Source organism: Bacillus swezeyi (genome assembly GCF_001969815.1).
Taxonomy (GTDB): Bacteria; Bacillota; Bacilli; order Bacillales; family Bacillaceae; genus Bacillus; species Bacillus swezeyi.
The window spans coordinates 57,672-115,342 of the sequence record NZ_MRBK01000010.1 but is presented as its reverse complement, the minus strand read 5'-3'; the positions used below and the strand labels follow the sequence as shown (position 1 = coordinate 115,342).

The 57,671-nt window shown below is 42.4% G+C and carries 56 protein-coding genes (2 of these 56 cut by a window edge); 46 read left to right on the top strand and 10 right to left on the bottom strand.

Annotation, left to right across the window (positions count from 1 at the left end; all coding sequences use genetic code 11):
• Both BTA30_RS10295 and BTA30_RS10290 read left to right on the top strand, forming a co-directional pair.
• Window positions 1-56 carry the final stretch of a nucleotide sugar dehydrogenase gene (locus BTA30_RS10295; protein WP_076761160.1) on the top strand. The gene continues 1,222 nt to the left of window position 1, outside the view, so the window shows 56 of its 1,278 coding nt (coding positions 1,223-1,278); its start codon lies beyond the left edge, outside the window; it ends in the stop codon at window positions 54-56.
• Window positions 57-217: 161 nt separating this feature from the next.
• On the top strand, window positions 218-2,848 hold the full coding sequence (locus tag BTA30_RS10290; RefSeq protein ID WP_076761159.1) for an N-acetylglucosaminidase: 2,631 nt from the start codon (window positions 218-220) through the stop codon (window positions 2,846-2,848).
• A 92-nt stretch (window positions 2,849-2,940) separates the two neighbouring features.
• On the opposite strand, the gene BTA30_RS10285 is transcribed toward BTA30_RS10290, so the two are convergent.
• From BTA30_RS10285 to tagD, 5 genes are all read right to left on the bottom strand, one after another.
• On the bottom strand, window positions 2,941-4,539 hold the full coding sequence (locus BTA30_RS10285) for an ATP-binding cassette domain-containing protein (RefSeq protein ID WP_076761158.1): 1,599 nt from the start codon (window positions 4,537-4,539) through the stop codon (window positions 2,941-2,943).
• A 20-nt stretch (window positions 4,540-4,559) separates the two neighbouring features.
• On the bottom strand, window positions 4,560-5,375 hold the full coding sequence (locus tag BTA30_RS10280) for an ABC transporter permease (RefSeq protein WP_076761157.1): 816 nt from the start codon (window positions 5,373-5,375) through the stop codon (window positions 4,560-4,562).
• Between the two features lie 246 nt (window positions 5,376-5,621).
• Window positions 5,622-7,745, bottom strand: a complete 2,124-nt coding sequence (locus tag BTA30_RS10275; protein ID WP_076761156.1) for a CDP-glycerol glycerophosphotransferase family protein — start codon at window positions 7,743-7,745, stop codon at window positions 5,622-5,624.
• Between the two features lie 117 nt (window positions 7,746-7,862).
• Window positions 7,863-9,866, bottom strand: coding sequence for an alpha-glucosyltransferase N-terminal domain-containing protein (locus BTA30_RS10270; protein WP_076761168.1), 2,004 nt, complete (start codon window positions 9,864-9,866; stop codon window positions 7,863-7,865).
• A 192-nt stretch (window positions 9,867-10,058) separates the two neighbouring features.
• Entirely contained in the window at window positions 10,059-10,448 is a 390-nt protein-coding gene (gene tagD, locus BTA30_RS10265; RefSeq protein ID WP_076761155.1) for a glycerol-3-phosphate cytidylyltransferase, read from the bottom strand.
• A 409-nt stretch (window positions 10,449-10,857) separates the two neighbouring features.
• Here tagD and BTA30_RS10260 point away from each other — a divergent pair, with 409 nt between their 5' ends.
• The gene (locus BTA30_RS10260; RefSeq protein WP_076761154.1) at window positions 10,858-11,637 is read left to right on the top strand and encodes a WecB/TagA/CpsF family glycosyltransferase; all 780 of its coding nucleotides are present in this window, start codon (window positions 10,858-10,860) and stop codon (window positions 11,635-11,637) included.
• A 36-nt stretch (window positions 11,638-11,673) separates the two neighbouring features.
• The gene (locus tag BTA30_RS10255; RefSeq protein ID WP_076761153.1) at window positions 11,674-12,849 is read left to right on the top strand and encodes a CDP-glycerol glycerophosphotransferase family protein; all 1,176 of its coding nucleotides are present in this window, start codon (window positions 11,674-11,676) and stop codon (window positions 12,847-12,849) included.
• A 62-nt stretch (window positions 12,850-12,911) separates the two neighbouring features.
• On the opposite strand, the gene galU is transcribed toward BTA30_RS10255, so the two are convergent.
• Window positions 12,912-13,790, bottom strand: coding sequence for a UTP--glucose-1-phosphate uridylyltransferase GalU (gene galU, locus BTA30_RS10250; RefSeq protein ID WP_076761152.1), 879 nt, complete (start codon window positions 13,788-13,790; stop codon window positions 12,912-12,914).
• Between the two features lie 191 nt (window positions 13,791-13,981).
• On the opposite strand from galU, the gene wecB reads away from it, so the two are divergent.
• Complete coding sequence (gene wecB, locus BTA30_RS10245; protein WP_076761151.1) at window positions 13,982-15,124, top strand: non-hydrolyzing UDP-N-acetylglucosamine 2-epimerase; 1,143 nt, start codon at window positions 13,982-13,984, stop codon at window positions 15,122-15,124.
• A 40-nt stretch (window positions 15,125-15,164) separates the two neighbouring features.
• Here the strand turns inward: wecB and tagU are convergent, their stop codons facing one another.
• A complete protein-coding gene (tagU, locus tag BTA30_RS10240) occupies window positions 15,165-16,091 on the bottom strand; it encodes a polyisoprenyl-teichoic acid--peptidoglycan teichoic acid transferase TagU (protein ID WP_076761150.1) in 927 nt (308 codons plus the stop codon).
• 177 nt (window positions 16,092-16,268) lie between these two features.
• On the opposite strand from tagU, the gene lytA reads away from it, so the two are divergent.
• The 13 genes from lytA (at window position 16,269) to BTA30_RS10175 (ending at window position 31,378) form a co-directional block, all read left to right on the top strand.
• The gene (gene lytA / locus BTA30_RS10235; protein WP_076761149.1) at window positions 16,269-16,568 is read left to right on the top strand and encodes an acidic lipoprotein LytA; all 300 of its coding nucleotides are present in this window, start codon (window positions 16,269-16,271) and stop codon (window positions 16,566-16,568) included.
• A gap of 403 nt (window positions 16,569-16,971) precedes the next feature.
• Window positions 16,972-18,459 carry an N-acetylmuramoyl-L-alanine amidase gene (locus tag BTA30_RS10230; RefSeq protein WP_076761148.1) on the top strand — a complete coding sequence of 496 codons (1,488 nt, stop codon included), beginning with the start codon at window positions 16,972-16,974 and terminating at the stop codon, window positions 18,457-18,459.
• Between the two features lie 224 nt (window positions 18,460-18,683).
• Window positions 18,684-19,391, top strand: coding sequence for a sugar transferase (locus BTA30_RS10225; RefSeq protein WP_275666920.1), 708 nt, complete (start codon window positions 18,684-18,686; stop codon window positions 19,389-19,391).
• A gap of 23 nt (window positions 19,392-19,414) precedes the next feature.
• Window positions 19,415-20,854: a teichuronic acid biosynthesis protein TuaB gene (gene tuaB, locus BTA30_RS10220; protein WP_076761147.1), complete on the top strand. Its 1,440-nt coding sequence runs from the start codon at window positions 19,415-19,417 to the stop codon at window positions 20,852-20,854.
• A gap of 21 nt (window positions 20,855-20,875) precedes the next feature.
• Complete coding sequence (gene tuaC / locus BTA30_RS10215; RefSeq protein WP_076761166.1) at window positions 20,876-22,081, top strand: teichuronic acid biosynthesis protein TuaC; 1,206 nt, start codon at window positions 20,876-20,878, stop codon at window positions 22,079-22,081.
• 151 nt (window positions 22,082-22,232) lie between these two features.
• Complete coding sequence (gene tuaD, locus BTA30_RS10210; RefSeq protein WP_094777314.1) at window positions 22,233-23,564, top strand: UDP-glucose 6-dehydrogenase TuaD; 1,332 nt, start codon at window positions 22,233-22,235, stop codon at window positions 23,562-23,564.
• 18 nt (window positions 23,565-23,582) lie between these two features.
• Window positions 23,583-24,512, top strand: a complete 930-nt coding sequence (locus BTA30_RS10205) for an NAD-dependent epimerase/dehydratase family protein (protein WP_076761145.1) — start codon at window positions 23,583-23,585, stop codon at window positions 24,510-24,512.
• Between the two features lie 70 nt (window positions 24,513-24,582).
• On the top strand, window positions 24,583-26,040 hold the full coding sequence (gene tuaE / locus BTA30_RS10200; protein ID WP_076761144.1) for a teichuronic acid biosynthesis protein TuaE: 1,458 nt from the start codon (window positions 24,583-24,585) through the stop codon (window positions 26,038-26,040).
• A gap of 52 nt (window positions 26,041-26,092) precedes the next feature.
• Window positions 26,093-26,758: a teichuronic acid biosynthesis protein TuaF gene (tuaF, locus tag BTA30_RS10195; protein ID WP_076761165.1), complete on the top strand. Its 666-nt coding sequence runs from the start codon at window positions 26,093-26,095 to the stop codon at window positions 26,756-26,758.
• A gap of 29 nt (window positions 26,759-26,787) precedes the next feature.
• Entirely contained in the window at window positions 26,788-27,546 is a 759-nt protein-coding gene (gene tuaG / locus BTA30_RS10190; protein ID WP_076761164.1) for a teichuronic acid biosynthesis protein TuaG, read from the top strand.
• 27 nt (window positions 27,547-27,573) lie between these two features.
• Window positions 27,574-28,755, top strand: a complete 1,182-nt coding sequence (tuaH, locus tag BTA30_RS10185) for a teichuronic acid biosynthesis protein TuaH (RefSeq protein ID WP_076761143.1) — start codon at window positions 27,574-27,576, stop codon at window positions 28,753-28,755.
• A gap of 130 nt (window positions 28,756-28,885) precedes the next feature.
• Entirely contained in the window at window positions 28,886-29,950 is a 1,065-nt protein-coding gene (locus BTA30_RS10180; protein ID WP_076761142.1) for a glycosyltransferase family 4 protein, read from the top strand.
• Between the two features lie 129 nt (window positions 29,951-30,079).
• Window positions 30,080-31,378, top strand: coding sequence for a Kelch repeat-containing protein (locus tag BTA30_RS10175; protein ID WP_076761141.1), 1,299 nt, complete (start codon window positions 30,080-30,082; stop codon window positions 31,376-31,378).
• A gap of 67 nt (window positions 31,379-31,445) precedes the next feature.
• Here the strand turns inward: BTA30_RS10175 and BTA30_RS10170 are convergent, their stop codons facing one another.
• Together BTA30_RS10170 and BTA30_RS10165 are read right to left on the bottom strand one after the other, a co-directional pair.
• Complete coding sequence (locus tag BTA30_RS10170; protein WP_076761140.1) at window positions 31,446-32,525, bottom strand: LCP family protein; 1,080 nt, start codon at window positions 32,523-32,525, stop codon at window positions 31,446-31,448.
• Between the two features lie 14 nt (window positions 32,526-32,539).
• Window positions 32,540-33,178, bottom strand: coding sequence for a YigZ family protein (locus BTA30_RS10165; RefSeq protein ID WP_076761139.1), 639 nt, complete (start codon window positions 33,176-33,178; stop codon window positions 32,540-32,542).
• A gap of 221 nt (window positions 33,179-33,399) precedes the next feature.
• Between BTA30_RS10165 and degS the strand changes: the two genes are divergently transcribed.
• The 15 genes from degS (at window position 33,400) to hag (ending at window position 44,905) form a co-directional block, all read left to right on the top strand.
• A complete protein-coding gene (gene degS / locus BTA30_RS10160) occupies window positions 33,400-34,557 on the top strand; it encodes a two-component sensor histidine kinase DegS (RefSeq protein WP_076761138.1) in 1,158 nt (385 codons plus the stop codon).
• Window positions 34,558-34,638: 81 nt separating this feature from the next.
• Window positions 34,639-35,328, top strand: a complete 690-nt coding sequence (gene degU, locus BTA30_RS10155) for a two-component system response regulator DegU (protein WP_003185730.1) — start codon at window positions 34,639-34,641, stop codon at window positions 35,326-35,328.
• Window positions 35,329-35,446: 118 nt separating this feature from the next.
• Window positions 35,447-36,289 carry a DegV family protein gene (locus BTA30_RS10150; protein ID WP_076761137.1) on the top strand — a complete coding sequence of 281 codons (843 nt, stop codon included), beginning with the start codon at window positions 35,447-35,449 and terminating at the stop codon, window positions 36,287-36,289.
• Window positions 36,290-36,422: 133 nt separating this feature from the next.
• Window positions 36,423-37,811, top strand: coding sequence for an ATP-dependent helicase ComFA (locus BTA30_RS10145; RefSeq protein ID WP_076761136.1), 1,389 nt, complete (start codon window positions 36,423-36,425; stop codon window positions 37,809-37,811).
• Window positions 37,812-37,868: 57 nt separating this feature from the next.
• Complete coding sequence (comFB, locus tag BTA30_RS10140) at window positions 37,869-38,138, top strand: late competence protein ComFB (protein WP_076761135.1); 270 nt, start codon at window positions 37,869-37,871, stop codon at window positions 38,136-38,138.
• Complete coding sequence (locus BTA30_RS10135; protein WP_076761134.1) at window positions 38,110-38,844, top strand: ComF family protein; 735 nt, start codon at window positions 38,110-38,112, stop codon at window positions 38,842-38,844. Before comFB ends, BTA30_RS10135 begins: the two co-directional genes overlap by 29 nt.
• 58 nt (window positions 38,845-38,902) lie before the next feature.
• Window positions 38,903-39,322, top strand: a complete 420-nt coding sequence (locus BTA30_RS10130) for a TIGR03826 family flagellar region protein (protein WP_076761133.1) — start codon at window positions 38,903-38,905, stop codon at window positions 39,320-39,322.
• Between the two features lie 79 nt (window positions 39,323-39,401).
• Window positions 39,402-39,668: a flagellar biosynthesis anti-sigma factor FlgM gene (gene flgM, locus BTA30_RS10125; protein ID WP_076761132.1), complete on the top strand. Its 267-nt coding sequence runs from the start codon at window positions 39,402-39,404 to the stop codon at window positions 39,666-39,668.
• Window positions 39,669-39,682: 14 nt separating this feature from the next.
• Window positions 39,683-40,165, top strand: coding sequence for a flagellar protein FlgN (locus BTA30_RS10120; RefSeq protein WP_076761131.1), 483 nt, complete (start codon window positions 39,683-39,685; stop codon window positions 40,163-40,165).
• Window positions 40,166-40,180: 15 nt separating this feature from the next.
• Complete coding sequence (gene flgK, locus BTA30_RS10115) at window positions 40,181-41,704, top strand: flagellar hook-associated protein FlgK (protein ID WP_076761130.1); 1,524 nt, start codon at window positions 40,181-40,183, stop codon at window positions 41,702-41,704.
• Between the two features lie 10 nt (window positions 41,705-41,714).
• Window positions 41,715-42,626: a flagellar hook-associated protein FlgL gene (flgL, locus tag BTA30_RS10110; protein WP_076761129.1), complete on the top strand. Its 912-nt coding sequence runs from the start codon at window positions 41,715-41,717 to the stop codon at window positions 42,624-42,626.
• Between the two features lie 49 nt (window positions 42,627-42,675).
• The gene (locus tag BTA30_RS10105; RefSeq protein WP_076761128.1) at window positions 42,676-43,242 is read left to right on the top strand and encodes a DUF6470 family protein; all 567 of its coding nucleotides are present in this window, start codon (window positions 42,676-42,678) and stop codon (window positions 43,240-43,242) included.
• 21 nt (window positions 43,243-43,263) lie between these two features.
• A complete protein-coding gene (gene fliW / locus BTA30_RS10100; RefSeq protein WP_076761127.1) occupies window positions 43,264-43,695 on the top strand; it encodes a flagellar assembly protein FliW in 432 nt (143 codons plus the stop codon).
• Complete coding sequence (csrA, locus tag BTA30_RS10095) at window positions 43,689-43,913, top strand: carbon storage regulator CsrA (RefSeq protein WP_076761126.1); 225 nt, start codon at window positions 43,689-43,691, stop codon at window positions 43,911-43,913. Before fliW ends, csrA begins: the two co-directional genes overlap by 7 nt.
• A 134-nt stretch (window positions 43,914-44,047) precedes the next feature.
• Window positions 44,048-44,905: a flagellin Hag gene (gene hag, locus BTA30_RS10090; protein ID WP_076761125.1), complete on the top strand. Its 858-nt coding sequence runs from the start codon at window positions 44,048-44,050 to the stop codon at window positions 44,903-44,905.
• A 213-nt stretch (window positions 44,906-45,118) separates the two neighbouring features.
• Here the strand turns inward: hag and BTA30_RS10085 are convergent, their stop codons facing one another.
• A complete protein-coding gene (locus tag BTA30_RS10085; RefSeq protein WP_076761124.1) occupies window positions 45,119-45,502 on the bottom strand; it encodes a hypothetical protein in 384 nt (127 codons plus the stop codon).
• Window positions 45,503-45,807: 305 nt separating this feature from the next.
• Between BTA30_RS10085 and flaG the strand changes: the two genes are divergently transcribed.
• The 13 genes from flaG to BTA30_RS10015 all read left to right on the top strand — a co-directional run.
• The gene (gene flaG, locus BTA30_RS10080) at window positions 45,808-46,149 is read left to right on the top strand and encodes a flagellar protein FlaG (protein ID WP_076761123.1); all 342 of its coding nucleotides are present in this window, start codon (window positions 45,808-45,810) and stop codon (window positions 46,147-46,149) included.
• Between the two features lie 19 nt (window positions 46,150-46,168).
• Window positions 46,169-47,650: a flagellar hook-associated protein 2 gene (locus tag BTA30_RS10075; protein ID WP_076761122.1), complete on the top strand. Its 1,482-nt coding sequence runs from the start codon at window positions 46,169-46,171 to the stop codon at window positions 47,648-47,650.
• Between the two features lie 18 nt (window positions 47,651-47,668).
• A complete protein-coding gene (fliS, locus tag BTA30_RS10070; protein ID WP_076761121.1) occupies window positions 47,669-48,070 on the top strand; it encodes a flagellar export chaperone FliS in 402 nt (133 codons plus the stop codon).
• Window positions 48,070-48,411 (top strand): flagellar protein FliT, encoded by a 342-nt coding sequence (gene fliT / locus BTA30_RS10065; protein ID WP_076761120.1) that lies wholly within the window; start codon window positions 48,070-48,072, stop codon window positions 48,409-48,411. Before fliS ends, fliT begins: the two co-directional genes overlap by 1 nt.
• A 9-nt stretch (window positions 48,412-48,420) precedes the next feature.
• Window positions 48,421-48,798: a DUF8042 domain-containing protein gene (locus tag BTA30_RS10060; RefSeq protein WP_076761119.1), complete on the top strand. Its 378-nt coding sequence runs from the start codon at window positions 48,421-48,423 to the stop codon at window positions 48,796-48,798.
• 286 nt (window positions 48,799-49,084) lie between these two features.
• Entirely contained in the window at window positions 49,085-49,645 is a 561-nt protein-coding gene (hpf, locus tag BTA30_RS10055; protein WP_076761118.1) for a ribosome hibernation-promoting factor, HPF/YfiA family, read from the top strand.
• 163 nt (window positions 49,646-49,808) lie between these two features.
• Window positions 49,809-52,334 carry a preprotein translocase subunit SecA gene (gene secA, locus BTA30_RS10050; RefSeq protein WP_076761117.1) on the top strand — a complete coding sequence of 842 codons (2,526 nt, stop codon included), beginning with the start codon at window positions 49,809-49,811 and terminating at the stop codon, window positions 52,332-52,334.
• Between the two features lie 61 nt (window positions 52,335-52,395).
• Window positions 52,396-53,497, top strand: a protein-coding gene (gene prfB, locus BTA30_RS10045; RefSeq protein ID WP_125921342.1) for a peptide chain release factor 2 whose coding sequence is annotated in 2 segments (ribosomal slippage) — window positions 52,396-52,467 and window positions 52,469-53,497 — 1,101 coding nt in all. Because the reading frame shifts where the segments join, the coding sequence is not laid out codon by codon here.
• Between the two features lie 431 nt (window positions 53,498-53,928).
• Window positions 53,929-54,783 carry a YitT family protein gene (locus BTA30_RS10040; protein WP_076761115.1) on the top strand — a complete coding sequence of 285 codons (855 nt, stop codon included), beginning with the start codon at window positions 53,929-53,931 and terminating at the stop codon, window positions 54,781-54,783.
• A gap of 46 nt (window positions 54,784-54,829) precedes the next feature.
• Window positions 54,830-55,153 (top strand): cytochrome c551, encoded by a 324-nt coding sequence (gene cccB / locus BTA30_RS10035; RefSeq protein ID WP_076761114.1) that lies wholly within the window; start codon window positions 54,830-54,832, stop codon window positions 55,151-55,153.
• 374 nt (window positions 55,154-55,527) lie between these two features.
• Window positions 55,528-56,214 (top strand): cell division ATP-binding protein FtsE, encoded by a 687-nt coding sequence (gene ftsE, locus BTA30_RS10025; protein ID WP_076761113.1) that lies wholly within the window; start codon window positions 55,528-55,530, stop codon window positions 56,212-56,214.
• The gene (gene ftsX, locus BTA30_RS10020) at window positions 56,207-57,097 is read left to right on the top strand and encodes a permease-like cell division protein FtsX (protein ID WP_076761112.1); all 891 of its coding nucleotides are present in this window, start codon (window positions 56,207-56,209) and stop codon (window positions 57,095-57,097) included. Before ftsE ends, ftsX begins: the two co-directional genes overlap by 8 nt.
• A gap of 93 nt (window positions 57,098-57,190) precedes the next feature.
• On the top strand, window positions 57,191-57,671 hold the beginning of the coding sequence (locus BTA30_RS10015; RefSeq protein WP_076761111.1) for a murein hydrolase activator EnvC family protein. It continues 770 nt past the right edge of the window; the window shows 481 of its 1,251 coding nt (coding positions 1-481); the start codon lies at window positions 57,191-57,193; its stop codon lies off the right edge, out of view.

The following is a 57,671-nucleotide window of genomic DNA, read 5'->3' as shown; positions in this document are numbered from 1 at the left end:
ATATTAATCTTGGAAATTTATACAATGCGATTAAAAAAGAGAATGTATTGGTATAAGGAAACCTGTGATTATCTCACGATAAGAGAAAAGAACTACAATGATTAGTTTTTCAAACAACCAGATTCAGTTTTAAAAAGATTCAGCTTTACAATCCTATTATTTGTCCGATATATTTAAGGAGGTCTTTTTAAAAAAAGTGAATGGAAGGAGGTATAAATTGAAACGGAAAGCATTCATATTTACTTTGGCTTCTTTTTTAATACTCTTAGCTGCATTTCCTAATTTTGCACTGGCTTATACCGACTATTCAACTTATAATTTAGAAACGAAAGAGCAATTTTCAGGAAGTAAAGAGGTACAAACCTCTATTGAAAAATTAAAAAATGATTTTGGCTGGAATGCCACTGCGAAAAAAGGCGCTTCGTATGAAAATTACCAAATTATATCTGGTGGCTTTTCTAGTGAAGCAAGAGTGAAATCTTCTTTAGAGGATCTCAAGAAGAATACAGGGATTTCAGCTTCTTATCAACCAATGGGAAATGCTGTAGATTACCAGAGGATTATCACGAGCGCCTTTACCGGAGAAGCCAGAATAAAAAACGTTTTAGAGATGTATGAACAAAAAACCGGTCAGAAAGCGAGTTATGAACCGACGGGAACAGCGAAAAGCTACCAGCGTATTGTAACGAGCGCCTTTACCGGAGAAGCCAGAATAAAAAACGTTTTAGAGATGTATGAACAAGAAACCGGCCAGAAAGCGAGTTATGAACCGACGGGAACAGCGAAAAGCTACCAGCGTATTGTAACAAGCGCCTTTACCGGGGAAGCCAGAATAAAAAACGTTTTAGAGATGTATGAACAAGAAACCGGCCAGAAAGCGAGTTATGAACCGACGGGAACAGCGAAAAGCTACCAACGTATTGTAACAAGCGCCTTTACCGGAGAAACACGGGTAAAAAACATTCTAGAGATGTATGAACAAGAAACCGGCCAGAAAGCGAGTTATGAACCGGCGGGAACAGCAAAAAGCTACCAACGTATTGTAACGAGCGCCTTTACCGGGGAAGCACGGGTAAAAAACGTTTTAAAAGATTTCCAAGAAAAAACTGGATTGGAAGCTAGCTATGAATTAGTTGGAGAAAAAGAAGATTCGAAATATAGAATTGTAACCCAACCGATATTAGATGAATCAAAACTCAATACTGGATTGAAGTATTTCCATGATAACAACTGGGGGGCAACAGCCCAAAAAACCGGTGAAACAGGGTATGAAAAATATAGGATTGTAACAAATCCAACATTAGATGCTTCAGAGATTAAAGCAGGCTTAAAATTCTTTACGGATCACAACTGGGGGGCAACAGCTCAAAAAACCGGTGAAACAGGGTATGAAAAATATAGGATTGTAACAAATCCAACACTGGATGCTTCAGAGATTAAAGCAGGTTTGAAATTCTTTACGGATCATGGTTGGGGGGCAACAGCCCAAAAAACCGGTGAAACAGGGTATGAAAAATATAGGATTGTAACAAATCCAACATTAGATGCTTCAGAAATTAAATCAGGCTTAAAATTCTTTACGGATCACAACTGGGGGGCAACAGCTCAAAAAACCGGTGAAACAGGGTATGAAAAATATAGGATTGTAACAAATCCAACACTGGATGCTTCAGAGATTAAAGCAGGTTTGAAATTCTTTACGGATCATGGTTGGGGAGCAACAGCCCAAAAAACCGGTGAAACAGGATATAACAGGTATCAAATTGTTACAGCATCTAATTTATCAATCAATGAATATAAAAAAGCCCGAGATTTCTTTATAGAAAAAGAATGGTCATTTACTTATAAAAAAACAAATGATTACTATTATAAAATTATAATAGGAGAATTTACGGGTTATGATAATGCCTCCTCTTCAGCTTCGAAAATAAAAAGCAAATATGGATGGGATGTTAGCATTAACAAAGTTTTAAACGGCCCACAAATCATGTATACGGATTACGGCCTCACCCTTGCAGAAATGCTGAAAAAGCAAATGAGCGTCAACCCGCAGACAGACTCTCCGGGCTATGTATCGCTTACATATATCAATACCGCAAACAGTACTGTAACGGCAGACTACCTAAATGTGAGATCTTCTCCGAAAGTGGCAAACAACAACATTGTGGGGCTGCTTCAAAAAGGCGACAAAGTCAGCATGACCGGCACTGATGGAAATTGGGCGAAAATCAACATGGGCTGGAGAAATGCAAGTGAAGATGAGACCGGATATTATATTAATCCGAACAACTTTTCAATGGACAGCAAATATTACTTCCAGTTTTTGAAACTGTCTCAATATGCGGGTCTGTCGGCAAGTGAAATCAATAGCAAGATTTTAAAAGGCAAGGGAATTCTTGAAGGAAAAGGAGCAGCGTTTGTTGAGGCATCCAAAAAATACAACATTAATGAATTGTATTTGATTTCTCACGCTCTTTTGGAAACCGGAAATGGAACTTCTCAATTAGCCAAAGGCGTCAAATATAACGGAAAAACAGTTTATAATATGTATGGATATGGTGCATATGATTCTTGTCCGCTGGAATGCGGTTCCAAAACAGCCTATGAGCAGGGATGGGACACTCCTGAAAAAGCGATTATCGGCGGAGCTGAATTAATTGGCAAAAACTATATTCATAGAAGCGGTTTTCAGCAAGATACGCTGTTCAAAATGAGATGGGCTCCAACGGCCAGTCATCAATATGCAACAGATATCGGCTGGGCTTATAAACAGGTGAGCCGGATGTACAGCTTGTACACACTGCTGGATAATTACACGTTGTATTATGACATTCCTAAGTATAAATAGAAAAAAAAGATCAGATGCAAAAATGCGTCTGGTCTCTTTTTTTGAAAACTAAAAAGCCATCGTGATGTTTCACCATCACAATGGCTTAAGCCTTACTTTTCATTTCTTATCATTAATGTGTGTTCCTCGTTATCCACTACAAAAAGCTGCTTGTCGGTTCTGAAAAAGAATCGTTTATGGTCTTTGTCAAACGTAACTTTATCATCAGATAGAGATATTGAAGCCGGTTCAACAACTCGAAGGTCATGAAAGGCGATGGCTGCAGCTTTATGCTTTTCCATCACATAGTCGATGTTTTCATAATCGAGGCGAAGGCCTGTTCTTCCGTCATCGTATTTTACTTCTTTAACCCCTTGCAAGGTCTGTTGTAAGGTCTGCTCATTCGCCCCTAAAAAGGAAAGGAAGTATTGATAAGAAGAATTTGCTTTCTCTGAAAAGTAAGGTGAAAAAGCATTTGCAGCCAATGAAACATTTTCCTGGTCTTTAGCCAAGGATATGCTGTCTGTTCTCACAAAATAGTTCTTACCGTTAAAATGAATCTGTGCAACTTTAGAATTTTGAGATACAAGCGTAACTTCAGTTCCAAATGGCAAAGAAACCGTCTTTTTCTGTTTTAATCCTTGATCGCTGTACGTTGAAAGCTGTATTGATTTGACATATGCCGGTTGATTCACCTGTGTTAAACTTTCTGATTTTGACTCAGCTTGGTGTTCTTCCGATTTTTTAGTTTCATGTCCTGGAATCATTCCAAAGGAAGCGATCGTTCGCAAAGGCGTGCTCACAAACATCGTTGTGGCTATCGCTACCAGTAAAATTGAAAGAAGAGCGACTTGAACCGTATTGGCGATCGTTTGCGGTTTTTTATTATGCTGTAAATAACGGCTTGTTCGTTCTTCTGCCCGTTCTTTTTTACGCTCCTCAATCTGCTCCTGTTGATACTTTTTCTTTTCTTTTTTAGACAGCTTATTGAACCAGTCAATAAATTCTTTATATTCTTTAACAACCTTTTTGGTTTCATCAAACATACGCATTTCGCCGTAATGCATCCAGGCAACACGGTCACATATTTTTTCAATTTGACCAATCGAGTGACTGACAAAGAAAATGGTTTTTCCACTCTTTTTAAATTCATCGATTCGGTTTACGCATTTTTGATAGAAGGTCTTGTCACCGACCGACAGTGCTTCATCAATAATTAAAATATCCGGATCAATATGGGCTGATATGGCAAAGCCAAGACGCGATTTCATCCCGCTTGAGTAGCTTTTGACCGGCTGATTGATGAAATCTCCTATATCGGCAAACTCGACGATCTGATTATAAAGTTCATCAATCTCCTTATTGGTCAGCCCCATCATCAAACATTTAAGCCGTATGTTGTCCTTCCCGCTCAACTGGTTGTTCAATCCAGCCGAAATCGCGATCAGGGAAGGCTGTCCATTCATTTCGATTTCCCCGGTTGTCGGAGGAATCACTTTTGCCAGCAGATTCGACATTGTCGATTTGCCGGAACCGTTGATCCCAACAAATCCGATGGTCTCTCCTTCATATACATCAAAGGATACATTGCGTACGGCAAAGAAACCCTTATCATTTCTATTCGGTAAGAACAGACCTTTGATCTTATCAGACTGTTTCTCATATAGATGATACTGTTTTGAAACATTTCGAAACGAAACTTTTAGTTTCATCGTATAATCTCCTTACTATATTAAAGAAAGTCAACAAACTTGTCCCTGAATTTCATATGGAGGATTGAACCCACTGTCAATAACAGCAATGTGAAGACCCAGAAATACAAGGTATATTTAACATCCTCAAAAAACCAATGGCCGTTTAAAAAGCTGTTTCTAAAGCCATCTATTATATAAAAAAGCGGATTTAATTTAAGAATCGCCAATACATGCGGTCTGTTGGCCAGTGCGTGTGCTACATCCCAAAAGATCGGCATCATGAAAAACAGAAGTCTTGTCCCGGCCTGAAGCAAAAATTGATAATCTCTCACCAAAACACTGATCGTCGAATTAAACAGACTGAATGAGAACATAAACGCAATCATACAGAACAGATAATAAAAATATTGCAGCCAATGCAGCGTCGGAAAATGTCCGCTCCCTATAAGTATTAAAACATAGATCAACGTCATTCCAAAGTAGCTGAATAAATTGGAAGCAATCACGACAGCTGGCAGTGAGCTGACCGGAAAATTCATTTTGGATACTAAATTGATTCTTCTAAAAACACTACTTGATCCATCAAGAATTGTCGGGCTGATAAAGAACCAAGGAATGATACCGGCAAGCATCCAGATGATAAACGGATAGTGATCGATATCTGGCCTGGTGCCCTTAATGCCAGTTCCAAACACAAACCAATAGGCTAAAATCTGTATTAACGGATTTAGAAACTGCCAAACGACCCCCAAATAATTCATTTGATACTTTGACTTTGTTTCATAAACCGCAAGCCGCATAATGAGCGGAAGCGAAGAAAATACTTCTTTCAGAACTTTTACCATAGCATTCATTCTAATCTTCCTTAGAGTTAAAGTTTTTAGGTCTTTATTTTCAGAACATTATTTAAAGCACCGCACTATATTGTATCAGATTTTGCTATACTTTTCACTTTTAATCCGATTTGTACATATTAACAAAGCTTCTTTTGTTTGACCGCTCAAGTAAACCTATTCAAAAATACAAATCAACTCTCATACGATATAGCAAAAAGCCAATGCAACCAATCAAAAGGTATGCATTGGCTTTTCATTCTAGGATCATTCAAAAACCGTTTTCACAACTTTTTCAGACGATTTTCCAGTCTCTAAGTAGCAGAATTTCCCATAGAAAGGCTCGAATATATCCGGGAGACGGTAATCCGATGCTTCGGTTCCCCAAATTTTTTCGATGACTTCATCCGTCGTTTTGACGAGCGGACCTGGCGCTTCTCTTTCAAAGTCAAAATAGAAGCCGCGCAGCTTATCGCGATATGTTTCAATATCGGGAACAAAGAATATCATCGGGCGCTTCAAATTCGCGAAATCAAAGAAAACAGAAGAGTAGTCTGTGATCAGCAAGTTGGACACCATATAAAGCTCGCGGATATCTTCATATGAGGAAAAGTCGTATGCAAACCCTTGGAATGGCTCAAGATCAAAATTTTCCGCCACCAAATAGTGCATTCTTAAAATGACCACGTAGTCATCTCCGATTTCCTCTCTCAGCTTGGCCAAATCCAAATCAAGGTCAAACTTGTATTTTCCTTTTTTATAAAACTGATCATCACGCCAAGTCGGCGCATAAATAATCACTTTTTTATCGGCCGGCAGCTGCATTTTCTCTTTTAACGCGCGAATCGTTTCGGCATTGTTATCCGTATGGAGAAAATCGTTTCTTGGATATCCGGATTCAATCATTGTTTTATTAAATTGGAATGCGCGGGCAAAGATTTCGGTTGAATAAGCGTTTGGTGAAATCAGATAATCCCACTTCGAAGCTTCCATTGTAAAGTTCTTTTTGTACTTTTCCGTATTCGTGCCCGGCATATGCACTTCTTCCATGTCGACGGCAAGCCGTTTCAACGGCGTACCGTGCCAGGTTTGTAGATATGTGGTGTGTCCGGGCTTAGGAATCCATAAAGGCAGGCGGCTGTTGACAACCCAATATTCAGCTCTTGCCATGGCAAACAGCCACTTCAGGGTAAACCTTTTAATATAAGGAATGCCTTTTTCCTCAAAGATATCCGTGTATTCTGGATTTACGCTCCAATACAGCTTATACTCCGGATTGTTCTCCTTCATATATTCATAAATCGCCCGCGGATTACAGCTGTACTGCTTTCCGGCGAAGCTTTCAAAGATGACGGTCTTCTTTTTGACAGGCAGTTTTCCGGCCAGTCCGAAGGTGAAATAATAAGCTTTTTTCACACCCCTGTCGATCTTCTTCATTAGTTTATTTTTACTCCTGCGGAAAAACGAAACGGCTCGGTTTTTGTTCCCAACTACAAAATAAACAGCTCTTGTTTTAAATGTATAATCATTCATTCTTAAGCGCATGTTTCTTTTTTTCTTTTGCGGGTAGACGTGAAAACGCGCAGGGCCCTTTTCAGTTTCAAGAATCGTAAACTGGTTTGGTTGCAGATTCGCTTTCTTTTTCAGTATCAGTGCTTTGCTTCGTTTGACGACTTCCTCGCCTGTTTCAGGGTCCTCGCCGGTAAATTCGATATGAAACTGGAACATAGCCGGCATGACATTTTCTTCGTAAAGCTTTTTGAGATCAATTTGCGTTTTAAAGCCGGCTGTTTCGTTGTCTTCTAGAGGAAATTCGAAAACTCTTTTCTCCACGGCTTCCTTGATCTCTTTTAAAACAAGCCGCCTATTATTAACAGAAGCTTCTCCATTCTCATTCAGCAAAAACGCATATCCTTTAAGGGAGAGTTCTCCTTCTGGGCTTAGCTTGGCGTCACTAACTTCAGCGACTGCTTTTTTTTGCAGAACTTTTAAAGAGAAATTCCCTTTTTTTGTTGTATAGGGAAGGAAGTACACACGTTTTTGTTCATCCCATTTCCAAGAAAGTTCAATTGGCTGAAATTTTGTCTTCATTCTTCTCTTCAGAAGATCATCCGCTGTATTCTGAGATGTGACGTAGAAGTCAAGACAGCCTTTGTCATTGACGTGTTTTGAAAGATCATCTAAATGAAGTGCAGCACGGTATCTGTCTTTTTCAGGCTCATCTATTATTTCACACGGAACTGACAGCTCTTCTTTTGTTTTACGATTTACTGCCAGGAGGCTGATTGCTTCCGCGGGAATTGAATGTTGTAAAGAGAAATCGAGGTGAAGCTGCCAACCCTCAATTTTTAGATTCATTAAATCACATGTTATTGGAACTTCCTTAACCATAAAATAAGTCTACTCCTCTTTTTTATTCAAAATATTAAATGAAGAAGTCTTCTGATTATTATACACAAGATGAATGATTTAATCATCTTGTACTGTACAGCCGGCAGCGAAATCGCTTCATGAAGAAACTTCTGTCTCTTTGCTCAACGTCCATGAATAATTGCCCTTTACTGTTGTGTAAGGCACTGCTTTATATTCTTCCGCTGAAAAAGGAGAGGCCATCTCAGCTTGATCAACGGATAGCCGTTTTAATACTTTAATATGATCTCGATTGCTGATTTCCAAATAAAAATCTAAAGTCTTCGTTTTATTTGCTCTTATTTTTTCAACCTGAATCCCTTTATCGAAATCGATATTAAACTGCGTTACAGCAGGTTCTGAACCAGATTCGCCGGGAGTTGCGGAAACAACGGCCGCTTTGTTTTTTCTATCAAGCCCTAATAGCCTCAATCGATAGCTTTCATCGACCGGCATTGGGTTGTGCAGTTCGATCGTCAACTCCGATTCACTGGTTTGAAGCTCCCTTATCGTAAACGGAAGTTTGCTAGAGAATGTCTTCGCTAAACTTTGTCTTTCATCTCTGATCTCTATCATTTTTTGAAGTGCTACGGACCAGTTTTTGATATAATGATTTGTCGAGTACTTCTCTGCCATTTCAAATGCGCGTTTGGAGAATTCTTCATGAATCTTTTCGTTTTTCATGAGCAAAATAATTTTTTCGGCAAGCTGTTCAATATTATATTGTTCGACGACAAATCCGTTTTGATTGTCTTTCACAAGGCTCCTGGCACCGTAATCATAGTCGTAAGTAACCACTGGGCAGCCATTGCTGAGAGCTTCCATATTCGAAAGGCCGAAACCTTCAAAGTGAGAAGTCGAAATGGTGAGCCAAGCCTTTTGAAATTCGGCATCAGGATTTTGAGTATAGCCTTTTAGAAAGACATTTTTTTGCAAGCTGCATTTTTCAATTTCAGCTTTGATCAAATTTTCGTCTTCGCCGGATCCGAAAATTTCCAATTGTGCATCGGGGATCTCATCTACTACAAGCTTGAAAGCTTTAACGGCGTGAGTAAGATTTTTCATTGCTGCCAATCTGGATATAATGACAGCCTTGTTCTTTTTGCTTGGCACGTTTAACACTTCTTTATCCAGCGGTTTGGCTATTGTGTGCGGAGTAAAGAAGAAAGTTTCCTGTTTTTCGGTAATTAGTTCGAAATCTTCCATTTGTTCTTCGGTTATGAAGAACACGGCATCTAAATTCGGCATTTGGCTGAACACTTCTTTATAACGGCCTTTGATCTGATATTTGTTGTCACCGTAGTGTTTATTATGAATGATTGCAGCATAATAAGATGCCGGAGCTTTTTTGACCCTGAAAATATGTTTGTCCTGAGGTCTGCTGTCAACAAGGAACAGCTTTGGCTGATCCGATTCGGCCTGAAGGGCCTCAATCCAATGTCTTCTTAAATCTGATTCGTCTGAGAATTGAAGCACTCCGTTTTCTGAATACCAGTTCATATGAATGAATTGAATGTCATTCTTTTCTGAATTAAATTCATAGTGCATCTCCAAGTAAATCATATTATCTTCATTGACAAATTCCTGACGGGACAAGCGGCCTGTTTTTGTATCGAAATAAGCCACCAGGCATAGTGTTTCGTCTTTGCGGTATTCTTCTCTTTTGTAGCACTTTTTTTCACTGTTAAAGAAATCGACAAAGCGGACGGATTGTCCATCTTCATAAAATGTGATATTAAGGTTGTTTATTCTTCTGCTGAAAATTTTGCCGAATTTCTGAAGGAATTGATTTCTCCGAATTTGTTTTTTTATTTCCTGTAAACTAATTCTTTCCGAATATAAACGTCCATTGGCATTTTTACTAAGAAAATCATGATACATATTTAAAATTCGAGTAAATTCCCGGTCAACTTTTTTATTTTCATACAATTGATTTTTTTTAGCTGAAAATTCCTTATCAAAGCGGAATGTTAAGAAGACCGTAGGTATGTGACATTCTTCGCCGAATAATTTGGACCGAAGCAGCAGCGATTTTGTCAATCCTCCGTAATTATCAGGCAGGCTTCCTGAAATAAAATAATATGTCATATCGGGAATAAGCATTTCCTTATCATTCAACTGGTTAAATGGTTTCTCGCCCAAATTTTTTTCTCCCTTTCACTATGAGCTGGCATTCATCTATTTTCCACATTAACTTCTAGACAAATTCAATTAAGCATCAAAAAGTACTTCTTAAAATCTGTAAGAAGTACTTTTTGAAAAATTATATAACTTGTAATGGAGAAATGCCAGAACTTATAGGTTAGCGATTTCTTCTTTAATCTTTGTGGTGGAAATTCCTTCGGTTCTTGGCAGGTAGACGACTTCGCAATGTTCTTTTAGGAAGTCGAATTTTCCTTCCCAGTCATCCCCCATAACAAAAACATCAATATCATGGTCGATTACATCCTGTACTTTTTGATCCCAGTTCTTTTCAGGAATTACTTCATCAACGTAGCGGATGGTTTCCAAGATTAATTTACGATGCTCATAGCTGTGATAAGCTTTTTTCTGTTTTTGCAGGTTGAACTCATCAGTAGAGATCGCTACGACAAGATAGTCGCCCAGCTGTTTGGCGCGTTCCAATAATTTGATATGACCCCAATGCAATAAATCAAACGTTCCGTATGTGATGACTTTCTTCATGTTAAACGGACTCTCCTTCCTAATCTATAACGTACTGAAACCACTATAATTAACTTTCACATGTATTTAAGATCCAAAAAACGCGTGTGTTTTTCACTAAAAAAAGACAATTTTTCCGCATGTCTTCACTGATCACTTATTATAGCACATCGTCTATCAAACGTTAAGGGTTGTTAATCGCAAATGAAATTCCAAATTTTATTTAAAAATTATCTGCGAAATGTCGCTTTTTCTGAAGACCGTGTAAAAAATCTTAAATAGATGTAAAGTTATTGTTAAGCTTTTATGAATCATCTATGTTAAAATATACGTTAGATCATTTGAATTTTTGGGCTGATTATTACCTGTGACATTTAAAGTTCGTTTAAACATATAATTGCATTTTTCTGATCGGAAGGAGGAGATGAATTTGCAAACGGAACAGATTCACAACTTGTCCTATGTTAGTGCCGATTTATCCGGCTTTATGAATCATCTTGAACAATCATATATTAATCGGCGCGCAGGTGCATATATCGCTACTGTTAACCCCGAAATCGGATATGCGGCGATTAAAGACAAAAGCTATTCTGATGTATTGTCATCTGCTGATTTTATTCTGCCCGACGGCATCGGAGTCGTGATGATGTCAAAACTGACCAATAACCGGTTAAAGTCGAGAATCGCTGGCTATGATGTGTTTATCAATCTGCTGAAGATTGCCAACGACAAAAAGAAAAGAGTCTTTTTATACGGCGCAAAAAAAGAGGTCAATCAAGCTGTAGCGGATCGTATCTCATCTGAATACCCCGATATCAACCTGGTTGGATGCTCAGACGGTTACGCAAAGGATAAAGAAGCAGTGGCTAAACGGATTGCAAAGTCAAAACCGGACATGGTTTTCGTAGCTTTAGGCTACCCGCATCAGGAAAGATTTATTTATCAACATAGGCATCTATTTCCGCAGGCAATAGCAATCGGCCTTGGCGGAAGCTTTGATGTATTCAGCGGCACGGTAAAGCGCGCTCCGAATTGGCTGATCCGTCTAAACTTGGAATGGCTGTACCGATTGGCGACAAATCCGTCAAGATGGAAACGGATGATGAATATCCCCAAATATGCTTTTTCCGTTTTGAAAGAGCAAAGGGTGCAAAAGCAGAGCTACTATCCTGAACAGGTTAAAGAGCAGTCAAAACAAATTGACGCATAATAAAATTTGAACTTTATGAAGAGATTGGGTTGAAGGATGAATATACGTTCTTTACTGATTATTTTTTATTCGGCAGGACTGTCAATAATCGGCTTTATTTTAAGGTGGATTAAGCCGCGGAACAGGGCCGTCCTTCTCGTTTCATTCCAGGATAATGCGACAGAACTGCTGACTGAATATGAAAAGAAAACAAACAAACCATTTGAAGTCTACGTTTTGTATACTCAGCATGCTGTTTCTCTTGCAAAAGAATTCCCGGCTGTTCCATCAAAATGTATAAATGAAAAAAACCCTTTTCATATCATACAGGCTGTTTATCATATGTTTAGAAGCAAATGTGTAATTACAGATAACTACTTTTTGCTGACGAGCGTACTGAACAATCGGCCGCAGACGAAATGCATTCAGGTTTGGCATGCTAATGGTGCACTTAAAAAATTCGGACTTGAGGATGTCTCGAATAAACATAGAACAGTGGCTGATTTAAAAAGGTTTAAAAAGGTATACCGTTCATTTGATTATATCACCGTAGGATCAGACAAGATGGTGGAGATTTTCAAACGGTCATTTGGCGCGAAAGAAGAACAGTTTTTGCGAACGGGAGTCCCGTTAACTGATCAGTATTTTCATTTTGAACCACAGGCTCCCCCTGTTCAAAATAAAAAAGTCATTCTATACGCTCCGACCTACAGGGACTACGACATGACAAGCCTCAATCTCCCGTTTACAAAAGAACAGCTTTCAAAAGGTTTAAACGGAGAATACGTGCTGATGGTAAAACTGCATCCTGCTGTGCGCAAAGACATAAAACTGGACGAGAGTGAAGGCTATTTTAAAGATGTTTCAGACCTTCCCTTAAAAGACCTATTATACGTGTGTGACATACTGATTTCAGATTATTCTTCGGTTCCTTTTGAATTCGCATTGTTAAATAAGCCGATGCTGTTTTATACGTATGACATGGTTGAATATGACGAAAAGCGCGGATTAATCGATGACTTTGAAATGGTGATACCCGGAAAAGCTTGTTCTGACCGGGATGAACTGCTTGAAGAATTAAAAAAGACCGATAAACAAAATGAAAAGATTCAACGTTTTGCAACGGAGTGGAATCGATATTCACAAGGGCATTCCAGCAGAAAGCTGCTTGATTTTATTCATCAATTGCTGACACATTCGGAGACTGTTGAAAGTGTCAGGAGTGAGGGATAAAAAGGATATAACGTTTATCATACAAAAAAACTGGCAGGTTAGAATGCCAGTTTTTTTGTTTTTTAAATCTCTTCTTTGTTTAAAAGATTTTCTATAAAAGGAACAAGCTGAGTTTTCAGTTCTTGATCCTGCATGGCAAATTCAAGTGTCGTTTGAATAAACCCAAGTTTTTCACCGACGTCATATCGTTTGCCTTCAAAGTCGTAAGCAAATACGCGCTGAATTTCATTCAGCTTTTGAATCGCATCTGTCAATTGAATTTCTCCGCCGGCTCCGATTTCCTGCTTTTCCAGATACATAAAGATTTCAGGCGTAAAGATGTAGCGGCCGAGAATCGCCAAATTAGAAGGAGCTGTTCCAGGCTTTGGTTTTTCAACAAAGTTCTTTACTTGATATCTTCGGCCTTCTTTTGTCAGCGGATCGATGATTCCGTAACGGTGTGTGGCATCTTCGGGCACTTGCTGAACACCGATGATGGAAGAAAGGGTTTTTTCATATTCATCCATCAGCTGACGCAGCCCTGGTGTCTCAGCTTGAACGATGTCATCTCCAAGCAAAACGGCAAAAGGCTCATTGCCGATAAAGTTACGGGCGCACCAGACTGCGTGTCCGAGTCCTTTTGGCTCTTTTTGTCTAATATAATGGATATCAGCCATATTAGACGCTTTTTGAACTTTTTCAAGTAGTTCATTTTTGCCTTTTTCTTCAAGGTTGCGTTCAAGTTCAGGCGCATGGTCGAAATGGTCTTCGATGGCACGCTTTCCTTTACCTGTTACAATAATGATATCTTCGATGCCAGATTCAATGGCTTCCTCAACTATGTATTGGATGGTCGGCTTGTCGACAATCGGAAGCATTTCTTTCGGCATTGCTTTGGTAGCCGGCAAAAAGCGGGTTCCAAGCCCAGCCGCTGGAATAATTGCTTTTCTTACTTTTTTCATTAGTAAAGCACCTTCCTTAAAGTGTATGTGATCGATACCTTAAACTTTACCACAATTCGAGTTTTTTCACACGTATCAACAAAACAAAGAAATTATTCTGTTTAGGAAAAAATAATGATATATGAAAACAATTAATGTTATTATAAAATACAAGCTACAGATTGTCTGGGAAAGGAAAGGTAAATGCTAAAATGGAAAAACTAAAGATCATGACTATATTCGGCACTAGACCTGAAGCGATTAAAATGGCGCCTCTTGTGCTGGAATTAAGAAAACACCCAGAAATTTCATCATATGTGACAGTGACTGCCCAGCACAGGCAGATGCTTGATCAGGTGCTTGAAGCATTTCATATTCGGCCTGATTTTGATCTTAATATTATGAAGGAACGGCAGACATTGGCTGAAATTACGTCAAATGCCCTTACAAAATTAGATCAGCTCTTCCAAGAGATTAAACCTGATCTTGTTCTTGTGCACGGTGATACGACGACTACTTTTGCGGGAAGTCTGGCTGCTTATTATCACAGGATTTCAGTCGGTCATGTCGAAGCTGGATTAAGGACGGGTAACAAATACTCTCCATTTCCTGAAGAAATGAACCGTCAGTTGACTGGGGCGATTGCAGATTTTCACTTTGCGCCAACAAATCAGGCGGAGAACAATTTATTAAGGGAAAATAAAAAAGTTGAATCCATTTTCGTTACTGGGAACACAGCCATAGATGCCTTGAACACAACGGTTCGGGAGAAATACTCACATCCGCTTCTTGATAAGATGGACAACGACCGGATGATTCTTTTAACCGCACATCGCCGCGAAAATTTGGGCGAACCGATGGAAAATATGTTTCGTGCGATCCGGCGGATCACAGAAGAATATCCTGATGTGCAAGTGGTGTATCCCGTACATTTAAATCCTGTTGTTAGACAAGCTGCAGATCGGTATTTTAGTGGCTTGGATAGAGTTCACCTAATTGAGCCGCTTGAGGTAATCGATTTTCATAATTTTGCTTCTAGAGCTCATTTCATTTTGACCGACTCCGGCGGTGTTCAAGAAGAAGCACCTTCCCTTGGAAAACCGGTTCTTGTATTAAGAGATACGACAGAGAGACCGGAAGGCGTAAAAGCAGGAACATTAAAACTGGCCGGGACGGCTGAAGAAAATGTATATCAGCTGACAAAGCAGCTGTTAGAAGATCATGAAGAATATCATAGAATGTCCCAAGCTTCAAATCCATACGGCGATGGAAAAGCATCAAAGCGCATTGTCGAAGAAATACTCTACCGTTTTGGCTATCGGACTGACAAACCGCTCCCTTTTAAGGAAAATTAAAAAACCAGCTCCACATTTTTGTGATGTGGAGCTGGTTTCGTTAATTTTTAAGTGCCAAACTTTCCTTCAGTTCATCAGAAATCGCCTCGCGGTCGCTCTCGTCCACTTGATAGTAATAAATCCCGTTAATTTTTGTGCCCTGGCCTTTCAGCTGATGCTGGATGACATTATTGCGGGCTGATTTGTAGTTTGACTGAATATCCCACATGTCATCAAAAGTAAGGTTTGTTTTGACATTATCTTCAATCACTTTGAACATATCGCCGAATTTAGTAACGGATGAGATGTTTGCACCTTTTTTAATGATGCCTTCAATGACCTGACGCTGTCTCTCCTGTCTTCCGAAATCGCCCTTCGGATCCTGTTTTCTCATTCTGGTATAGGCAAGCGCTTCTTCTCCATTCAGGGTAATTTCCCCTTTGCTGAAAGAATGTCCGTCATAGCTGAAGGCAAACGTGCTGTTTACTGTAATTCCGCCGAGTGTATCGACAATATCTTTGAAGCTTTCCATATTCACTTTTACAAAGTAATCAACAGGTACATCCAAAAAGTTTTCAACCGTGTCCGCGGTCATTTGGGTTCCTCCGAAGGCATAGGAGTGGTTGATTTTGTCCATCTTTCCTTTACCGATGATTTCGGTATATGTGTCACGCGGAATACTTACCATTTCTGTTTTATTCGTTTTAGGGTTAACTGTCATATAAATAAGAGAGTCGGCCCGTCCTTTATCGCCTTCTCTTTCATCTACACCCATGATTAACACGGCAATTGGATCCTTGCTGTTAACGTCAACCTGTTTGTCTCTTTTATCGGACTTTCCAAGGTCTTCATGTATGCTTGCGATAGTTGAGGCAGCTTTATTCCAGAGATAGTACGCATAGCCGCCGGTACCTAAAACGAATAAGCCTATAATTGTTAAAATAATGAAAAAGACTTTCCTTTTCTTTTTTCTTTTTTCAGCTCTCATAGATTCCTCACCTTATTTTTTTATCTTACTTGATTATAGATTTTAAAATTCTTAGAAACAACCTATTTTTTCTTTCACATTACAACTTGACGAAATAGAACTTAAGAATGTTTCAAAATCCTTTTATTTTCTTTAAAATTAAAAATGTTTGTCGATAAAAAACAAGAGGTGATAAAAATGAAAAAACTAGCCGCATTGATGTTCTTCTTAGTTCTTTTGGCAGGCTGCGGAACTGCTGAACAATCCAAACAAGGAAGTCAAACAAATGAAGTTCAGACTGAGGAAGGAACGTTTGTGGGGTTGGCTGATTCTCATACAATCGAAGTGAAAATTAATAATGAACCTGTCAGTTTAAATATTGTCGGTGATTACGAAGGTGACATCGACCAATTAAAAGACGGCGAAAAAGTGAAAGTCAATTATAAAAAAAATGAGAAAGGCCAGCTTGAATTAAAAAAAATTGAGAGTGTGAAATAGAGACATCAATTAGCTCGTACTTTTTGTCATAAAGGGCGGAGAGCAATGATGGCGTCCGCCCCAAAAGCTACATAGAAAATAGCCAAGGCGCACATGATCCAGAACAAACGAAACAATCTCATATTATGGAATGATCAGTTAAAGGTCAGTAAAGGAGTCTAACTCAGATCATCAACGTGAATCGGATAAAGATTGGGGTTTTCTCACGGGCATGCCTCTAAAAATCTTCATAAATTAACCTTTTGATCAAGACACCTCCAGCGCTATATGGTCAGCCGATGCAGAGTGATGTACAAGATTCATATCATTAATTGAAATGAACGATCTATTTTCACGTATTATCATGTTTAGAACTTAGTTGATTTACATTTTAAATTTTTGAAAGAAAGATGGAGGGATCGCTTTGCGTAGAATTTTTAAAGTCCTCCCGATATGTTTATTAGGACTTGTTCTATTTATACCTTCTGCATTGGCAGATAACACAGCAAGCAGAATTGCTGGGAAAAACCGATATGACACAGCAGTACAGGCATCCAAAAAAGGCTGGTCAAGCGCCAGCACGGCAGTGGTTGTAGGCGGAGGGGCTTATGCGGATGCCATTTCCGCAGCGCCTTTTGCTTATCAGAAAAATGCACCGCTTTTGTTAACGAACTCTAAAAATCTGTCTTCTGAAACGAAGTCTCGTTTAAAAGAATTAAAGACGAAAACTGTATATATTATTGGGGGAACTCCTGCTGTATCGAACAGAGTAGCCAGCCAAATCAAAAATCTCGGGATCACGGTCAAAAGAATTGCCGGGAAAAACCGTTATGATACAGCGGCAAAAGTGGCTAAATCTATGTCAAGCACTTCAAAAGCGGTAATAGCAAACGGATTCTTATATGCAGATCCAATCGCCGTCATTCCGTATGCTGCTAAAAATGGTTACCCGATCTTGTTTACAAATCAAAAAACGTTAAACAGCTATACCTCTGAGGCAATGAAAAGCAAAGGCATTAAACAGACATTCGTGATAGGGAGCACAGGAAGCATAAACAGCACTTTATATCGTAAACTTCCTTCTCCGACTCGAATCAGCGGAAAAAATCGCTATGACCTTTCTGTGAATATCGCAAAGAAGTTTAGTTTAAGCACAAGCAACACCTATGTAAGCAACGGATTTAAATATGCTGATTCTATTAGTGGAGCCGCCCTTGCTGCAAAACAAAATAAAGCGATCATTCTGACGAACGGAGAAAATTTATCAAAGGAACCGAGAACATTCATCGGCGATAAAAGTATTAAATACTTTTCCATAATGGGCGGGACGCCTTCGGTCGCTTCCAAAGTGGCGAACCAGCTTAAAAATCCGGCCGTGGGTAAAACGATATTTATCGATCCGGGACATGGAGATCAGGATCCGGGTGCAATCGGCAACGGCCTGAAGGAAAAAGACGTTAACCTGGACATCGCCAAGCGATTGAACAGCAAGCTGTATAGTGCTGGTGCTCTTCCTGTGATGTCAAGGTCAAACGATACTTTTTATTCCCTGGAAGAACGGGTGAAAAGGGGCGCTAACGCGAAGGCCGATCTGTTTATCAGCATTCACGCCAATTCATATACGCCTTCATCAAATGGTACTGAAACGTATTATGATAAAAACTATCAAAGCGCCAACAGTAAGCGGCTTGCTGAAGAAATCCAGCCGAGGGTCGTAAGCGCGTTTGGAACAAGGAACAGAGGCGTAAAAACAGCTGGATTCTATGTGATCAAAAACTCTAAAATGCCAAGCGTTTTAATAGAAACGGCTTTTATCACAAATTCGTCAGACGCCAGCAAATTAAAAAGTGCGACTTTAAAGGATAGAGCGGCAAAAGGGATCAATGACGCCGTTTCAGTATATTATAGATAGAAGACAGGGGCATCTACATTTAATTAGTTTGCCAAAGCTGTAAAGAAGCCGACGTTCGGCTTCTTTTTTTATGCCTTAAAATATAGTATGATAATTCCATTAATTCAACAAAAAGGAGCGGCGGTGATCGATGATAATAGAAATTTAAACAAATTTATCAAAAAATAACACTATTAATATTCTTTAACAAGTCCTTTACATTGTGTTTACGTTCATATGCTACACTGACGCAGAGATCACAAAGTACCAAATCAATCGCGAGGTGTATGTCAGTGAGTATGGACAAAAGCTTAAGAATGTATCATGAATACTCAAGCCAGCAAATCTATTCTTGTGCTCTATCTGAAAAAGCAGTACGTTATTTGAATATAAAGCGGGCAATGGATATCGTCCTATCACTCATCGGTCTGGCAGTGACACTGCCGGTGATCCTATTATTTTGTATGCTGATTTCTCTAGAGACTCCCGGTTCACCTCTATATCGACAGGAACGCGTTGGCAAAGACGGAAAGCACTTTAAGCTGATTAAACTGCGCTCCATGAGAATCGATGCTGAAAAATCTGGAGCGAAATGGGCCCAGAAGGATGATCCGCGTGTCACTGCCGTCGGGTCGTTTATCAGAAGAACAAGGATCGACGAACTTCCGCAGCTGATCAATGTTCTGGCCGGAGACATGAGCCTTGTCGGGCCAAGGCCTGAACGGCCGATGTTTACAGCTCAATTCCACCATGAGATACCGGGATTTAAAAACCGCTTAATTGTAAAGCCGGGGTTAACCGGACTGGCACAGGTTAATGGCGGCTATGATATCAGTCCGAGGGAAAAACTTGTGCATGATCTTTATTACATTCGAAATTTGACCTTTCTTCTCGATTTGAAGGTTATGGTAAAAACGATTAAAGTAGTATTGACTGGTGAGGGAGCCAGATAATACGAGGAAGTTAGGAATAAGCTATGTCAACCATTACGAAACAAATATTAAGCGGTGCAAAATGGACAAGTCTGTCAACTTTGATCATCACGGTGATTCAGATTGTACAGTTTGCTCTGCTTGGCAATATCATGACCATCGCCGAATTCGGGCTGGTCGGGATGCTGACAACCGTTACAGTTTTTACGCAAATCGTACTTGATATGGGATTCGGGGCCGCTTTGATTCAAAAGGAAGACATCAGTGAACGCCAATTATCGACTTTGTATTGGCTGAATATCATAACGGGCTTCCTTTTGTTTGCCGGCCTCTTTTTCCTGAGTCCGGTGATCGCCGATTTTTATCAGCGGGATGAACTTGTGCTGCTCATTCGCATTTTGGCGGTGATGTTCTTAATCGCTCCGGTCGGGCAGCAATATCAATATATGCTGCAAAAAGATTTAAAGTTTAATGTGCTGAGCAAAATTGAAGCCGGAGCAACGGTTTTGTCGTTTGTGCTGCTGCTCGTGCTGATTTTTCTGGCGGATCCGATTATCGCCTACGCATTGTCACAAGTTTTTCTCAATTCTGTTAAAGGAATCCTGTTTTTTACTGTATATTTAAAAAAATGGCGTCCTTCATTCGTATTTGCTGTTCGGGAAGTGAAAGAGTTTTTCTCTTTTGGCGCGTTCCAGCTTGCTTCCCGGCTTGTCAACCGGCTTGGCGCCAACATTGATATGATTTTGATCGGGCGGTTTCTCGGTGCGGAAGCTTTGGGGATCTATAACCTGGCCTACCAGATTATCACGATTCCCGTTTTGAAGATTAACCCGATTATCACAAGAGTTGCCTTTCCCGTCTTTTCAAAAAACCAAAGGGACAACGGGGTTTTAAGAGAAGGATTTCTAAATATGACAAAGCTTCTCGCACTGGTTTCGTTCCCGCTTCTGATCGGACTGACCACCGTTTCCGACCTGTTTATTGAGGTTGTGTTCGGAGAAAAATGGCTTCAGGCCGTCCCTGTTCTCAACATTTTAGCCATTGTCGGCCTGCTCAGGGTTCTGATGAATCCGAACGGATCGGTTTTGCTGGCAAAAGGGAGAGCGGACTTGGCGTTTTACTGGGACAGCGGTGTTATGCTTCTTTACGGGCTGTCTCTCTATGGCGCGGTGTTGACGAAAGACTTGACGATTACCGCCTGGACGTATGCCGCGATTAGTCTGATCAACTTCTTTATCGGAAGGTGGCTGCTCAAATATGTGATCCAGCTGAATCTGGCCGATTATTTCAAAACAATCGGCAAACCGCTGGCCTTGACGGCCTTGATGGCGGCGCTCGCGCTGGCCTTGAGCGCAGGAAGCAGACACCTGCTAAACGGCGCCATGCTTCAGCTGGCGGTTTCCGTCGGTATCAGCGGAATGTTCTACAGCTTTTTGGTCAGCAAGGTTTATCAAAGGGCAGTAAGAGCCCGGTTTCGAAGATGACAGCAGAAAGGGCGTTTAATGTTGAAGGTACTTTGGATTACAAGTGTTTATCCCAGCGGTCAAAAACCGGGGGAAGGCGTTTTTCATGAGACTCAAGTCCAGGCGCTGCGAATGCTCGGCATGGATGTCACAGTCATATGTCCATTGCCTGTGAATCCCGCGCCTCTCAGGTTGCTGAAAAAAAAATACCGGCAAATACGGTCAGTTCCGGAATATGAAGAAAGAAAGGGCGTTCCGGTCTACAGGCCTCCATATATGGCGCTGCCCGGCCAGTTGAAATGGGCTCAGCCGCATCGCCGGATAGCCAAGGCCGTTTTGCGGGCAATCGAGAAACACGGGCTTGCTCCCGATATGATTCATGCTCATTTCGCGATGCCTTCCGGGGGCGCCGCTGCCGTCGTCTCAGAAAGGCTGAAAGTTCCTTATATACTGACGCTGCACGGAAGTGATGTCAATATTTATCCGCATTACAGCAAAAGCGCTTTTCAAGCTTTTCAAAAAGCGGTTCGCTCCGCTTCTGATGTATTGGCGGTCAGCGATGTGCTGAAAGAAAGAACAAAAGAGCTGACCGGTGTTGAAAGCTCTGTGCTTCCCATCGGGGTTAACCTTGACCGGTTTCAAAAGCCCTCTGCTTCAAAGGGTGAATTGAGGGAGAAATACGGCTTGCCCACAGACAAAAAACTGCTGGCTTTCGTCGGCCGTTTGGTCAAAGGGAAGGGAGTAGCAGAGCTTGCAGAGGCCGTCCGCCAGCTTGATGACAGCTACACGGCTGTTTTTATCGGAGATGGGTCGGAAAAACAGCAGATCCGTCAAAAAGCCGGAGATCAAGCGATATTGACGGGACAGGTTGCAAATCAGGAAATATCTGAATACCTTGCCGCATCAGATCTTTTTGTTCTTCCCTCATATTCAGAAGGGATGCCGACCGTTGTCATTGAAGCACTCGCTCTGAAAGTACCGGTTTTATGTACATCGGTCGGCGGTGTGCCGTCTTTGTTCGGAAAGCATCAGCATCTCCTTGTAAAACCGCGTTCTGTTGCCGATTTGAAAGCCGCGGTGATCGATTATATGGAAGGCGGCAAATGGCAGAAGGATATCGCTGAGGAGCTGTATCAAAAGGTATATGAGCATTATGATGCAAGCCAAAACGCGAAAGCGCTGAAGAAGAGGTATGAAAGTATTTTGCATGACATGAATAAGAAACCTTATGATGGCGTAGACCTCTAATAGAAAAACCGGGATAAATGTAAAGAGACTCCCGTTTAAAGCAGCAGTTTTGCGTCCATGATGAGATTATAAAGAAAAGAGATAGAGACAAAATCATCGCCTATAAAAGCTATTGGATTGAAGGGTTAGCTTAAGGAAGGGAATGATGATATTGAAAAGAATCGCTGTTATTGGAACAGGATATGTTGGGCTGGTATCTGGAACTTGTTTTGCAGAGGTAGGGAACTCGGTTGTCTGTTGTGATATAGATGCTGAAAAAATCAGAGGGTTATCAGCCGGTATAATGCCGATTTATGAAAACGGGCTGCAAGAACTTGTTGATAAAAACGTAAATGAGAACAGATTGTTCTTTTCAACGGACATTCCCAAGGCGATTAAAGAATCGGACATTATATATATAGCAGTCGGAACGCCGATGTCAGAAAACGGAGAAGCTGATTTAACCTATGTGAAATCCGTTGCCGAATCGATCGGAAGCCATTTAAACGGGTATAAAATTATTGTCAACAAAAGCACAGTGCCTGTTGGAACAGGAAAGCTCGTTCAATCAATTATTGAAGAGGCGTCCAAAGGTGAATATCCGTTCGATGTCGTCTCAAATCCTGAATTTCTCCGTGAAGGAACAGCGATTTATGACACGATGAATATGGAGAGAGCGGTTATCGGCGCAACGAGCGAAAAAGCCGCGGCGATTATAGAAGAACTTCATAAACCATTTCAAACGAAGATCGTCAAATCAAACCTTGAAAGCGCAGAAATGATCAAATACGCGGCAAATGCATTTTTAGCAACGAAAATCTCATTTATTAATGATATGGCGAATATTTGTGAAAGAGTCGGCGCCGATGTGTCAAAGGTTTCTGAAGGCGTCGGGCTCGACAGCAGAATCGGCAAGAAATTTTTACAAGCAGGGATCGGTTTTGGCGGATCATGCTTCCCTAAGGATACGATGGCTTTGCTGCAAATCGCCAAATCTGTCGGCTATCCTTTTAAAATGATTGAAGCCGTCATTGAGACGAATCAGAAACAGCGTGCGCACATCGTCCAAAAGCTGCTTGATGTGTTTGGCGATCTGAATGGCATGACAATCTCAGTTCTCGGATTGGCTTTTAAGCCAAATACAAACGATATGCGGTCTGCGCCTGCTTTAGACGTGATTCCGATGCTGCGAAGCCTTGGAGCCAATGTGCAAGCATATGATCCGATTGCAGTTCCGGAAGCGGAACGTCTGCTTGGCGATCAAGCTGTCTATAGCAACGATTTGTTTAGTACTGTAAAAGATACTGATGCATGTCTCATTTTGACGGACTGGCCGCAGGTTAAGCATATGGATGTCAAGAAACTAAAATCTTATTTAAATCAACCGGTCCTAATTGACGGAAGAAATCTATTTGAGCTTGATGATATGAAAAGAGAAGGATTGATCTACCATTCAATCGGCCGCCCTGGAGTTCAGGGAGAGAAGATCTTAACAAAAGTATAAACGCGGGGTGTTTTAACAATGGAAAAAGTACTAGTGACAGGCGGATCCGGATTTATCGGCTCACATATTACGGAACAGCTCCTGAAAGAACATTATCAAGTATCGGTGCTTGATAATTTAACAACGGGTCATCTCTCAAATATCGAGGGTCTTCCAATCGATTTCTATCAGGAGGATATTACACACCCGGAAGCCATAGAAGTGATCAAAAGCATTAATCCCGATTATATTATTCATTTAGCAGCACAGGTGAGTGTAGCGGAGTCTGTCAGCGATTTTTTAAATGATGAAAATATCAATATAAGAGGTTCACTCCATATCATTAAAGCAGCGAGTGAATGCGGCGTGAAAAAAATCGTCTTTGCGTCATCCGCCGCCGTCTACGGAAACCCGGATTATTTGCCTGTCGACACCCGTCATCAAACAAATCCCGGCTCGCCTTACGGATTGACAAAGCTTACCGTTGAAAACTATTTAAAGCTGGCCTATGACCTGTACGGAGTCGAGTACTGTGTGCTGCGGTACAGCAATGTGTACGGACCGCGTCAGGATGCAAAAGGAGAGGGTGGAGTCGTCTCGATTTTCTCCGATCTTTTAACAAGCGGCACGGCACCTGTCATCTTTGGAGATGGTGAACAGTCCCGCGACTTCATCTATGTGGGCGATGTGGCTTCCGCTAATATACAAGCGCTCAAAGCCCAATCAAACGTTTGTTTAAATGTTTCCAACGGCTTTTCAATTACAGTCAATGAGCTGTTTGCCGAAATGAAAAAGGTGACCAATTCAACGCTTTCTCCGATCTATCAGGATGAAAGACCGGGAGATATTCGCCACAGCACGCTGAGCAATGAAGACACAAAAAAAATATTAAACTGGGAACCGAAAATGCCGCTCGGTGAAGGACTGGAAAAGACGATTTCATATTATAAAAAAGAGATGAATACGTAATCAATAACTGGCTGCTGGCAAATGTCGGCAGCCCCTTTTCCAGAAACAAGCGGAAGGAAGGGGAAATTCAATGAGTCTGAAACGCTACGCGGTCAATGCTTTGGTTTGGCTCGCCGCTTTGATCGCAGGCTTAGCTTTAACAAATCTGCTGGCTCAGACAAGTACAAAGAAAATGTTGTTTGTCTTTCTATTGTTGATCACACTCGCCGTGATCGTGGTGCTGAGGCCTTACATATCGCCGGAACAGCTGATGCTGCCCATCTTATATCTTCTCATCGCAGCCACTTTTGCCAACAATGCGTTCTTTACGGTCAAGCTCGGCTTTTTCAGCCTGTTTCCGTACCGTATTCTCTTGCTCCTTGCAGCTGTCTGGTTTGCTGCGGAAGTGTTGAAAGGCAACAGTCATCTTAAAAAATGGCAGCCTGTTCAAGTGAAAGGCATCCTCATGTTTTTTGCTTTTTGGTTCTGCTATGGAATGATTTCGCTGCTTTGGGTCAAGTCTGTTACAGACGGTGTGAAATATTTATCGCTGTTGGCGATGGGGATGTTTTTTGTCTTTCTGATTGTGATGTACTTTCAAAAATTGGACCGGCTTCTCGCTTTCTATTATATATGGATGGTGATGACGATTTTTTTAATGGTCATCGGGTTCTATAATCATTTTACATTGCACCATCTGCCGAGCTCCACGCTTTATAACGGGCCGCATTATAAGCAGCACTATCCGACGTCGGTTTTTTTCAATCAGAATGACTTTGCGACGTTCCTGTCAATCAGCTTCTTCTTTTATTTGGCTTTTTTCAAAAACATGAAAAACAGCTATATGAAGATGGCGGGATTGATACTTGCGCTTTGTTCGGTTTATTTGATTTACCTGACTGGTTCAAGGGCCAGTATTTTGGGTGTGGCGGCCGGACTTGCGCTATACGTGTTCATTTTGCTGCCGCGGCTTTTCAAGAAGTGGGTCCTTATCGCCGCTGCCACAGGATTCATCGCTTTTGCCGCGCTTTTTTCCGGCAAAATCACAGATACTTTCTATAAATACTTCTTAGCCCCGCAAACCACACACGATTTCAGCGAGCCGCTGCCGTCCAATGTCGCCAGGGCAAATCTTTTGAAAAACGCCGGACATTATGTGCTGGATACATACGGATTTGGCGTTGGAGCCGGAAATGTGCCTTATTATCTAGAGCATCATGCGCTTTTTGATACGGATCAGGTTGTTGAAGTGCACAACTGGCTCGTTGAGATTATGGCGAATTTTGGGGTTATCATGATGCTTGGCTATTTAACGATATATATTTATTTAATTGTAGTGCTTTACCGTTTTTATAAAAGGGGGCTCACAAGCCGCTATAAGCTTCTTTTGGAGGGGCTGATCGCCGCTCTTGTCAGCTTTCTTGTATCAAGCATCAGTCCGAGTTCCGTCTCGAATTTATATTTCCACTGGGTGTTTCTCGCTTTGGTCATTGCGGCGGTCAATACCTTTAGAATAAAAGGAACAGGTGAGACCGAACGTTTTAGATGATTGTTGTCAAAAAAGAATTTAAAAGCAGGGAGAAATTCATGTGAAGCATTTAATGAAACGTATTGCAGGAAGAATAAAAAAGTATTTTGTGCTGATAATCGCGCTTCCGCTTGTTCTTGGACTGTTTGGCTATTTCATGCCAAAGGGAAAGGCCGCTCCGTCTGACTACACGGCTTCTGTGACAATCTCGACAGGAAATTACGGTGAATCGAAGTACAATAATGCAAAAGATGTTCCGCTGCTGTTGAAAAATGAACCGTTTTTAAAAGAAGCTTTCCCGGAGATGCCGGAAGAGGATCTTGCGACGCTTAAAGATGAACTGGCGATTGAAATCCGCTCAGACTCGCTTTTTAATTTGAACTATACAGGATCTGACAAAGAAGAAGCATTGAACGTTCTAGAAAAGATCAAGAATGCCTATATGACAGCGGACAAGACGCTGTTTTCAAAAAGAGAAGAAATGATCGAAAAGAACATTAAAGCGCTTGAAGGTGAAACAGTCAGCGCTGACTCCAAGGTTGATAAACAAAGATTTTTGTATGAGCTTGAAACGAACAAGCTTGACCTGAAGGCCGCCGAAGAAATCGAGCCTTTAAACGTTATGGATAACCAGGCCGGCGGGATGTCGCCTAAAAAAAGAGCGGTGCTGGGCGTATTGATTGGACTGGCGCTGTCGTTTTTTATCATTGTTGTTCCGGAAGTTTTTAAAGAACGTTAAATTTTTGATTGGGGATGTGGATCAGGATCATGACGAGTCAAAAACCTTTAATCTCTGTCATAACGCCTTCCTATAACGCGGAGGAATTTATCGGGAAGACCATTCAATCTGTCATAAATCAAAGCTTTCCCGACTGGGAAATGATCATTGCTGATGATTGCTCAACAGATGGAACAAGAGATATTTTGAAGAGCTGCGAAGAAGAAGACGAACGGATCCATGCCATTTATTTAGAGAAAAATCAAGGAGCGGCCGCAGCGCGGAATGCGGCGCTCAACAAAGCGAAAGGGCGTTATGTCGCTTTTTTGGACAGCGATGATATCTGGAAAAAAGAGAAGCTCGAAAAACAGCTCGCCTTTATGAAAGAGCATCAGCATGCCTTTACATTTACGGCCTATGAAATGATCAGCCAAAACGGTGAGCCGCTTCATAAAACGGTCAAGGCGCCAGAACGCCTCACATACGACGATGTTTTAAAAAATACGATCATCGGCTGTCTGACAGTCATGCTTGACAGAGAACAAACGGGCGGCATTCAGATGCCGAACATTAGAACACGGCAGGATTTAGCGACATGGCTGTCTGTTTTAAAGCGGGGTTTTAAAGCATACGGACTGAATGAGCCTTTGGCTGAATATCGGATTGTCGATACATCGATTTCGAGAAATAAGTGGAAAGCCGCTCAAAAAACCTGGTATGTGTACAGGGAAATTGAGCGCCTGCATTTGATGAAGGCGACATGGTGCTTTGTCCATTATGCAAAGAATGCGGTCATGAAGAGATTATAACGGCATTGACAGAAAAGGTGATTGAAAGTGAAAGCAGAAAAAGTCATACATGTTGTGGTGGCGACCGGTGAGTGGGGACAGGATCAGTTAAGATACAGAAGGCATCGTCTTGCGGAATTTTTAGCGAAGCAGCAGGAGACGGAGGAAGTCATTTGGGTGTGTCCGTCTGAAGAAGCTCCTTCAGACACATTTACAGTGCTTGACAATGGAATCAAACAATTTGCAGTAAAGGATTTTCTGAAAAAGAAAGTGTTCAGGTTTGGCCGCTATAAAGACGTTTTTTATAAAAAAAAGCTGGCGCTTCTGCTTGAGCATTTAACAGCAGATGTTCACGGAGAAAAAGTGTGTTTGTGGTACACATTCCCCGGTTTTCCGCTTTTGTCGTCGCTTTATCAGTGGGACCAGGTCATTTATGATTGCAGTGACCTTTGGGCGGCGCCGATCAGCGGAAAGCAAAACATTGCATCGGCATTCAGGCAAAAGGTGATTTTTGAAGCTGAAAGCAGAATCATCAAGGCGGCTGATACGATTTTTTGTACTTCAGAATACTTATGCCAAAATGTAAAGAACCGGCTAAAGGGAGAGGAAAAGCCGGTTTTTAAGATCGAAAATGGTGTGGAGTACGAGCTTTTTACATTGAATGATCAAAAAGCCGATGTATTGAACGGAAGAGAAGGAACAGTGCTGGGCTTTATTGGCGGAATTAAGCCGAAGCTTGATTTTAAGCTCGTCAAAGAAGCCGCCAGGGCGAAAAAAGATTGGACATTTTTATTTGTCGGTCCTGACGGCACAAACGGCGACCCGGAATTTAAAGAGCTTCTCAAGGAAGAAAATGTCATATGGACGGGGCCGGCAGCACCATCGGAAGTTCCGGCCTACATGAATGTGATTGATATTGGGATTATTCCCTATAAACCATCGAGCTATAATAATGCGGTATTTCCTTTAAAGCTGTTTGAATTTTTAGCAGCTGGAAAGCCTGTCGTCGGCTTAAACCTGCCATCGACAGAAAAAGTGCAGAAAGAACATATTTACCGGCATATCGCAGGAAGCGACACCGGGACATTTACGAATGTTTGTGAAGAGCTGGAGTCTTCGCATGACGACCCTTCCCATATCGAACTTCGCAAGAAGACGGCGCGCGAAAAAGATTGGCACCATTTATTTCATACAATGATTGGAAAACTAAATCTGAATGAACGTGCTTAGTTTGCGGCGGATTTTAATTTATGATGTTTCTTTTGGCCGGAGCTTGTTATAATAAATAATGAGATTGTATAATGAAAAGTATGACCTATCTTTTATAAGACTAGACATCATTTAAAAAGGAGACTTCTTTATGTCTTATGAACGCACGATTATTGCGTTTTTTGTCTCTCTAATTACCGTTTTAATCATCACTCCGCTTGTTAAACGATTAGCAGTTAAAACCGGGGTCGTCGATCAGCCCGATAATCGAAAAATACATGATAAAGTGATGCCGCGAATGGGCGGTTTAGCCATATTTATAGGAGTATTGGCCGGATCATTGGCCGGCGGCGTATATGAAAACAGAATAACCGCTATTACGCTCGGCGCCTTTATGATCGTTATTTTAGGCATTATAGATGATAAACATAATTTAAGCGCAAAAGTCAAATTTATTGTTCAAGTATTAGTGGCTTGCATGATTGTCAGCACCGGCCTGAAAATGGAGTTTTTGTCGATTCCGTTTTGGGAGCTGCGCTTTGATTTAGGCTGGCTTGCATATCCTTTGACGATTTTATGGATCGTTGGGATGACGAACGCCATCAACCTCATCGACGGATTGGACGGCCTTGCTGCCGGCATATCGGTAATCGGCCTTTCGACAATTGCCGTCATGGCTTTTTCTGCCGACAAAATTTTAATTTTTTCATTATCCTTAGTCGTCATCGGAAGCACGCTGGGCTTTCTTTTCTATAATTTCCACCCGGCGAAAATTTTCATGGGAGACACGGGATCTCTTTTTCTCGGTTATGTCATCTCCGTCCTGTCGCTTTTAGGACTGTATAAAAGCGTGACGCTCTTCAGTGTTGTCATTCCGATCATCATTTTAGGAGTGCCGATCTTTGACACGACCTTTGCGATTATTCGGCGAATTTTGAACAAGCAGCCGATTTCAGCCCCGGATAAATCACATATCCATCACAGACTGATGGCCTTCGGACTGTCCCACAGAAAAGCCGTTATCGTCATTTATTTAATCGGCGTCGTATTCAGCCTGAGCGCCATTCTTCTGAAAACGGCGACACTCTGGATGTCGATTTTCATCATCTTCGGATTGATCCTGTTCATGCAGATCATCGCCGAGGTGACCGGCCTTGTCAATGAGCAGTACAAGCCGTTTACGAAGTTTTACAGGCGGATGGTGAAGAGGAATTGAGAAAAGACCTGATTTCGTTCATTTTTGAAATCAGGTTTTTTTGTCGTTTAAATGGAAGCCAATGTTAAATATCTGTCAGATTAGACGATAAAGGAAAGGGTGAAATATTTTATATAAGGAGTGTTTTTTGTGAAAAAGCTGTTCTTAATGTTTGTAATTCTGTTTTCAGCTGTTTTGGCGCCGTTTGGAAGTGCGTCAGCAGAGGAAAACAGCGGGAAAAGCTGGGTAAGTAAAGCTGATTTACCGGAGGCCAGAAGTGCCGCGGCTACTGCTGTTGTTGATGGGAAGATTTATGTGATTGGCGGATTTGGATCGAAAAGTGTAGCGACAAATACAACATTTGTTTATGATCCTAAAACAAATGAGTGGACGCAAAAGGCGGATATTCCCACTCAAAGAGCTGGGGCTGCAGTGGCGGTAGTTGATGAAAAAATTTATGTAATTGGTGGAACGACTACAAATGGAGTGAGAAAAGATAATTCACAAAAGGTTGAAATCTATGATCCCAAAAAGGACACTTGGGAAACGGGCCCTGATGTTCCTATAAAAAGCTATGATTATCTAGTCTCTGCAGCTGTAGTAGATGATACAATTCATTTATTTATGGGAAAAACAGATATTCAACTCGGACACTTTGCATATAATGCAAACACAAAACAATGGGAAAAGAAGAATGATAAAATTAATTACTATAAGGGAACTGCTGCAGCGTCTGTAGATGGTAAAATATATCTTATGGGTGGCGGCAAAATAGATAACTTTCATGATTGGATTTATGAATATGATTCTAAGTCAGATAGCTGGGCTAAGAAAAGAAAATTAAAATTTCGCACTACTAATATATTTGCTGCAGCAGTCGTTGGGAAAAAAATCTACCTTGGTGGGGGAGCTTCTACATTATGGGATGTTACTGCAAGAGTCCAGGTGTATGATCCTGCAACTGATACAGTTGACGAAATTCCTAGTCTGCAGCATGAACGGTCTGGAGCTTCGACAGTCGCTGTTGGGAATGATTTGTACGTCATAGGCGGAAGCAGCCAGGTAAAATTTAAAACCCGCATATTAAAGTCTGTCGAAATGTTTTCTTTGGATGATGCAAATAATCCAGACACCGGTACAACACCGGGCAATGATAACGATTCAAGCAATGGTGAAAACCCGGGCAACACAGATGACAAAGACCAGTCAGAAGAAGGAAACGCACTGCTTGTCATCACCATGGTAAACGGCCTTCAAAAGGAATACCAGCTTTCCATGAAAGAAGTGAATGCTTTCTTGAAATGGTACAAGCAAAGAGATGCAGGCGAGGGCCCGGGTTTTTATGAAATTGATGAACACGACAACAATAAAGGACCGTTTGAGAGCAAAAAGGATTATGTCGTTTTTAAGAATATTTTGATGTTTGAAGTCAATAAATATAAAGAATAATGTTGAACGTAAAAAACCTCTTGAAAACTGTTATCAGTTTTCAAGAGGTTTTATCAATTTCTATCAATTAATAAGAAGACACAGAAGCATCTGCAGAACCATCCGTCCCATCGGCGGTTGTGTCTGAGCTGTCGGACGACGAATCGCTTGAATCAGCGGTTGAATCCGGGTAGAGATGATGGGTCAGTTCGCTTTGAACGTTCGCAAGGTTTTGTTCATCCGGTTCAAAATAGTACACATTGGCAAGCGTAAGGTCTTGTCCAGTAATACTTAATGTTTCAATATCATTGCCTTCAAAGCCGCTGTAAATTTGCTGAAGAGCCAGCGCCTGTGTAATTCTAAAATTCGTTTCAATATTCTTGCTTGCTTTTTGGGCGATCGTATCGATTTTGGCAAGGTTTTGCGGCTGGAAAACTTGGTCGAGCGCCGCTTTTAGAATTTGCTTCTGCCTGTCGTTTCTGCCGAAGTCTCCTCGTTTATCCTGCTTTCTCATTCTGGCGTAGGCCAATGCTTCCTCGCCATTTAAATGCATATTGCCTTTTTTGAAGTAGATTCGCTTCGTTTTGGAAACATCGCTTTTTTCATCAAAGTCAAACGGCACATCAACATCGATTCCACCGATTTCGTCGATCACGTCTTTGAAACCGTCAAAATCGACCGTTGCATAATAGTCGATCGGGATGCCTAAGAAATCCTCAACCGTTTCAATTGTTTCTTCTTTGCCGCCTTTGGCATAGGCCGCATTGATTTTTGTTTTTGTACCGGTTGTGTCACCGGACAGGTGAACTCTTGTATCCCTTGGAATACTGAGCATTTTCATCGTTTTTTGCTTCGGATCAAGCGTGACGACAATCAGGGAATCCGCTCGTCCGTGCTCCCCGTTCGTCGAATAATCCTCCACTCCCATAAAAAGAATAGAAAAAGGCTTTTTCTTAATATCGACGACTTCATCGCGGAGCTTTGATTTTTCTCCCCGTTCCAGCTCTTCATAAGTGCCGTCAGCAGCAGAGATCGTGTTGAAAATCTTATATACGCCCACTCCGCCAACCACGAGAAGTGCGAGCAGCATAAGGACAATCAATCGTTTGACCAGCTTCTTTTTTTTACTCTTCTTTTTCCGCACTCTCACTTTTATACGCTCAGCCATATGATAATTCTCCTTTAATTATTAAAAGCTTCTTCCAAATAGACCTGAATGCCTTCCCTATTCTCACTCTTGCCATTAGTTAATTCGGTTATCCACTCAGTAAATACTTGTTTTTCATTTTCTTTTACATAAGTTTCGAATTCAACTTCGTCGGCATAGTGTACTTCTTTTATTTGATAAGGGGACTCCCGTAGCTCGTTTTCCAGCTTCCCGATCCATGTGTAGCTGACCGTGGTGTGCATCACCCGCATCAGTTTGCGTTCGACGATTCCGACATTGTTCAGGCCTTCTGATACAGATTTTCCGTAAGCACGTATCAAACCTCCGGCGCCGAGTTTAATTCCGCCGAAGTATCGCGTAACAACAGCGCATGTATCCTTCAAATTGCGTTTTTTTAATACTTCAAGCATCGGAACTCCCGCTGTTCCGCTCGGTTCACCGTCATCGTTTGCTTTTTGAATTTGATCGTTTTCTCCTATGACGTAAGCTGAACAATTATGAGTGGCATTCCAATGTTGCTTTTTTATGTCATGAATAAAATTTTGCGCTTCTTCTTCAGTACTGACGCGGCTCAGATGACAAATGAACCGGGATTTTTCAATCACGATTTCATGCGTCCCTTTCCCGGAAACTGTGAGATAGCTTTGCAGCATGCCCGTTTACCTCCTGACAAGCCATGAGGCTGTTCATAAAAAACGAACAGACTTAGAATTTTGACGCGTATTTTGTTATGATGAAATAGATAAGGATGGAAAACCATAAAAAAACCAAAAAAAACAGAATACGCATTCTTTCATTATAATTCGACACGAATTTCAGTTCAATGAAAATTATGATAAAACTACATGACAATGCTGTTACGGAGGGAAAATGGGTGAGTGTTTCCAAAATGGACTCCAAAGTCTTAGATTCAATCATTATGAAGATGTTAAAAACGGTCGACGGGAGCAAGGATGAAGTCTTTCAAATCGGCGAACAATCCCGTCAGCAATATGAAGGCTTGGTAGAAGAGCTGAAGCAGATTAAGCAGCAAGTCAACGAAGTCATCGATCTCGGAGACAGGCTGGAGGTGCATGCCCGGCATGCGCGAAACCGTTTGTCAGAGGTCAGCCGAAACTTTCATAAATTCAGTGAAGAAGAGATTCGCGAAGCTTATGAAAAAGCGCACAAACTGCAAGTGGAACTGACGATGATTCAGCAGCGGGAAAAACAGCTGAGAGAAAAGCGGGATGATTTAGAGCGGCGCCTTTTAGGCCTTCAGGAAATCATTGAGCGTTCCGAAGGGCTTGTCAGCCAGATTACCGTCGTCTTAAACTATTTAAATCAAGATCTTCGTCAGGTAGGCGTTCTCTTGGAAGATGCGCAGGCCAAACAGGATTTCGGTTTGCGGATTATTGAAGCGCAGGAGGAAGAAAGAAAAAGAGTCTCGCGCGAAATACACGACGGGCCTGCGCAAATGCTGGCCAATGTCATGATGAGGTCGGAATTGATTGAGCGCATCTTCAGGGACAAAGGGACAGAAGAAGGATTTCAGGAAATCAGAAACCTCCGCCAAAACGTTCGCAATGCCCTCTATGAAGTCAGACGGATTATTTATGATTTAAGGCCGATGGCATTGGATGATTTAGGACTGATTCCGACGCTCAGAAAATATCTGAATACGATCGAAGATTATCATGGGAAAGCTAAAATTCATTTCCAATGCATCGGTGAATCTGAAGAAAGACGAATAGCGCCGAGATTTGAGGTCGCTCTTTTCCGGCTTGCCCAAGAAGCGGTCACAAATGCTCTGAAACATTCCGAATCAGATGAGATTCATGTTAAAGTAGAAGTGACAAAAGATTTTGTTACATTGATCATCAAAGACAATGGAACCGGTTTTGATTTAAAAGAAGTGAAAGGGAAGAAAAACAAATCTTTTGGTCTGTTGGGTATGAAAGAGAGAGTCGATTTGCTCGAAGGTTCAATGACAATAGATTCGAAAATAGGTCTCGGGACATTTATTTTGATCAAAGTTCCGCTTTCTTTGTGAACATAACTGTAAAATAGAGACAAAAGACATATTGACCATAAAAGCGGTGTATAGAACAATGATAATGGGGAGGCGTAGCTTGTGACTAAAGTAAATATTGTAATTATTGACGATCATCAGTTATTCCGTGAAGGTGTAAAACGGATTTTGGACTTCGAACCTACCTTTGAGGTAGTAGCTGAAGGAGACGACGGTGATGAAGCGGCTCGCATTGTCGAGCACTATCATCCTGATGTTGTGATCATGGATATTAATATGCCGAATGTAAACGGAGTAGAAGCGACAAAACAGCTGGTCGATCTGTACCCGGAATCAAAGGTTATTATTTTATCCATTCATGACGACGAAAACTATGTAACACATGCATTAAAAACAGGTGCCCGCGGTTATCTGCTGAAAGAAATGGACGCTGATACACTGATTGAAGCTGTAAAAGTAGTGGCTGAAGGCGGATCTTACCTTCATCCTAAGGTAACGCATAATCTTGTCAACGAATTTCGCCGTCTGGCAACGAGCGGTGTTTCATCACACGCTCAGCATGAAGTGTATCCGGAAATTCGCAGACCGCTGCACATTCTCACGAGACGGGAATGCGAGGTTTTACAGATGCTTGCAGACGGAAAGAGCAATCGCGGCATCGGCGAATCATTATTTATCAGTGAAAAAACGGTTAAAAACCATGTCAGCAACATCTTGCAAAAAATGAATGTGAACGACAGAACTCAAGCGGTCGTTGTGGCCATTAAAAATGGCTGGGTAGAAATGAGATAGTAGTGGACTTGCCATCAGGCAGGTCTTTTCTTTTTTTGAAAATCAAACTTTTTAATGAAAAGCGGCTGCTTTTCTTTTAAAATAGAAAAGAGTATCTTTCATAAGGAAGGTTTATTTCATGAAAACAGCAGTAGTAACAGACAGTACAGCTTATATACCAAAAGAACTGCGGGACCGCTACCATATTCATATGATACCGCTTAACGTTATTTTTGGAGAGGCTTCGTACAAGGAAGAGATTGATATGAGCTGGAAGGACTATTACAAAGAAGTAAAAGCTCATGAAAGTCTCCCGACGACTTCTCAGCCGGCGTACGGCGAATTGATCTCACTATATGAAAAGCTGGGTGAAACATATGACGCGGTCATCAGCATCCATCTATCAAGCGGGATCAGCGGAACGTTTAACAGCGCCGTATCAGCAGATGGCATGCTTGATGAAATCAAAGTATATCCGTTTGATTCAGAAATCAGCTGCATGGCCCAGGGCTTCTACGCGATCGAAGCGGCTGAGATGGCGGAAAAAGGCACAGCCCCTGAAGAGATCCTCAGCCATTTGGAGCATATGAAAACTTCAATGAGGGCTTATTTTATGGTTGACGACCTCTCGCACCTGCAAAGAGGAGGACGGCTGAGCGGCGCCCAGGCTTTTGTCGGAAGCCTTTTAAAAGTAAAACCGATTTTGCATTTTGAGAACAAGCTGATCGTTCCCTTTGAAAAAATCCGAACGAGAAAAAAAGCGTTAAACCGCCTGTATGAGCTTTTTGGCGAGGATGCAGAAAAAGGCAAACCGCTGAGAGCCGTTGTGATTCACGCCAATCGCGATGAAGAAGCCGATCAGATCATAGAAGAACTGTCAAAGCAATATCCTCATGTCGAATTTTACAAAAGCTATTTCGGTCCTGTGATCGGGACCCACCTTGGTGAAGGGGCGATGGGCATCGCCTGGTATATCGTATAAAAGCCAGTCTCCGTTTTAAAAACGGGGATTTTTTCTTTTTCGATCGTTTTAAAGAGGTTATTTTTCGATTTTGCCAATTTTACAAGAAAACGTGGATGATAGATACTGAATCATAGATTGGAGGTGATCCCAAATCGAACACCCGGCATCCTCTTATTCCCGCGAATTGCAATCCCGTTTGGAGGTGCGCCATCTTCTGAAAAGTGAGCTGCCTTTTCCTGAACGTGTTATTGATTGGCATATCCAAAACGATCTGATAAAAGCCGAGGAATCGATCAAAAAGACGAAAAGAGGCTTTATTTGCTTGAGGTGCGGTCAGCGCGAACGATCATTTTTCGCCCGATATCCTTGTTATAGGTGCAATAAAAATTGCGTGTACTGCCGATCTTGCGTGATGATGGGCAGGGTGAGCGAATGTACGCCTCTTTTGACTTGGAATGGGAATGGCCGGCATGGATGTGCGCCCGTTCAAATGGAATGGAAAGGTGAGCTGTCGGCTGGTCAGGAAAAAGCGGCCAGGTCTATTGTAGAAGCCATACGCAAAAAAGAGGAGCTTTTGATCTGGGCAGTTTGCGGTTCAGGCAAAACAGAGCTTCTGTTTCAAGGGATCGAATTCGCTCTGAACAAAGGCTTGAGAGTATGTATCGCCACTCCGAGAACAGATGTGGTTCTCGAACTTGCTCCGAGGTTTCATCAAGCTTTTCAAAGTGTGCGAATTGCTGCTTTGTACGGGGGGAGTACAGACAATGGAACCCTTTCGCCACTTGTCATTTCAACCACTCATCAGCTGCTCCGGTATAAAGAAGCATTTGACGTGATCATCATTGATGAAGTCGACGCTTTTCCATACGCTATTGATCAAACACTGCAATACGCCGTGAAAAAATCGCGGAAACCGCAGAGCACCCGTATCTACTTAACAGCCACCCCGTCAGAACAAATGAAGCGGAACGCAGAAAACGGAAGGCTGCGGACCATTCAGATTCCTGCCAGATACCATCGGAGGCCATTGCCTGAGCCGGCATTTAAATGGTGCGGAAACTGGAAGCGGTATCTCAGCAGAGAAATACTGCCATTCCCCGTTAAGAGATGGCTTTTCAAACATAAAGAACTGCAGCAGCCGGTTTTTTTATTTGTGCCCTCAATTCCAGCGCTTAAATCGGCTGTCAGCCTGCTGAAAAAAGGTCAATTTCAGGCCGAAGGCGTTCATGCTGATGACCCTGACAGAAATGAAAAAGTGAACTCGTTTAGAGAAGAAAAGCTTGATGTTTTAGTGGCGACAACCATTTTGGAAAGAGGGGTCACGGTTAAAAAAGCTCAGGTAGGCGTACTGGGTGCGGAGTCAGCGGTCTTCACCGAGAGCGCGCTTGTCCAAATGGCCGGCAGAGCGGGCAGACACCCGCAATTTACAGAAGGAGACGTCTGTTTTTTTCACTTCGGCAAAACCGCAAGCATGAATGCGGCCCGACGCCATATTCGAAATATGAATAAATTGGCTAAAAAGGAAAAATTGATTGACTAGTCTAATAATCATGGTACAGTATACTCATAATATGAAAAATTGAGGAGCGGTGCCGAAATGCTAGTCAATGCGAAAGAAGCTGTTATGGAAGAATTATTTGATCAGTATATTGATCAGCTGCACATGAGCTGCATGTGCAAAAGGTGCAAAGAAGATGTGCTCGCACTTGCTTTAAATGCAGTTAAACCGCAATATGTTACAGATGAGTCGAAGCTGACTTACATTAAAGCAGAGCTTGTAGACAAACAAAAAAATACATCCATGCTTGTCACCCTGGCTGAAGCCGCCAGAAAGGTGAATGATAACCCGCATTGCGAAAACAAATAGAAAGGAAGAGCATAACCTGAATTGTTTAATCTGTGAAGCGCCTCTTTCACATTCTCTTTCATGGCATGCCTTGTTCTTTTTGCATGCGGAAGAAAAAATATGCGGAGAATGTAAAGAGAGCTTTATCGAGATCAAAGGAACTGTATGCCGTAAATGCGGCAGGCCGCAAGACAATGAAAAGCTGTGCAGGGACTGTTTCAAATGGGAAGCTGATGCGAAAACGGGCTCGCTTCTTCAGCAAAACCGCTCCGTATACCTTTACAACTCTTTTATGAAAGAAACGCTCTCCCGGTTTAAGTTCAGAGGCGATGCCGCACTTGTCTCCGCTTTTGCTCCCTCATTTATCCGCACCTTCCAAAAACACTTCCGCCAAACCCGCTTCGCTTTAGTACCGATTCCCCTAAGCGAAGAACGCAAAATCGAAAGAGGCTTCAATCAGGCAGAGCGGCTTGCTTCATTATTAAAAAGGCCTGTTCTTCACCCGTTGATCAGAACGGAAAATGAAAAACAATCCAAAAAAAGCAGAGCAGAACGTTTGAAGGAGAAAACGGTCTTTAAAACAGACAAAGGATCTGTGAAAGGCCTGAGCGTCTTACTGATTGATGACTTGTATACAACAGGCGCGACACTCCACCATGCAGCGAGGTGTCTGAAGGTTGACGGAGAAGCAGATTTGGTATCATCTTACACATTAATTAGAAGCTAAATCATTTCTTTTCCCTGCCGATATAAAAAATAGAATTTAAGGATAGGGGTCAAAGTTTATGAATCAATTGGCGAATTGTCCAAGATGTAATGCATTGTTTATGAAAAGCAGTTTTCAAACCGTTTGCCATTCATGCCTCAAAGAAGAAGAACGTTCATTTGAAAAGGTTTATAAATTTCTTAAGAAACAGGAAAACCGCCAGTCTACAATGATACAAATTGTAGAAAAAACTGAAGTTGAGGAAGAGCTGATTCTGAAATTTATCAGACAGAAACGAATCCAGATCTCTAATTTTCCGAATCTCGGCTATCCTTGTGAAAGATGCGGCACCCTCATTCGGGAAGGCCGGTATTGCAAGTCGTGTGATGAGGATTTGGCATCGCAGATGAGTCAATTAGACCAATTGGAGCAGCTTGAAAAAGAGAGAAAGAATAGTTCAAAAGGCACGTACTACACCTTTCAGCCTAAAAATGATTGATTTCCTAAACTAACTTGAAGCTCAGACGATAAAATGAGTATGATCATAGATAACTATGACGGAAAGTGAGAGGAATCCCATGAAGATCAATCAATATGGAACACAATCTGTTCATCCTTATCATAAATCCTTTGAAAAACAAACGGTCACTTCACAGGCAGCAGCCCAGCAGGAAGATAAAGTTGAAATTTCTGCAAAGGCGAAAGAGCTGCAAAAAGGCCCTGATTTAATGAAGGAGCGCCAGGAAAAAATTGCTCAGCTTAAAGCAGCCGTAGAAAACGGTGCATACCAAATAGACGGAAAAGGCATAGCTGAAAAAATGGTCAATTTTTATAAGCAGCAGTAAGGAAGGAGGAAGACATTTCAGTGAAACGGGTGATTGAAGAGCTGGAGCGCTTATGCGTCCTGCATGAGCATCTGCTGGCGCTTTCCGAACAAAAAACGGAGGCGCTGAAGACAAATGAAATAAAGGCACTTTCAGAAATCGTGACGAAAGAACAAAAGTATGTGCAGGCGATTGAACAAACGGAGCAGTCCCGCATTGAAGCAACCGAGGCTTGCCTCGGCCGTTCAGGTGTCACCATCAGCACATGTATCAGCGAGGCTGGGGGCAGTGAAAAAAAGACGCTCGAGCAGCTGTTCGCTAAGCTCTCGCAGCTTCTCATCCGTTTAAAAGACGTGAACGACTTGAATAAGCAGCTGACGTTTCAGTCGCTTCAATTCATCTCGCTCACATTTGATATGCTTCTTCCGAAAGAAGGCGGTACGAACTATGAAAAAGAGCCGCGGCCGAACCAATTGGGAGGATCAAAACGGCTTTCTTTATTCGACTCAAAAGCATAGAACGGAGTGAAAAAGATGACAAATCCAACTTTTTTAGGGCTGGAAATCGCCAAAAGAGGATTGTCCGCACAGCAATCAGCTTTAAGCGTCACGTCAAACAACATCTCAAACGCCAACACGGAAGGCTATACAAGGCAGCGTGTCACATTTGAATCGACAACGCCTTATCCGACGGTATCAAGAAATTCTATCGGACTTGCGGGACAGATGGGGACAGGCGTCGAGGTCGGATCTGTTGAGCGAATCAGGGACAGCTTTCTCGACTATCAATACCGGACGCAGAACACAAAGGGCGGTTATTATAATGCGAAAGTCGATGCTTTTCATCAAATGGAAGGTATTATGAATGAGCTGAATGGCAGCGGCTTGAACAGTGTTCTCAACTCATTTTGGAATTCGATTCAGGAATTAACGAATAATGCACATGAACCAAGCGCGCGGTCGGTTGTCGCCCAAAAAGGAAAGGCGGTCGCCGAGACATTTAATCAATTGCATGAATCATTGACAACCGTCCAGACCAATTTGGGGGATCAGATTGAACAGGACGTCATGTCGATTAATTCTGTGCTTTCACAGCTGAACAGTGTGAACGACCAAATTGCTAAGGTCGAGCCGAACGGCTATTTGCCGAATGATTTGTATGATAAGCGGGATATGCTGCTTGATCAGCTGTCTTCAATGGTCAATATTAAAGTCAGCTACGATAAATCAGGCGGCAATTCGCTGGCGACGGCTCAAGGAATTGCTTCCGTCGAAATTCTTGACAGCAATGGCCAGTCACTCGGCAAGATTCTTGACGGACCAAATTTCTCAACTGCGGATGTGAAAGTCAACTACGACAATGACACTGATCTTGTGACAAGCGTTTCAATCGGCGGCACGGACATCGGCATAGATTCATTTACCAGCAAAGGTTCTTTGCTGGGATTAATCGAGTCTTACGGCTACATGTCTAATGGCGAAGAGAAGGGTACATATCCTGAAATGCTTGCCAACCTTGACGAAATGGCCCTCGCTTTCGCCAAAGAATTCAACGCAGTCCATCAAAATGGTTTTACCTATTCCGGCGATCCGGGAGGGGAGTTCTTTGAGTTTATCGGCGGAGAGGCTGAGCCTGCCAAAGGAGCCGCCGCAAAAATCAAAGTGGCCGACGATATCATGGAATCGAAAGGGGAAAATATCGCCGCATCGCTGAACGGTGAGACGAGTGACAACTCAAATGCGACAAACCTGGCGGCGGTCTTTACGAAAAAGTTTCAAATCGGTGAAAAAACAACGTCTGTTTTAGACTATTATGCGGGCATCATCGGGGAAATGGGCGTGCAGTCACAGGAAGTAAACCGGCTGGCCAAAAATACAGAAACACTTCTCAATACAGCTGAATTGAACCGGCAGTCGGTGAGCGCGGTTTCGCTGGATGAAGAAATGTCGAACATGATTCAATTCCAGCACGCTTATAATGCAGCGGCGCGAATGATCACACTGCAGGACGAAATCCTTGATAAGATTATTAACGGCATGGGAGTCGTAGGAAGGTAGGTAATGAGCGATGCGGGTAACCCAAGGCATGATCGCAAAAAATTCTTTGCGATACATCAATTCCAGCTACGGAAAGCTGGATAATCTTCAATCACAGATTTCATCGGGAAAAAAGATCACAAAGGCGTCAGACGATCCGGTTGTCGCGATGAAAAGTCTGAAATACAATACGCAATTGTCACAGGTGAAGCAATATCAAAGCAATACCTCGCAAGCTTTTACATGGCTTGAAAACACGGAAACAAATATTACTGAAGGCATTGATGTCATGGCGAAAGTCAGGGAACTGACCGTTAAGGCCCAAAATGATACAAACGGCGAAGAAGAGCTGGAGGCGATCGGCGTTGAAATCGGCCAATTAAAAGATCAGCTGATTCAAATTGCCAATGCGCAGGTCAATGGACGCTACCTCTTCAATGGAACGAACTCAGATGTCACTCCGATCGTGAAAAATGCGGACGGCTCTTATACGTATAATTTTGAAAACTATACAAGTGCTTCTGACGTAAACATTAATGTTTCTCCTAATGCATCATTAAAGGTGAACGCCAATCCGATTTCAGCTTTCGGCGGACAATCAGACAGCGGGCAAAATGTCTTTGAAATGCTCAATTCCCTTGAATCTGCTTTGAACTCGGGTTCACTGGACGGCATGGACGATCTTTTAGCAGATATTGACCAATTCACTGAACAGATGAGTGCAGAGCGGTCTGATATAGGCGCGCGGTACAACCGGCTTGAATTAATCAATACAAGGTTAAGTGCGCAGGAAGAGACTTCCACAAAAGTGTTGTCAGATAACGAAGATGTTGAGCTTGAGAAAGTCATTACAGATTTTATTACCCAGCAAAGCGTTCACAGAGCAGCGCTTTCCGTAAACGCGAAAATTGTTCAGCCGACATTAATTGACTTTTTAAGATAAAAGCGACTCTATTGGAGTTGCTTTTTTTCAACAGAAGGAGGTACATAGCATGCAGATGCCGAGGTTGATCATGCAAAACATCCCTGGCCGCATCGGTTTAACAACGACGCCCCCGGACTTGAAAATGGAACAGCCGCATGCCGATTTGAATATTGAGCAGCCGCCAGCCGAACTGGAGATCACAACCGCACCTTCAAAGCTTACGATTGACCAGACGAAAGCTTGGGAAGACTTAGACAGGAAACACGTTTTCAAAAGAATTGAAGAAGCTGCCCAGCAAGGCTATCAGGATTGGCTTGACGGGGTGGCGAGAACGGCAGAAGAAGGGGACGAAATGATGCGGATTGAAATCCAGGGCGATCCGATCGCAGACCAGGCGAGGCGAAACAGCGAGCCTGAGCCGATTCAAATCGGTGTTCATTTTACTCCGTCTTTTGATCGAGTGAAAATCGCATATGAACCAGCTAAAGTGAATATTGAAGTGACACCTCATAAACCTGTTATTGATGTAAAGCCGAATAAACCGATTGTTGAATATACGCCGGGCAGTGTGAAGGTTGACATGCTTCAATATCCAGAGGTAAAAATAGATGTGGAATATCCAACACAAAAGTAAAACAGCAAAGGATCGTGAACAATGATCATTAAAACGAAATATCATGGTGAAACGCAAATTCAAGAAGAGCAGATGATTGTTTTTGAAAACGGTCTGCCCGGTTTTACAGATGAGAAGAAGTTTGTCATCCTGCCGCTGTCGGAAGATTCTCCGTTTATAGTTCTTCAGTCGGTGCAAACGGAAGAGCTCGCCTTTATTGTTGCAAGTCCGTTCATCTTCTTCAAAGATTACGGCTTTGATCTCGATGAAACGACAGTTGAGCTTCTGGAAATTGAATCCGCAGAAGACGTTGAAGTGATGGCAATTTTAACGATAGAAGAGCCATTTGAGAAATCAACGGCTAATTTGATTGCGCCGATCGTTGTGAACCGCAAAAAAATGCTGGCCAAACAAGTCACTTTGCATGACTCTCCTTATCAAACGAAGCATCCGATAGGAGGGGGAGCATGCTAGTCTTAACCCGCAAACTCAATGAAGCGATTCAAATCGGAGACGACATCGAGGTGAAAATCATTGCCGTTGACGGAGACCAAGTGAAAATCGGCATTGAGGCACCAAAGCATATCGATATTCACCGCAAGGAAATCTATTTGTCGATTCAGGAAGAAAACAATCGGGCCGCTTCCATTTCAAGTGAGCTGCTGGCGAAACTATCCTCACAAAAAAAGTGAGGATTTTTTTATGTTTTCTCTAAACAATTTGAAGGCCATTCCGATATTAAGTATGTAGCAGGAAGGACAGCCTGAATGCTTCAAAAAATGCACATGGACGTGCAATCAAACACATTTCAAGGAGGAAACACACAATGAGAATCAACCACAACATTGCGGCGCTTAACACGCTGAACCGTTTGTCTGCAAACAACACTTCAAGCCAAAAGAACATGGAGAAACTTTCTTCTGGTCTTCGTATCAACCGTGCTGGAGATGACGCTTCTGGTCTGGCAATCTCTGAAAAAATGAGAGGACAAATCCGCGGTTTAGAGATGGCTTCTAAAAACGCTCAAGACGGTATCTCTCTTATTCAAACGGCTGAGGGTGCATTAACTGAAACTCATGCGATCCTTCAACGTATGCGTGAACTAGTTGTTCAAGCTGGAAACACAGGAACGCAACAAGGAGAAGACCTTACAGCTATCCAAGATGAAATTTCTTCACTTATTGAAGAAATCGGTGGCGGAGCCAACGCAAACGGTATTTCCGATCGTACAGAATTTAACGGTAAAAAACTGTTAAATGGTGACTTTGCTTCTGGTACTGCTGACCTTACATTCCAAATTGGAGCGAACGTTACACAACAAATGAGAGTCAACATCGACAGCATGGACGCTACTGCTCTTGGAGTTAACGCTCTTGATGTTTCTACATTTGACGGAACTGCAGCAACATTCGATCCTGCATTACAGTCCGTTAACGACGCTATTAAAAAAGTATCAGACCAACGTTCGAAGCTTGGTGCGGTACAAAACCGTCTAGAGCACACAATCAACAACCTTGGGGCTTCTGGTGAGAACTTAACAGCTGCTGAGTCTCGTATCCGTGACGTTGACATGGCGAAAGAAATGAGTGAGTTCACGAAGAACAACATCCTTTCTCAAGCTTCTCAAGCGATGCTTGCTCAAGCGAACCAACAGCCGCAAAACGTGCTTCAATTGCTTCGTTAATTGCTTAAAAAGACCTTGGCTTTTGCTAAGGTCTTTTTTATTGTATTTAAATAAATTTTCTGTCTAAGTTAACCTTTTTGGGGTGGGAATTTGTTAGAACGAACAGCATATGTATGAAAGAAGGGTAATATCTGAGTTAGGCGTACAATATTTGATATATATAAAGAGACACTCAATCGGTTATCCTTTGAGTGCCCAAATATAAGATGTCTATCAATTAGAAAATTCACTGATAATAAGAGTTCTAGTACCACTGAGTGCAGAGTTCTTTCCTTTTATGTAATAGCGGTTATCCGGATGGGTATAAACCGTTTGAATTTCTTGCTGTAGCGAGTAATCTACGCTTGAAGAGGCAACTATTTTGGTTCTTCCTTCTGGGGTTATTTCGTAAAGAGAACAAGTGCCGCTGCCTAAGCGTGTTGCATAATAAAATTTGCAGCGGAAATCGCCTTCTCCAACGCCTCGAAAAATATCAGCGCTTTGACGAACTTCACCTGGGTATACCGCTACTCGTGCTAAAACGGCTGCCTTTGAAGAAGAGTAAAAACTAAATGACAATAGAAAGGCCATTGCCAATGAGACAAAGATTTTTTTCATCGTTAATCCCCTTTCTTAATTTAATATCGTCTTAATTATAACATCTCACTGATGTGAATTTTTGAATAAATAACGAAAAACGGTATATGGAATTAACTAATAAAATAGTGTGTTTTTTTTATATTAGTTCTAATGTAAAATGCTACTGTAATACTGCAAATGATCTTTGTTTTGAAAACTTTTAAAAATAATGTAATACAACAACCCTTATTCTTGGATAGATTATTTTTTTCCATAAATATATTTAATGTCATTCCCCCTTAGCCGATATAAATTTTAGATCATAGCATAGGGGATGTTAAAAATTGTCGATCGGAAGATTGTCATCTTTAGAACCTATTATTGATGCTTACAGGACGCAGATGATGAATAGGCAGCATGAAGGCTCAGAACATGTGCAGGAGGTTCAGGCGGCTGAATTTTCATTTGCAGAGCTTGAAAAAACGGTGCAAGGGGCCAACAAACTATTGGAGCCTTCACAAGTCCATCTCCAGTTTGAGCTTCATGAAAAACTGGGTGAATATTATGTGCAAGTAGTAGATAATCAGACAGAGGAAGTCATCCGCGAGATCCCGCCTAAGGAGTGGCTCGATTTTTATGCGGCGATGGCAGAGTTTATGGGATTAATTGTCGATAAAACAACGTAGAACAGGAGTGTTTCATGATATGGTAATGAGAATATCTGGTTTAGCTTCAGGAATGGATATTGACGACATTGTCAGCAAATTAATGAAAACAGAGCGTGTGCCGCTTGATAAGCTGACGCAAAAGAAACAGCTTTTGGAATGGCAGCGCGACAGCTATCGTGAAATCAATACGAAAATCAAAGAGATGCAGGAATCAATCAATCTTATGCTTCGGCCGAGTACATACGGCGCGAAAAAGGTAGTAAGCGCTGATGAATCCGCAGTGACAGCGACAGCGACGACAAGCTCTGCTTCAAGCACAATCCAAGTCAACAGATTGGCAACCGCAGCTACCTATAAATCTTCTGATATTTCAGGATATACAGGGAGCGATCAAACATTAACCTTTCAAGTGACAGCTCCTGGAGAGACAACTGCGAAAAAGGTTGAAATCAGTGTCAGCAGTACAGATACTCTGGATGACATCGTTTCTAAAATCAATAAATCGGGTTTAGGCGTATCAGCTATAAAAGATAAGATCTACAATGGGACTGAATATGTGGAAACCATCGCTTTAACATCAAAAACCACTGGAGCGGGCGGCAGTATTCAGGCTGATGATGCTGCGACAGCAAGCTTTATGACAGACCAGCTCGGATTTGCGCTTGATGCCGACAACAAATTAACGGCCAGCCAAGAGGGACAAAATGCGGAAGTTGTCATCAACGGACTGCAGATGGAGAAGACAACGAACAACTTTACTGTTAATAATGTGACATATCAGCTGAAAAACACGACAACAAGCCCTGTTTCAATTGACGTATCCACTGATGTTGACGGGATTTACGAGAAGATCAAAGATTTTGTCACACAGTACAATGAACTGATCGATATGGTCAACGGAAAGTTGGTTGAGAAGAAATATCGGGACTACACACCGCTGTCAGACGAACAAAAAGAAGATATGACAGAAAAGCAGATTGAGCTTTGGGAAGAAAAAGCGAAAAGCGGACTGCTCCGAAACGACACGATTTTAAGCGGTGCCACCAACCAAATGCGGACAGATTTCTATTCCAACGTGTCTGTAAATGGAGAATCGCTGCAGCTTACCCAGTTTGGAATTTCGACTTCAAGCGCATACAATAAGCGCGGTCATTTAGAAATAAACGAAGAAAAGCTGAAAGCGAAAATTAAAGAAGATCCTGACAGTGTTGCAAATCTCTTTTTAGCGGGAACAAGCAGCACTGAAAATTATAATGAAAAAGGGATCATGAGACGGCTCCAGTCTGTTTTAACCGATACGAAAAAGCAGATTGAAGACAAAGCCGGAAATACTACTATGGCAAACAATCAATTCTCTATCGGGAAAAATTTGAATACTGTTGAATCTGATATTTTGTCAATGAATGACCGTCTGACACAAGTTGAAAATCGCTACTATACGAAATTCACGGCGATGGAAAAAGCGATTCAAAAAGCGAACGAACAATCGGCATACTTATTACAAATGCTTGGACAATAATTTTGTGGAGGATCAAGAATGGCTTTAAACAATCCGTATGCAGCTTATCAGCAAAATTCAATCAATATGGCAACGCCTGGAGAATTGACGCTTATGCTATATGACGGCTGTCTTAAATTTATGAAACAGGCGAAACAGGCGATTGAGCAAGAGAATATGGAATTGAAAAATACTAACCTTGTCAAAGTCCAAAACATTATTCAGGAACTAAACTTGACCCTCAATCGAAAAGTGGAAATGGCCGGATCAATGGCGGCGATGTACGAGTATATCCACCGCCGTCTGATTGAAGCGAACATCAACAATGACAAAGACATCCTGACTGAAGTCGAAGGGTATGTCAAAGATTTACGCGACGCATGGAAGCAGGCGATTCAAATCGAGCGGCAAGGCCGGCACGGATCAGGCGGGCAGGCGTAATGAGCAGAACAGGGCTGCTGTACAGGGAAACCAAAAATATGCTGGTCCGAGTTAAGGATGCTCCGGAAAGTGATGAGCTGATTCAGGCAATTGAAGATTTTTTTGAGAAACGCGAGGGCTTGATCAAAGAGATCAAGCCGCCTCTTTCTGAAGAGGAAAAGCTTGAGCTGCAGCAGGTGGTTGATATGGAACCGCTGATTATGACCGAATTGAAAAGGCTGCAGCAGGATGTTAAAAAAGAGCTGGTTAAAGCAAAGCAAAAGCGTGCCATGCATCATTCGTATATAAACCCATACCAAAATATGACGATTGACGGTACATATTATGACAAGCGCAAATAGGTGAGACATTTGACAAGCACCGAGGATTATATGCTTTTAACGACTTATTATCAGCTTTTGTTTACGATTGAAGAAGGTTTTTGCTATTTAATAGAGGCGGATCGAGATTTGGCGAAGACAGAAGGAGAGCGCATTTTTAATGACTTGATCTATGCTTTTTTTCAATTGGATTCGTCACACGCTATTCTGCTGTCGATTTTGGAGACAAGCTGTGCAAAATCCTCCATTCGTTTTTTTGACAGAGTCTTCCGGGAATTTGACAGCCTCATTTATTACAATTATCCTTCTCCCGAATTTCAGCATGATTTAATCAACCGTTTTTTGCCGATCTATCGAAAATGGATGAATACGATTCATCAATGCATGAAACCTTATGTCATCCATTAATGGCCTACACCTGACCGATTATTCCTTCAGGTGTAGGCCATTATGTTTAAATAAACGCAGGCGAGGTTTGATCTTCATTAAAAACGTTCTGATTTTATCCGCACATGAATATATTTAGGATTCCATAAAGGGAATTTACATCCGCATCTCATTAATCATTCAGAAAGAGACAAACTTCGGCAAAATTCACGGATTTTTCACAAAATTTTTACGTTTAGGCAGGAATGAAGAAGGGAAATGGAGAAATATATTTACATATCCTTAATATAAAGGAGGCGTTCTTTTGATGGAGTACAACGTCAGAGGAGAAAACATTGAGGTAACAGCAGCGTTAAGAGAACACGTCGAGAAGAAAATTGGAAAGCTGGAGCGTTATTTTGAACATAACGTTGATGCGATTGTCCAGGTCAACTTGAAATACTATAATGATCAGGAATCCAAGGTGGAAGTGACAATTCCAATGACAGACCTCTCTCTCCGTGCGGAAGTTCATCACGAAGATATGTACAATGCAGTCGATCTGGCAGTAAATAAACTGGAACGTCAAATCCGCAAGCATAAAACAAAAGTAAATCGCAAATGTCGTGAACAGGGTTCTCCAAAGTATGTATTTGCGGAAGGGAACGGCATCGGCACAGCCGTGAAGGACGAAATCGATGATGAACAGCCACAGGTTGTCCGTCAAAAGCGGTTTAACTTAAAACCGATGGATAATGAAGAAGCCATTTTACAAATGAATATGCTTGGACACAGCTTCTTTGTATTCACAAACGCCGAAACGAATCTGACCAATGTGGTCTATCGGCGAAACGATGGAAAATACGGTTTGATTGAACCGAATGAATAAAGATGACCACCGCCCCTCGCGGATGTCCCGCAGAGGGGTTTTTTTCCGTTACTCCGCGGTAAATTGTTTGGAAATGACAAAAGGTGTGATATGATAATTGCATATATAAAAATCACTGTTTACTCTTATTTAAACAAGGAAAATTACAGAGGAGCGTTATTTTATGCTTGGAATTTTAAATAAAGTGTTTGATCCGACAAAACGGACGCTCAGCCGTTATGAAAAGAGAGCGAATGAGATTGATGCGCTCAAGTCGGATATGGAAAAGCTTTCTGATGAGGCATTACAGCATAAAACAATCGAGTTTAAAGAACGGCTTGAAAAAGGGGAATCGGTTGATGACCTTTTAACTGAAGCGTTTGCTGCAGTCAGGGAAGCATCCCGGCGTGTAACCGGCATGTTCCCTTTTAAAGTTCAGTTAATGGGGGGGATCGCCCTTCATGAAGGAAATATCGCTGAGATGAAAACGGGGGAAGGTAAAACATTGACTTCCACTATGCCCGTTTATTTAAACGCGCTTTCCGGCAAAGGCGTTCACATTGTGACGGTCAACGAATATTTGGCAAGCCGCGATGCTGAAGAGATGGGGCAAATCTTTCAATTTCTCGGACTGACAGTCGGTCTGAACTTGAACAGCCTGTCAAAAGAAGAGAAGCGCGAAGCCTATGCCGCCGATATTACGTATTCTACGAACAATGAGCTTGGTTTTGACTACTTGCGCGATAATATGGTTCTTTATAAAGAACAGATGGTTCAGCGCCCGCTTCATTTTGCGGTTATCGATGAAGTGGATTCCATCTTAGTTGATGAAGCGAGAACACCGCTCATTATTTCGGGACAAGCAGCAAAATCGACAAAGCTTTACGTTCAGGCCAACGCGTTTGTCCGGACTTTAAAGGTTGAGCAGGATTACACATATGATATTAAAACAAAAGCCGTTCAGCTGACTGAAGAAGGAATGACCAAGGCTGAAAAAGCGTTTGGCATCGAAAACTTATTCGATGTCCGCCATGTCGCCTTAAACCACCATATTGCCCAGGGGCTAAAAGCGCATGCGGCGATGCATAAAGATGTTGACTATGTCGTGGAAGACGGGCAGGTCGTCATCGTTGATTCCTTTACAGGACGTTTGATGAAAGGCCGCCGCTACAGCGATGGACTTCACCAGGCCATTGAAGCGAAGGAAGGGCTGGAAATTCAGAATGAGAGCATGACGCTCGCCACGATCACCTTCCAGAACTATTTCCGGATGTACGAAAAATTGTCCGGTATGACAGGTACGGCAAAAACGGAAGAAGAAGAATTCCGCAACATCTACAACATGCAGGTTGTGACGATTCCGACGAACAAGCCGATTGCCCGTGACGACCGTCCGGATCTGATTTACCGCACAATGGAAGGGAAATTTAAAGCCGTTGCAGAGGATGTCGCCCAGCGCTATATGGTCGGCCAGCCTGTCCTGGTCGGCACAGTCGCGGTCGAGACATCTGAACTCATTTCCAAACTGCTTAAAAATAAAGGGGTTCCGCATCAAGTGTTAAATGCGAAAAACCATGAACGCGAAGCCCAGATCATTGAAGAAGCCGGTCATCAAGGCGCTGTGACAATCGCTACAAATATGGCGGGGCGCGGTACCGACATCAAGCTCGGCGAAGGTGTTAAAGAGCTCGGCGGACTTGCCGTCATCGGGACGGAGCGCCATGAATCACGGCGGATCGACAACCAGCTTCGCGGACGTTCAGGCCGTCAAGGGGACCCTGGTATTACACAATTTTATCTTTCCATGGAAGATGAATTGATGAAGCGGTTCGGAGCCGAGCGGACGATGGCGATGCTTGACCGATTCGGAATGGACGATTCAACGCCGATTCAAAGCAAGATGGTTTCAAGAGCGGTTGAATCCTCACAGAAACGCGTGGAAGGGAACAACTTTGACGCCCGTAAACAGCTTCTGCAATATGACGATGTCCTCCGCCAGCAGCGGGAAGTCATCTATAAGCAGCGCTTTGAGGTCATCGATTCGGATAACCTCCGCTCCATCGTTGAAGATATGATAAAATCTTCGCTCGAACGCGCCGTCGCTTCTTTCACTCCGAAAGAGGATCTGCCTGAAGAGTGGAATCTTGACGGCCTCGTCGAACTGATCAATGCGAATTTCCTTGATGAAGGCGCGCTTGAGAAGAGCGATATTTTTGGAAAAGAGCCTGAGGAAATCACGGAGCTCGTTTTTGACCGGATCAAAACGAAATATGATGAAAAAGAAGAAAGATACGGCGCTGAACAAATGCGCGAATTTGAGAAAGTGATCGTTCTCCGCGAAGTGGATACGAAATGGATGGATCATATTGATGCGATGGATCAGCTTCGTCAAGGGATTCATCTGCGGGCATATGCCCAGACTAACCCGCTCCGCGAATATCAGATGGAAGGCTTTGCAATGTTTGAAAGCATGGTCGCCGCCATCGAAGATGACGTCTCAAAATTCGTCATGAAGGCTGAAATCGAAAACAACCTTGAACGCGAAGAAGTGATTCAAGGACAGACAACAGCACATCAGCCGAAAGAAGGCGATGATGAAAAACAGGCTAAGAAAAAACCGGTCCGCAAAGCGGTCGATATCGGACGCAACGATCCTTGCTACTGCGGAAGCGGAAAAAAATATAAAAACTGCTGCGGAAGAACAGAATAAAAAGAGGTGTGCGCCTCTTTTTATTTTGACAACGGGCTGAATACACGATGAGGTGAAGGAAATGGAATTAGTTGAAATCAGACAGGAACTTGAAAATATGGCTTCTCGATTAGCGGACTTTAGGGGGTCTCTTTGACCTCGAAACAAAAGAAGCGAGAATCAGCGAATTAGAAGAGCAAATGGCCGACCCGGATTTTTGGGGAGACCAGCAAAAAGCGCAGACGATCATCAATGAAGCGAATGCGCTAAAGGATTACGTCAACACATACAATAATTTAAGCGAAGCACATGAAGATCTGCAGATGACTCACGATCTTTTAAAAGAAGACCCGGACCCTGATCTCCAGGCTGAACTGGTGAATGAGCTGAAAAGCTTGACAAAGCGGTTCAACGAATTCGAACTTCAGCTTCTGTTAAGTGAACCATATGATAAAAACAATGCGATATTGGAACTGCATCCGGGAGCCGGCGGCACAGAATCTCAGGATTGGGGCTCCATGCTGCTCAGAATGTATACGAGATGGGCTGAACGCCGCGGTTTTAAAGTGGAAACCCTTGATTATCTTCCCGGTGATGAAGCGGGTATTAAGTCTGTCACACTATTAATTAAAGGCCATAATGCATATGGCTACCTAAAGGCTGAAAAAGGCGTGCACCGGCTTGTCAGAATTTCTCCGTTTGATTCATCGGGCCGCAGGCATACGTCATTTGTTTCTTGCGATGTCATGCCTGAATTCAATGAAGAAATCGATATCGATATCCGCACGGAGGATATCAAAGTTGATACGTACCGGGCCAGCGGAGCCGGCGGCCAGCACGTCAATACAACAGATTCAGCCGTCCGGATCACCCACCTGCCGACAGGAGTCATCGTCACATGCCAAACAGAGCGCTCGCAAATTAAAAACCGTGAACGAGCGATGAAAATGCTCAAATCAAAGCTGTATCAGCGCAGGATTGAAGAGCAGCAGGCACAGCTCGATGAGATTCGCGGCGAGCAGAAAGAAATCGGCTGGGGAAGCCAAATCCGGTCATATGTTTTCCACCCGTATTCTCTTGTCAAGGACCATAGAACCAATACGGAAATGGGGAACGTGCAGGCTGTCATGGACGGAGACATTAATTCTTTCATTGACGCGTACTTGCGTTCCAAGCTTTCTTAAATCATGCAAGCCAGACACATCCGCATCGGGTGTGTCTCAGATTGATGACAAAATCCTAAAACGGTTTATAGTTTTAGGATTTTGTCATCCTTTTTAGCTTCAGCGTGATTGAAAACCCTTGCAGTCTAGGAAGAACGAGCATCGGAGCAGAGCGAATGTTGGAATTCGTGAGCACCGACGCGCAGGCCTGACAACGAATGCGAGGGTTTGTCGACACGCTGAGACACATCCGCATCGGGTGTGTCTTTTTTTACGGCTAAACCTGTCTGCGATTGTCCACCCTAAGTCGTAAGATACCGCCGGCAGAAGCACTTGAGCCTTTGTCCCTCTGCCGCTTTAGCCGATTAACACGTTATCCGGCTGTTATTTACTTACAATTGACGAAGTGCTATACTCGCGATTGTTAAAGATTTGCACGGGGGATGACACACATGACATTTGACAAAAACAGATATCATTTTTTTTCGGTGCTGCGTGATTATGGCTGCATTCTGATAGGAGCGGCAATCGTCGCTGTTACGTTTAATATGTTTTTGCTTCCGAACCGGATAGCAGCGGGCGGAGTCAGCGGAATCAGCACCATTTTGCAGTCGTTCGGCTTTGAAGCGGCATATGTGCAATGGGCTTTTAATATTCCTTTATTTGTTGCGGGGGTGCTCATTCTCGGAGGGAAATTCGGAATGAAGACGCTTGTGGGGTCAGTTTTTCTCCCATTTGTCGTTTATCTGACGCGGGATATCACTCCGGCGACGGCGAATCCGCTGTTGGCCGCCATTTTTGGGGGCGTCGGGATCGGAGCAGGTATCGGAATCGTTTTTCTTGGAAGAGGATCAACGGGCGGGACTGCTCTGGCGGCTCAAATCATCCATAAGTACACAGGGCTTTCTCAAGGCAAGTGCCTGGCGCTGATCGACGGCACGATTGTGCTGGCAGCGATGTTTGTTTTTAATATTGAGCAAGGGCTTTATGCCATGCTTGGCGTTTACATATCAAGCAAAACCATCGATGTGATACAGGTCGGATTCAACCGTTCAAAAATGGCGATGATCATTACAAACCGGGAGGAAGAAGTACGAAAAGCGGTTTTGGTTAAAATCGACAGAGGCATTACAAAAATATCGGCTGTCGGAGGCTATACGGATGATGAACGTCCCATCTTGATGTGCGTTGTCGGCCAAACCGAGTTCACAAAGCTGAAACAACTGGTCAAACATATTGATGAGTCTGCATTTGTGATTGCAATGGACGCTTCTGAAGTGCTCGGTGAGGGTTTTAAACGCGCGTAATCGAGGTTATAATAAGGATTGATTTGTTAAAGGAGCTGACCTCAAAATGAAAATGAAGCTGTTTACTCTGTTTATGGCTGTTTCTTTTGTGCTCGCCGCCTGCGGAGGCAATAATGAAAGCAAAGAAAGCAATACAGACGGGCAAACGACTGCAAAAGACGGGGAAGAAATTTATCAGCAAAACTGCACCGGCTGCCATGGAAAGGATTTGGCCGGCAGTTCTGCACCCAGCTTGAAAGAAGTTGGCGGAAAGTATGATGAAAAAGAAATTAAGGACATCGTTGTCAATGGCCGCGGAGGCATGCCCGGCAACCTTGTGAAGAAAGATGAAGCTGAAGCAATTGCAAAATGGCTTTCAAAGAAAAAGTAGGAATTTCCTAAGCGGAGGCAGCTTGCGCTGAATGCTTTCCGGAAATTCAGGAGAGAACCTGATTCACACATGGATCAGGTTCTTTTTCATTTTAATAGAACTTTTAACCTATTGAAAATCAGAGCATATCGGGTTCTTTTGCCTCAAAAAAGGCCGAAAGTACACATTTTCTGGCTGATTTTGCGTTTTTCCTATAACTTATGTCGTCATTGAAACAAAACTGTAATATCATTTTGTCTAATCTTGACGTATAATGGGTGTTGTTGAAAAAGAGCTTGATACAGTTGCGGTCTGCATGCTGAATGAAAAGGACATAAAGCGACATACCCTTTCGAAGAGTATGACCGTATAAACATAAAAGATTAGGTGATTACATGATCGAAATAAAAGATGTATATAAGACTTATTCCAACGGGGTTTCTGCGCTAAACGGAATAAGCATCTCGATATATCCCGGGGAGTTTGTTTATGTTGTCGGACCAAGCGGCGCGGGAAAATCAACCTTCATCAAAATGATTTACCGTGAAGAAAAACCTTCCAAAGGGAAGATTGTCATAAACAATAAAAATTTGGCGAACTTAAAAGAAAAAGAGATTCCTTTTGTCAGAAGGAAAATCGGCGTCGTTTTCCAAGACTTTAAACTGCTGCCGAAACTGACGGTGTTTGAAAATGTTGCTTTTGCTTTAGAAGTCATCAGGGAGCGCCCAGAGGTCATCAGAAAAAAAGTGCTCGAAGTGCTCGATCTTGTACAGCTGAAGCATAAAGCAAGACAGTTTCCCGATCAGCTGTCAGGCGGTGAACAGCAAAGGGTTTCAATCGCGAGATCAATCGTCAACAGCCCTGATGTGGTCATTGCTGACGAGCCGACTGGAAACCTTGATCCTGAAACGTCTTGGGAAATCATGAAGACGCTTGAAGAAATTAATAACCGCGGAACAACAGTCGTTATGGCGACTCATAACAAAGAAATCGTTAACACCATGAAGAAACGGGTCATCGCAATCGAAGACGGAGTCATTGTACGTGATGAAGCTAGAGGGGAGTATGGTTCTTATGATTAAAACTCTCGGACGGCATTTGCGCGAGAGCTTAAAATCTCTCGGGAGAAACACGTGGATGACTTTCGCATCCATCAGTGCTGTAACAGTTACGCTTATCTTGGTCGGCGTATTTATGGTTATCATGCTGAACCTGAACAATATGGCGTCGAAAGCTGAAAAAGAAGTGGAAATCAAAGTCTTAGTCGAATTAACCGCCAACCAAGATCAGAAAAATAAATTGGAAAAAGAGATTAAAGAAATATCTGAAATCAGCAGTGTCAATTACTCTTCAAAAGATGAAGAGCTTAAAAACTTGATAGAAAGCTTAGGCGAGGAAGGGAAATCCTTTTCAATGTTTGATCAGGAGAACCCGTTAAACGATGCTTTCATCGTGAAAACATCCGACCCTCACGATACGCCGAAAGCGGCCAAGAAGATCGAGAAGCTTGCACATACTTATAAGGTAACCTACGGCCAGGAAGAAGTAAGCCGGCTGTTTAACGTCGTCGGTGTTGCAAGAAACGTCGGCATCGTATTGATCATCGGTCTCCTGTTTACGGCGATGTTCTTAATTTCGAATACGATTAAAATTACGATTTTTGCAAGACGCAAAGAAATCGAGATTATGAAGCTTGTAGGTGCGACAAACTGGTTTATCCGCTGGCCTTTCTTTATTGAAGGTCTTCTCTTGGGCATTTGCGGTTCCATCATCCCGATCGCTATATTGCTCGGAACGTATGATCAAGCCGTTCAGTGGATAGCACCGAAAGTCCAGGGCTCCTTTATCGAGCTTTTGCCATACAATCCGTTTGTATTCCAGATTTCCGCCATTTTGGTCCTTATCGGCGCAATCATTGGCGTATGGGGAAGCCTGACGTCGATTCGTAAATTCTTAAAAGTTTAGACCGGCGCTTTCAGCCGGTTCTGTCATGTTTAAAGCTGGGATGCCTGCAGAGCGCCGGGCTCCCTTGATTCTGAAGGCAAGGAGGAACCAAGGTTGAGAAAAAAGCTTATGACGCTGGGGTTGACTGCTGTGGTCGGAATGTCGGCAGCTTTAATCCCATTCAAAAGCAACCATGCTTTAGCTTATGAAGACTTGGAGAAAAAGAAGAGCGACGTTCAGAGCAAGAAGTCGGAAAACCAGTCAAAACTGGAGAAAAAGAAACAGGAGCTTTCCGAGCTTGAGTCAAAAGAAGCAAGTTTGAAAAGCGACATAGAGAAAATCGACGGTCAAATGACTGACACGAATGAAAAGCTTGAAAAGAAAAAAGAAGAAATCGATAAAACGAAGAAAAGTATCGATGAGCTGAAAAAGCAAATTAAAGAGCTTAAGAAAAAGATCGAGAAGCGCAATAAAATATTGAAAGACCGGGTTCGTTCAATCCAAGAAAACGGCGGTTCCATTCAGTACATAGATGTTCTTCTCGGAGCAAGAAGCTTTGCGGATTTCATCAGCCGGGCGGGGGCTGTCTCGACAA

What these genes read in the sequence shown, in the direction of transcription:
- BTA30_RS10285 (WP_076761158.1), bottom strand. Translation starts at nt 4,539, where the DNA reads ATGAAACTAAAAGTTTCGTTTCGAAATGTTTCAAAACAGTATCATCTA.
- BTA30_RS10280 (WP_076761157.1), bottom strand. Translation starts at nt 5,375, where the DNA reads ATGAATGCTATGGTAAAAGTTCTGAAAGAAGTATTTTCTTCGCTTCCG.
- BTA30_RS10275 (WP_076761156.1), bottom strand. Translation starts at nt 7,745, where the DNA reads ATGGTTAAGGAAGTTCCAATAACATGTGATTTAATGAATCTAAAAATT.
- BTA30_RS10270 (WP_076761168.1), bottom strand. Translation starts at nt 9,866, where the DNA reads ATGCTTATTCCCGATATGACATATTATTTTATTTCAGGAAGCCTGCCT.
- tagD (WP_076761155.1), bottom strand. Translation starts at nt 10,448, where the DNA reads ATGAAGAAAGTCATCACATACGGAACGTTTGATTTATTGCATTGGGGT.
- BTA30_RS10255 (WP_076761153.1), top strand. Translation starts at nt 11,674, where the DNA reads ATGAATATACGTTCTTTACTGATTATTTTTTATTCGGCAGGACTGTCA.
- galU (WP_076761152.1), bottom strand. Translation starts at nt 13,790, where the DNA reads ATGAAAAAAGTAAGAAAAGCAATTATTCCAGCGGCTGGGCTTGGAACC.
- wecB (WP_076761151.1), top strand. Translation starts at nt 13,982, where the DNA reads ATGGAAAAACTAAAGATCATGACTATATTCGGCACTAGACCTGAAGCG.
- tagU (WP_076761150.1), bottom strand. Translation starts at nt 16,091, where the DNA reads ATGAGAGCTGAAAAAAGAAAAAAGAAAAGGAAAGTCTTTTTCATTATT.
- lytA (WP_076761149.1), top strand. Translation starts at nt 16,269, where the DNA reads ATGAAAAAACTAGCCGCATTGATGTTCTTCTTAGTTCTTTTGGCAGGC.
- tuaB (WP_076761147.1), top strand. Translation starts at nt 19,415, where the DNA reads ATGTCAACCATTACGAAACAAATATTAAGCGGTGCAAAATGGACAAGT.
- BTA30_RS10205 (WP_076761145.1), top strand. Translation starts at nt 23,583, where the DNA reads ATGGAAAAAGTACTAGTGACAGGCGGATCCGGATTTATCGGCTCACAT.
- tuaE (WP_076761144.1), top strand. Translation starts at nt 24,583, where the DNA reads ATGAGTCTGAAACGCTACGCGGTCAATGCTTTGGTTTGGCTCGCCGCT.
- tuaF (WP_076761165.1), top strand. Translation starts at nt 26,093, where the DNA reads ATGAAACGTATTGCAGGAAGAATAAAAAAGTATTTTGTGCTGATAATC.
- tuaG (WP_076761164.1), top strand. Translation starts at nt 26,788, where the DNA reads ATGACGAGTCAAAAACCTTTAATCTCTGTCATAACGCCTTCCTATAAC.
- BTA30_RS10180 (WP_076761142.1), top strand. Translation starts at nt 28,886, where the DNA reads ATGTCTTATGAACGCACGATTATTGCGTTTTTTGTCTCTCTAATTACC.
- BTA30_RS10170 (WP_076761140.1), bottom strand. Translation starts at nt 32,525, where the DNA reads ATGGCTGAGCGTATAAAAGTGAGAGTGCGGAAAAAGAAGAGTAAAAAA.
- BTA30_RS10165 (WP_076761139.1), bottom strand. Translation starts at nt 33,178, where the DNA reads ATGCTGCAAAGCTATCTCACAGTTTCCGGGAAAGGGACGCATGAAATC.
- BTA30_RS10150 (WP_076761137.1), top strand. Translation starts at nt 35,447, where the DNA reads ATGAAAACAGCAGTAGTAACAGACAGTACAGCTTATATACCAAAAGAA.
- comFB (WP_076761135.1), top strand. Translation starts at nt 37,869, where the DNA reads ATGCTAGTCAATGCGAAAGAAGCTGTTATGGAAGAATTATTTGATCAG.
- BTA30_RS10135 (WP_076761134.1), top strand. Translation starts at nt 38,110, where the DNA reads ATGATAACCCGCATTGCGAAAACAAATAGAAAGGAAGAGCATAACCTG.
- BTA30_RS10130 (WP_076761133.1), top strand. Translation starts at nt 38,903, where the DNA reads ATGAATCAATTGGCGAATTGTCCAAGATGTAATGCATTGTTTATGAAA.
- flgM (WP_076761132.1), top strand. Translation starts at nt 39,402, where the DNA reads ATGAAGATCAATCAATATGGAACACAATCTGTTCATCCTTATCATAAA.
- flgK (WP_076761130.1), top strand. Translation starts at nt 40,181, where the DNA reads ATGACAAATCCAACTTTTTTAGGGCTGGAAATCGCCAAAAGAGGATTG.
- flgL (WP_076761129.1), top strand. Translation starts at nt 41,715, where the DNA reads ATGCGGGTAACCCAAGGCATGATCGCAAAAAATTCTTTGCGATACATC.
- BTA30_RS10105 (WP_076761128.1), top strand. Translation starts at nt 42,676, where the DNA reads ATGCAGATGCCGAGGTTGATCATGCAAAACATCCCTGGCCGCATCGGT.
- fliW (WP_076761127.1), top strand. Translation starts at nt 43,264, where the DNA reads ATGATCATTAAAACGAAATATCATGGTGAAACGCAAATTCAAGAAGAG.
- csrA (WP_076761126.1), top strand. Translation starts at nt 43,689, where the DNA reads ATGCTAGTCTTAACCCGCAAACTCAATGAAGCGATTCAAATCGGAGAC.
- hag (WP_076761125.1), top strand. Translation starts at nt 44,048, where the DNA reads ATGAGAATCAACCACAACATTGCGGCGCTTAACACGCTGAACCGTTTG.
- BTA30_RS10085 (WP_076761124.1), bottom strand. Translation starts at nt 45,502, where the DNA reads ATGAAAAAAATCTTTGTCTCATTGGCAATGGCCTTTCTATTGTCATTT.
- BTA30_RS10075 (WP_076761122.1), top strand. Translation starts at nt 46,169, where the DNA reads ATGGTAATGAGAATATCTGGTTTAGCTTCAGGAATGGATATTGACGAC.
- fliS (WP_076761121.1), top strand. Translation starts at nt 47,669, where the DNA reads ATGGCTTTAAACAATCCGTATGCAGCTTATCAGCAAAATTCAATCAAT.
- fliT (WP_076761120.1), top strand. Translation starts at nt 48,070, where the DNA reads ATGAGCAGAACAGGGCTGCTGTACAGGGAAACCAAAAATATGCTGGTC.
- hpf (WP_076761118.1), top strand. Translation starts at nt 49,085, where the DNA reads ATGGAGTACAACGTCAGAGGAGAAAACATTGAGGTAACAGCAGCGTTA.
- secA (WP_076761117.1), top strand. Translation starts at nt 49,809, where the DNA reads ATGCTTGGAATTTTAAATAAAGTGTTTGATCCGACAAAACGGACGCTC.
- BTA30_RS10040 (WP_076761115.1), top strand. Translation starts at nt 53,929, where the DNA reads ATGACATTTGACAAAAACAGATATCATTTTTTTTCGGTGCTGCGTGAT.
- cccB (WP_076761114.1), top strand. Translation starts at nt 54,830, where the DNA reads ATGAAAATGAAGCTGTTTACTCTGTTTATGGCTGTTTCTTTTGTGCTC.
- ftsE (WP_076761113.1), top strand. Translation starts at nt 55,528, where the DNA reads ATGATCGAAATAAAAGATGTATATAAGACTTATTCCAACGGGGTTTCT.
- ftsX (WP_076761112.1), top strand. Translation starts at nt 56,207, where the DNA reads ATGATTAAAACTCTCGGACGGCATTTGCGCGAGAGCTTAAAATCTCTC.